Here is a 56,734-nt window from a genome sequence, read left to right on the forward strand (position 1 = left end):
GGATTTGATCAACGAGCAGGGACATTATTCAATAGACTTTGCAGATTTTGAAGCCAAAGCCAGTGATGAACAAGTCACGTTATGTATTTTCTGCAATCCGCACAATCCGTCTGGACGCGTATGGACAACAGAAGAGTTACAACGTGTGGGCGAGATCTGTCTGAGCCATAACGTGTGGGTGATCTCGGATGAAATTCACTGTGACTTGCTGCGTACAGGTAAGAAGCATACACCTCTTGCCAAGCTGTTCCCGGATACGGATCGAATCATTACCTGTATGTCTCCAAGCAAAACGTTCAACATGGCGGGCCTGATGTTCTCCAACGTGATTATTGCCAATGAAGGACTCCGAACGACCTGGCAGACACGGCATTATGGATTCAAAAATCCGCTGAGCATTGCAGCGACTCAGGCTGCTTACGAACATGGCGACGAATGGCTGAAGCAGTTGAAAATGTATCTCGACGACAATTTTGCCGTTGTGGATCAATATGTGAAACGTTATCTGCCACAGGCGGTCTTTCATATTCCGGAAGCTACGTATCTGGCATGGATTGATATTACGGCATACGTCCCCGCAAATGTAAACCTGCCTTTATTTTTCGCTCAACAAGCGGGGGTATTACTTGAAGATGGACATATGTTTGTAGCTAATGGAGGCGGGTGTATCCGCCTGAACCTGGCATGTCCGCGTTCGGTTCTTGAAGAGGGGCTCAGAAGAATAAGCACTGTATTGGTCAATAAAGATGAGGGCGTACCTGTTCAAGTCTGATTTAAGTTTATCTATAAACAAAATACTGGGTTTCTTTAACTCTGTAGTACCGATTCAAAGTACAACAATTTACAGCAATAGCTATTCCATGTTCAGTCTGAAGTAACGTTAGTTATACAGGCAACCCTACCCCCTGATGTACACTTCTGGTCTGCTGTCCCCGGTTATGTTAAAATGGTGGATAGTCTATGAGTCGTAGGATACGGCTCACGCAGGTGGCAGTTCGTTATGTGGACTGCACGGATAGGTATTCATCAGGGAAAGGAGCCTTTACATATGTTTGGAAATGATTGGGACACCTTGCTTCAGGAAGAGACTGAAGCCGAGTATTTCAACAACATTCGTTATGCACTCGCCGCCGAGTATAAAACTCAGACCATCTTTCCACCCAAGGAAGATTTGTTCTCGGCTCTTAAACTGACCCCGTATCATAAGGTTAAGGCCGTTATTATTGGTCAGGACCCTTATCACGGAGCGGGCCAGGCTCAAGGATTAAGTTTCTCGGTCAGACCGGGGGTGCGCATTCCTCCTTCTTTGAAAAATATATATAAGGAGCTTCACGCGGATCTGGGTCTGCCGATTCCGAATCACGGATCGCTGGTTCATTGGGCAGAGCAGGGTGTGCTGCTGCTTAATGCAGTTCTGACGGTACGGGAGGGGCAGCCGAACTCCCATCAGGGACTTGGTTGGCAGACGTTTACAGACGCTGTCATCCGGACATTGAATGAACGTTCAGAACCGATGGTATTTATGCTTTGGGGCAGTCATGCCCAGAAGAAAGGGGCATTCATTAACCGGGATAAACACCTGGTGTTGGAGTCTACGCATCCAAGTCCGCTTGCAGCACATCGTGGCTTCCTGGGCAGTCGTCCTTTTTCCAAAGCCAATGAATTTTTGACCTCCAGAGGTATTGAACCGATCGATTGGACGATACCGGAAAACTAGACAAACGGGGGGCGATGGCATTGCGACATTGGGTAGGACGGAAAGTAGCCGTATATCGTGCAACCGGCATACGAGAGCCACTGAAAGGAACGCTGGTCGAGTGGGATGAAGAAGCGGATTGTGTACGAATCGGACCCAAACGAATCAAGGTATCGTTCGACAATATCGCAATGATTCGGCCTCTGCCTGAAGAGAGCCTTCCCTTGAAAAAAGCGCGTTCCGAGGTGCACAAGGTAGGATATGTGATGAAAAAGGCCGTACAGTTTGAAAATGCCATCTATTTCAAATCAAAGGTTATGATTTGGCGTCGGGCCAAAATTGTAGCCTTATCCACAACGATTTTACGTCATGATGATGATCAGGTTGAGCTTGCAGACGGCCGGATACTTCGCAAGGACAAGCATATGTTTGTGGTGCGCTCACGGCGTGGAATACGATAAGTTCACTGATATTTAATATTCATTTCATGCAAAGATCATATGGATTTAATGTTCGGCCTTTATAGTAAACAGTATAACAACCCCTTCTAAATGATGTGTACTAAATATGGGAGCCCGACCGGCTGCAAACGGTCGGGTGTTTTTTTATTCACTTGAGTATGATGAGTGATGTAACATAGTATTTACATTCATGTTATACACTAATGAAATAGATCATGAGAAGGAGTGAAACCCAGTGAAACGTATATGTGTTTTTGCAGGCTCCAACCCGGGAAATCACCCCGACTACACACAGCAGGCTATTAAATTGGGTAAACAGATTGCCGATAGCGGTTATGCACTTGTCTATGGCGGTTCATGTATGGGGTTAATGGGTGCGGTCGCGGATGCTGCTCTGGAACAGGGCGGAGAAGTGATTGGTGTCATGCCGACGGGCTTGTTCCGGGGAGAAGTGGTACATGGAGGTCTTACGCAGCTGATTGAAGTGGGGACGATGCATGAACGCAAGGCAACGATGGCCGAGCTGTCCGACGGATTTGTGGCTCTTCCTGGTGGTATGGGGACATTTGAAGAACTATTCGAGGTTCTTTGCTGGGCACAAATTGGCATTCATCGTAAACCCGTTGGTTTGTTAAATGTAAACGGATATTACGAGCCGTTGATGAAAATGGTGGAGCACAGTGTGCAGGAAGATTTCTCTAATACCTCACATCTCAGTCTATGGAGTCTGGAATCTGATCCGGATGAATTGTTGAATCGGATGTCATCCTATATTCCGGCACAGTTGACCCAGAAATGGTCACAGCTTCAGGATAAATAACTACCCGCTCCAGCGGAAAACTTTTTGATGTGCCCAAGCAAGTTCCCTCCCTAAACATAGTCTATAGTGTACTTTCTTAAAAGAGGGGAGTGTCACTCATGAGCGAAATCAAAGGCACAGGATACGGTTACGGATACGGCGGCTTTGGCGGTGGAGCATGGACATCAACAGGCGCAATTTTGGTGTTGTTCATCCTGCTCGTTATCATCTCTCGTACATTCGTTCTGTAATTCGATCAGCCATTCCGGGACGGTGACGTAATCGCCAGGGCAATGCCCGATGAAGAAATGGCCTTTCCAAAGAGACGCCGGTGTAGCTGGCGTCTCAGGGGAACGGTTTTTTCTGTTTGCAAAAAAAAGAACTCCGTCTCCATGGAAAAGAGAGACAGAGTGGGGCAAGGGGAGTTAGACCGTTACCTCAGTATCACCAGGCAAACTGAGTGTTCTCCAGGCAATGTATAGTCCAATTGCGGCTGCAATAAGTGCAAGAATGGCAGCGATAAAAGCCAACTTATCCAGTTGACTCTGTTCTTCAAGAACAGATGATTGATTACTCGTTTTGTCGGGAACAGACAGCCCCCGAACGGATGCCTTTTTCATGTGTTGGCGTGGTCCGGGGGGCGTTCTTGTTTTGCTGGTGGGTTTGCCGGATCTGCTTTTGGCAGAAATTCGGGGCAAGGGAGCTTTTTTGGAGGAAGATTTGGCAGATACAGATCTGTTCTTCGTTAGGGGTTTCAATGGGCGACCTCCTTACAGCGGAGTGCAGTTGTCTATGACTGATACTATATTATGTCTGCTTTACAGATTGAGTTCGCAAAATGAGTGAATCCCCAGCCCTCCAAGATGTTGCCCTGTTCACGGACTGGGCATGCAATTAAATGCTCTGTTAATACAGGTATGACAAACTGCGTTTATAGTGAGAATCATAGAGTTAATGTTGAACTCAGGAGGCGCTGGAATGAAAAGAATTGAAAATATCGCCCATAGGGGAGCATCTGCCGTATGCCCCGAGAATACGATGGTGGCGTTTGAACGCAGCTTGCAGTTTGGAGCGACAGGCATTGAAACGGATGTACAGCTGTCCAGTGATGGTAGACTGGTACTGATCCATGATGAGACGTTAAGCCGCACTGCCGGAGCAGAAGGCTGGGTCAAGGATAAATCGGTAGAAGAATTGCGTACTCTGGACGCAGGAGCTTGGTTCCATGCCGATTTTGCTGGAGAACGTATTCCTTCTTTGGATGAATTATTCGATCTGGTTCGGGGGAAAGACATTTTACTTAACCTGGAATTGAAAAATGGCATTGTTAGTTATAAGGGAATGGAAGAAAAGTTGATACAAGCGATTCGGAATTGGGGCATGGAACAACGGGTCATTCTATCCAGCTTCAATCATGCCTCGGTAGTGAGGTGCAAACGTCTTGCCCCGGAAATTCGCACAGCAATTTTATATATGGAAAAGCTGTACCGCCCATATGATTATGCTGCCAAACTGGAAGCTTCTGCTCTACATCCCTACAAGGTTACTGTAACACGAGAAGAAGTTGCTGCTGCGTTGGCTCAGGGCATTGCAACACACCCGTTCACGGTGAATGATCCTGCCGAAATGCAGGAATTGATCGATATGGGTGTGAAGGGACTTATTACAGATGTGCCGGATGTGCTGACAGCATTGACTGCTGTACATAGTCGTTAAATCATATGTAAAACCAAGGTGCTGCATTGGAGTTCTTATACTCCATGCAGCTTTTTTTAGTACAAAAATTCATTTATGCAATAAACTTGTCCCATTTGTCCATTGCCAGAGACAGCTAGTTGACATACAATGGTCTATGGGAATGAGAATCAATATCAATATCAGTTTTGTATTAATAGAGAGGTGATTGTTATGTACATAGGATCTGTCTACATCACTCATAACAAGGGTGGGGGCATATGAGTTCGAAAGTTTCATCGGCAAGTCAACCTACGGAATCACCGACAGCCAAAATACACACTCGTCCCTGGGCTGCCACATTGATCCTGACCGGGGGGATTCTTCTGCTCGCGCTGGGTATGGCGTTATCCATTTCATTTGGAGCCGCAGATATCAAGCTGGGCGTTGTATGGCAGGCGATTTTCAACTTCAATCCTGAACTGACTCCGCATCAGATCATATGGGAAATTCGGTTACCGCGTATTCTGGGTGGAGCGATGGTTGGGGCCTGCTTTGCTGTAGCTGGTGCGATTATGCAGGGGATGACCCGTAACCCGCTGGCAGATTCCGGGTTGCTCGGACTGAATGCTGGCGCAGGATTTGCGCTCGCGATCTGCTTTGCCTTTTTCCCGGGCATGCCATATATGTATATCATTCTGTACTCCTTCGTTGGTGCAGGACTTGGGGTTCTGTTGGTCTATGGTTTCGGTGCAGCGTCCAAATCCGGGCTTACACCTCTCCGGCTCGTTCTGGCGGGGGCGGCAGTGTCTGCGATGCTGTCAGCACTCAGTGAAGGGATTGCACTGTATTTCAAAATTGGACAAGACCTCGCTTTCTGGACAGCAGGCGGTGTAGCCGGGACGAAGTGGTCCCAGTTGGAAGTGATGTTCCCCTGGGTGCTGGCTGCGCTTATTGCAGGGATTATTATCTCCCGTTCCATTACGCTGCTTAGCTTGGGAGAAGATATCGCCGTTGGGTTGGGTCAACGTACTGGCCTGATCAAGCTGGTTGGTCTGATTGTTGTATTAATCCTCGCAGGTACAGCTGTATCCGTGGTGGGTGCTGTTGGCTTTGTAGGACTTATCATTCCCCATCTCACACGTAAGTTAGTTGGGGTCGATTATCGCTGGATTATTCCATGTTCCGCAGTGATGGGCAGTCTGCTGCTCGTATTCGCGGATCTGGCTGCACGTATGATTAACCCGCCATATGAGACGCCAATTGGCGCCTTGGTTGCCCTAATTGGGGTACCTTTCTTCCTCTATCTGGCGCGTAAAGAAAGGAGGACTCTGTAACGATGGAATCCTCAACTCTGGTTGGAGCAGAACGCAAAAAGAGAACAAAAAGCACCATTGTCATGATTGTGCTTGGTGCGTTGATTATTACAGCTTTTATTATCAGTATGAATACAGGATTCACTCGGCTTTCTCCACTTGAGGTGATGCGGACCCTGTTTGGCGGTGGGACAGCTAAGCAGGAACTGATCTTGTTTGAATTCCGTTTGCCGCGTATCGTCATTTCGGTTCTGGTCGGTGCGGGACTTGCGCTATCCGGTTGTATTCTGCAGGGGGTATCCCGAAATCCTCTGGCTGATCCAGGGATTCTCGGTATCAACGCTGGGGCCGGATTGGTTGTGATGTTGTTTGTTTCCTTCTTCCCGACAACGACGGCGGCTCCGGTATTTTTGCTGCCAATCCTGGCCCTGATCGGGGCAACTTTTGCTGCATTTCTGATTTATGTGCTCTCTTACAAAAAGGGAGAGGGGCTCATGCCTACGCGCATGTTGCTTACAGGGATTGGGGTAGCGGCAGGAATCAGCTCAGCCATGATCGTGTTAACACTTCGGCTTAGTCCGGAGAAGTATCAATTTGTGGCCACCTGGATGGCAGGTAGCATCTGGGGTTCCAACTGGAAATTCGTAACGGCGCTGCTGCCGTTTCTCATTGTTCTTGTGCCGCTTGTTCTGTATAAAGCCCGTGTGCTCAATGTACTGAACCTTGGTGACCAAACAGCAAGTGGTCTCGGCGCACCGGTGGAACGCGAAAGACTGATCCTGCTGGCTGCAGCCGTGGGACTGGCAGGATCATGCGTATCCGTCAGTGGCGGTATTGGTTTTGTGGGTCTGATTGGTCCACATTTGGCACGTCGTCTCGTGGGACCAAAACATCAGTTCCTTTTGCCTGCATCCGCACTGGTCGGATCATTGCTTGTGCTTGTTGCAGATACGCTGGGACGCGTAATCTTGCAGCCTTCAGAGATTCCGGCAGGTATTCTGGTTGCCATCATTGGTGCCCCGTACTTCCTGTATCTCTTGAGCAAAACGAAATAGAAAGCAATCATATTGTATGGTTGCTATAAGGAGGACTTCAGTCCATGCTTCGCCGTTTCTTTGCCTATTATAGGCCTTACAAAAAGCTGTTCATTCTGGACTTTAGCTGCGCGATTTTCGTAGCTCTGCTGGAACTGGCCTTCCCGCTGGCAGTTAATAGAGTCGTGGATGACCTTTTGCCAGGGGGACGCTGGGACTGGATATTATGGGCATGTCTTGCGCTGCTCGCGATCTATCTATTAAACTCGTTCCTCAACTTTGTTGTTACATACTGGGGACATAAGCTTGGTATTAATATCGAGACCGATATGCGTAAGGCTCTTTTCAATCATGTACAGAAGTTATCATTCCGTTTCTTTGACAATACCAAAACCGGACACCTGGTCTCTCGCATGACCAATGACCTGATGGATATCGGCGAGATTGCCCATCATGGTCCGGAGGATGTATTTATCGCAGTAATGACGTTGATCGGTGCATTCAGCATCATGATGAGCATTAACGGAAATCTGGCCGTGTTAACATTTATTATCGTGCCGCTCATTATTTATCTTTCCTTGTATTTTGGCAGCAAGATGTCCAAGGCATTTAGCCGAATGTTCGGGGATATAGCGGATTTCAACGCACGTGTAGAAAACAATGTAAGTGGTATTCGCGTGGTTCAGGCTTTTGCTAATGAAGAGCATGAAAAAGCACAATTCGCTGTAAACAACAGCCGTTTCCGTCAAACCAAACTGATCGCGTACAGAATCATGGCCTGGAACTCTTCCATCAGTTACATGCTGATGAAGCTGGTATCCCTCTTTGTACTGGTATGCGGCACATGGTTTGTCATTCAAGGCAGTATGAGCTATGGTCAATTTATTGCATTTATTATGCTGTCCAATGTGTTTCTTACACCCATTCAGAAGATCAACTCCGTTATTGAGACGTATCCCAAAGGGATTGCGGGTTTCAAACGTTATACGGAATTGCTCGATATGGAGCCGGACGTTGAAGATCGACCGGGTGCCACTACGGTATCTCATCTGCGTGGAGATATCCGATATGAGCAGGTGACCTTTGGCTATTCGGATCAGGAGCCTGTTCTGAAAGGGATTGATCTGAATATTCACGCTGGTGAAACAGTGGCCCTTGTTGGACCATCGGGTGCAGGGAAAACAACGCTGTGCAGTCTGCTGCCTCGTTTCTATGATGTGCTGGAAGGTCGCATCACGATCGATGGTCAGGAGATTCAAGACATGACGCTGGATTCATTGCGCAGTCAGATCGGAATTGTTCAGCAGGACGTGTTCCTGTTCGATGGAACCGTTCGTGAGAATATTGCGTATGGCAAGCTGGATGCAACAGAAGAAGAAATCTGGATGGCAGCTCGTCGTGCACAGATGGAAACACTGATCACATCCATGCCGGAAGGAATGGACACGTTAATTGGTGAACGCGGTGTGAAACTGTCCGGCGGACAGAAACAGCGTTTGTCCATTGCACGTATGTTCCTGAAGAATCCTCCGATTCTAATTTTGGACGAAGCTACATCTGCATTGGATACTGAGACAGAAGCAGCGATCCAGCAATCCCTTGCGGAATTGTCCGAAGGACGGACTACCCTGGTTATTGCCCACAGATTGGCTACGATCAAAAATGCGGATCGCATTATTGTGGTTGCCGAGCAGGGAATTACAGAGCAGGGCAGACACGAAGAATTGCTTGAAGCAGGTGGAGTATACAGTCGTCTGCATTATGCGCAGTTTGGTGCTTGAACGTAACAGAAAGTTCGTGAACTCTGATTCTGCATAAGAAAGCTGTATATGAATTTAAAAAAGACGCCTTCGTCTACTCATGATCCTGAGTAAGATGAAGGCGTTTTTATCTACTTTTTATTATCACGTTCCTGAGCTTGCGGTTGCTTTCATCGTTATAGTTCCTCCCACATAGGTTACTTATTGGATAATGATAATCATTGTTAATTTAATCGAATGTGTTCAGTTTATCGAAAGCGGGAGGGCAGTACAATGGACAAACAGGCGGAAAACTTTTGTACAAAAATAAGGGGGATTTGAAGGAGAGGAGACAAACGTTATGTTGTACATTTTCATAACCTGGCTAATTTTAATGTTGATTCTACTGGCTCAAGGCATCCAAAAGAATTCCAAGGATAGAGAGGGATCTGATTTAAAACGTTGGGGCGAGCAGTACAGAAAGAAGTGATTTTGTTGCCCTCAAGTTTATGATAAACATACGTTTGTATTGCAACAATAACCAAATATGGAACGTTGAAATCAGCAATAGGTTTTAATAAAGGGGATTTAATTTTGTGATTCAGGAAAGTTCATACCGAAGAGCAGTCCTTAACAACCTTGAACAGCTTAATGCCTTTCGGGGTTGTTTTTTTGTCAAAAACAGATTATTCATTAAAGTACAAGCATTATTACATATAACATGAGTGATATTTTGTTTCGGAGTTGGGCTAACGATCTACTTATGTTTAGTCTGCAATCCACGAAAAACGAACGTAAGTTTTACAAATGAATTGACTTTTTGTCCTGACAATAATATATTAATGTCAGGACAAAAAAAGAGGTGAAGCGATGTCCTCCAAAAAGATGGGGCGTCCTAAATCTGACAAACCCAAAAGCAAGACGATCGAGATACGTGTCGATGATGAAATTATGAACAAGCTCGATTTTTCAGCTGAGAAGTTGAGTACGAACCGATCAGACATCGTTCGCAAAGGGATTGAGAAGATTTACGACGAGCTCCAAAAATAAAAAAAGGAAGCAGCGTTCGTCCCGACAAGAACAGCGCTGCTTCCTATCCCGCAATCACTTAGAATGAGCTGACTGCATAAATATCCTACCATGTGCAGAACGTTCATTCAAGTCGATGCGAATCCATTTCTAGGAGGATGCACATGAATTCAATTTTGGAAGCACTTTATAACGGGCGACTTCGCCCGGACGAGACGATGATGCCGACACATCCTGAATATAAAATGTTGGGTAGACAAATTGCGGCTCTGACAGAACAATGGAAGAGTCGATTGAGCGAGGACGAATTCCGTGAGCTTGAACAGTTGTTCGACTTGTGTGGTCAATGTGATGGTATGCACAGCGAAGCTGCATTTGTTCAGGGTTTTCGACTGGGGGCCAACATGCTGATTGAAGTGATGAGTCAACGTGAGGAGTCGGTTCTGGCGAATTCTACAAATTGTAGTGTAGGAATGATTTGATGATGTAGAAGTTTATGAAAAAAGAAGGTGTGATTTTGATTTTGTATCAAGGAAAGTCAAGAAAATTCATCATTATATTGTTATCGTTGTATACTTGTTTAACATTTTATTTCTTATTCCTGGGCTTCGATAGAAGCTCGTCCAGTCCCGATCAGGGCTTGCGATACAGCTTATCCCTTCAAGGAATTCCTTTACATTTTCCAATGGGGAGAGATTTTAAGATTTGGTTTTTTGAAATGGGGAACTTTGCAGCATTCATCCCCTTCGGGATGGTCATTCCGCTCGACAGCGATTATTTTTTCAATAGGTACGATCACTGTTGTTGGTGGCCTCAATCATTATTTAGATAACGTTGACGGAAAAAGTGTCGCACTGAATGAACTTGTTTCGAGTGACGGGGCTGTAGTATGGGATGAAGAACTGTCCAGTTTTACAGTAGGCCAGACCAATGTCGAGCCTCGAATCAATCTGTACAGTAGAGAAAAACAAAAAACGAATGAGTTTTCATATCTCTTAAATGGAAAATACAAAAATATGAAAGGTTATTTCGCTATACCGGACGATGTTGTCCGCACAGCAAGCCATGAGACTATTACAATAAGCTTTATCGCCGATGGCACAGAAATCTATTCCTTGGTTGTATCAGCGAACAGCGGGGAGAACCATCCTGACTCTTTTCAAACTCCGTTAAAGGGAGTTAATGAACTGACTATAAAAGTAATAACCGATGGTTCAAATCTGATGACCAATATAGTGATGTGGGACATTACACTTACTGAGCCAAATACAGGGCAAAAGTGCATCAACAGCATTAAATCCATATTTTAACATATCAATAAAAGCCCTCGATCCTGGCCACTGAAGCAGCAAGATCTGAGGGCTTTATCCATTTTCATGCCATATCAACAAAAACAGCTAGTACATTCGTTACATAACGCTACCTTAATCCGCAATATTTCCCGCCATCTTGAGACGACGTGCAATTTCCTGGAAGTCTTCCTGCGAAATGCCTGGTGCGAATTCTTCTTCCACCGCAGGAGCTTCAGGAATCGGGTACCCTTCAGGTACGCCTTGAATGACTTCCAGCGGTTGTCCATCTTCGGGGTGTGTCCCTTTCCAGATCTGACTGATCGCAGTAAAGTCTTTATCACTATAGGTATACAGCTTGGTGTGTAGACCTTTTTCTTCGTATTTCCACGCCTCGTTAAAGGATTTGTTGCTCAGGGATGGAATCGGCACCAACTTAGTCACATTCACTCCGGTTGCAATCTCAAGCGCTTTAGCATAAGCGACCACATGCACGCCGCCGCGGACCAGCAAATAGCCTACAACTGCCCGGGCTGCGGGGTGATCGGTCATTTCATAAACTTTCATTTTATGTGTACGTGCTCCGCATTCAAGGAAAAAATTATGAAGCAGATCTTCGACTAGATTCCCACTGTTAAAGACATGGGCGCCTGTCCATGGATTGCCCATGGAGTCGAAAGGCATTGCTCCCTGTGCGCCAGCCAGGAAATGATAGGACAGGCGCGCATCCTTCACGGAACCAAGCGGTGTATCGTCAGGCTCTTTGTATTCGGTGGAACCTCTGAGGCATTTGTTAATGCCATGAGATACAAGCTCTACATGACCCAATTCTTCGGCGGTGATACTCATCACCAGATCGTAGAAGGGTTTCAATTTTTCTTTGGAGCGAAAATTAAAGGATTGATAGAGGTAGTTGTTCAACGTTGACATCTCTCCGAATTTACCACCCAGCAATTCTTGTATCGCTGCCGCTGCATTCGGGTCCGGTCTCTCGACATTGGGGATTTCAATTGCGATTTGATCCATACGTTTGAACATTCGGGTGTAACCTCCTCGAAATGATTGCTCAGAATAATGAAGTGATGCTGTCATGGCCTATTACACGTTTATCGAATACGTTAAACCCATAATTATACAAATAAGGCTTAAGACGTATGTAGTTAATTCTACATTTGTTATTTCCAATTCCGTGTTATTTATGTACAATCAGGACGAATGAAGTGAAATATGGTTGTCATTATCTGAACTAAATGAAGGAGAAACGGAGAGTGCGCAAAAATTGGATTATGGTAGGATGGGGTGTCCTGCTGCTTGTCGTTTTTGGATGTAGCGATGTTACGGCAGCATATGCAGATTATCCGAGTGAGCTGGATCAACAAAGAAAAAATGAGCTTATAGAAAAGTACGGTCTGGAAAAGCCGGAAGATCCACCACCGCGAAATCTTTTATTGGAGGGTGACTGGGGGATGAGCTTCAAATCACCAATTGAACAGTATAATATGGTGATTTTTACCATTCAATCGCTCCAGCAACCGATTACGTTTATCCTTCGTCTACTGGTGTAAAATAAACTTCTACAGGGCAGGCTAACGTAAACATTGTCCCGAGGAGTGAATGATATGAGAATGCTCATCGTAGCCCTGATGACGGTGATACTAAGTTTAAGTGGACTAGCAACAAGTTCAGCAACTGCGATTCCGGATTATGCGAAGTGGGGAATCATTGCAGTGAAAGAAACGCAAACCAAGTACAACGTGGATATTTTGGATTACAAACACATTGGCCGTACCTCGTTAACAGCAGACCAATCCCGTGAACAGTTCAAGTTATGGGTACGTAACAAAGACGGCAAGCAATTTGCTGTATTTGTAAATGTTGATTTTAATCCGTCGACCCAGCAGCTGAAAAAAGTACAATTTACGGAATCGGATCGACGTTGAACTGAACAAGAACTGCACAGCAAGAAAGATAGGAACCAGACTTCCCTGTAAAAGGGATTGAGTCTGGTTTTTTATTTCAAAAAAATCCTTTTTTTAGTTGTTGAATAAAGAACTTATGTTCGCATATAATAATAAAACAAACACATGTTCTTATTGGAGGGATGATTATGCTAGGGAAATATATTGGACAGATGGTGGAGCTCGTCTACATGGATCGTGCAGGGCATATTACACAGCGGCAGATTCGAATCAACAGTGTGCGGGAAGGGAAGATTAGAGCATCCGCAGGGAAAGAGGGGGCACCCCGAACATTTCTGGAACAAGGTATTCTGGCATGGCGTCCCGTACTCCATAAGGAAGGGAAGGAAGAAATATGCTGAATGATTTTGAACGCAAAATTTTGCGAATTATTGTTAATTATGCAGGGCAGCGCCGCCGGATGCCACGAATGGACGAGTTGGAGAATAAGACGGGCAGAAGCAAGGCGTTCATTCATGAGTCACTGCTGGAGCTTGAGCGCAGGCAGCATATTGTGTGGGAAAACAAGTCTACGCTGGAAGGCATATTAATTCTGCAAGCATGGGAGCAGGAACCACAGCCCATTCGCAAAAGCCAGCCTGCTGGCGATGCCGTGAAATATTTTACCGAATATTAAAACGTAAAAACGCCAACCCGAAATGCCGGATTGGCGCCATGTTAGGCAGCATACATCTATTAGAAGATAGGAAGTTGATCAAGGTTATTGGTTGGGTCGCCGTCTGCATCACCGCGAATGTACATTTCGCCGTCTTTGCCTTTAAAGACGTTCACACCTGCAATGGCTCCTGCTTTGACTTCTGCCAGTGCTTGTTGGTAGTCCAGCACACGTCCGGATGAAGTTTGGAACGCCGTCAGGTCGCCGTCACCATTTTTTTGTACTGCTGTGAAGCTTTCGCGTGTCGTTTGATCCATGATGTCACACTCTCCTTATCTGACCAAATAGGAATCTGGTTACCTCTTTAGCCTGTCCGAATCAAAAAAAAGTATGCACAACATGGCTTATATCGCACGCCCAGGTTATTTACAGGCTCTTTTGCATACGAACATGTAGAATGTCTGCATCATAAAAAGGCTCTTCCGAGATCACTTCATATCCGAGCTTCTCATAGAACTTCTGCGCCTGGCATTGTGCGTCCAAAACAGAGTAGGAAAGTCCCAATTCGCGTGCCCGTTCTTCCATAGCTAACAGCAGCACACGTCCGTACCCGAACGCACGATGAGATTTGAGTACAGCGATACGCTGCATTTTGGCGGTATCCTTGGTGTAATAGATCAGCCGCCCCGTTGCTACAGCCTGTCCATCTGTACTTAACAATACGTGATGCACATCAGGACTGATGATATCATATTGATCAATCTCAATGTCAGCAGGCACCCGCTGCTCGATGACAAAAACATGATTGCGAATATCCAGTGCTTCCTGGAGTTGTTCTTCAGTCGTTACATAACTAATCTCAGCTGCCAATTCCATACCTTCTTTCTGCTCTACGCTATCAGACTGCATTATACAAAAAAATGCTTTTCCTGTATAGTTAAGACTGGAACATACTGGGAGAGGAGAGACGAACCATGGGTATGGCAGGAGTGATGGCAATCACCCTTTTGATGTCGGCCGGAATGATTGCTTTGTTGTATTATGTGACTAAGAAAGCGTACTCTAAAAAGTGGGACGAAGACGAGTGAAATGCGACGTGATATTCCTCAGGGTAAGACTTCAACATTGCCTTGTGGGGAGTAAACGTCATGCACAACAGACTTGGAATACACATCCAGCCAAACGGGCAGATCATTATTAACCTCATGGGGCTCTTTTAACTGTTGGAATTGTACCGTATGTTCATCCCGTTCCAAACTGCAACCGACAGAAACGTATATTAATGCAACAAGCGCAATCAGACAGACTACGTTTTTGGCTGTGATAAATAAACGCAGCTTACGTTCTTTCATGTTCCTCATATGGAAGTCACCTCGTCATCAAAATGGTAATCATTCCTTTATTGTGCACCAATTCGAATAAAATATTACCAATAAAACAATTGACAATGAACACGGTTACTTGGTATGATACTGTTACTTGATTGGCAAACAATTAGATATCATGATCTGTTAGCTCAGCTGGGAGAGCACTATCTTGACAGGGTAGGGGTCAGTGGTTCGAGCCCACTACAGATCATAACGAAAAGTCCTTGCGCAGCAAGGGCTTTTTTCTTTTGTCTGGTTTTACGTTGAAAAATAGAGTGGTCATGGCACCGATGACAACGATGTCCAGTTTCTTTGATGGTTCCATCACCAATGATGAAGTCGATTATATGCCGAACGGGCTGGTGGCCCTGGAATGATCATTGCTCATCCAATCGGCTCCGAAGCGTCGCGTGAATTGACTCCTGAGGAAATCGATGCCCATGCGGATAAACCCTTTATTCTCGGTTTTCGGATTTCACCGGAAGAAATTCATATGCCGGGTATCCTGCTCGAAGACTCTTTGGCTTTTGCCCAGGCTCTGACGAACACTCGGATTGACTACATTCATCTGTCGATGGGAAGTTATAAACGAACATCTTTAAACCAACCCGATGACAAGGAGCCCATCTTAACTAAAAGATATTTATCCAGTACGGAGCAACCATTTCCTGCTATTAAAAGAGGGAATGGTTGTTTTTAATTTTATAATAATGGTTTACAAACACAATTAAATTGTGTACAATCTAATTGTAAGCAAAACAAAAGAGATATCATCTTTACAAAATAAAATTTAAACATGTAGAGGAGCCAATACTCATGAAAACATTATATGAAACTACAGTTATTAATACAGGTGGACGTCAAGGGATTGTGCAATCGCCAGATAACGTATTTATGCTTGATGTCGCTGCCCCACCTGAACTAGGAGGCAAAGTGACGACAGCTACGAATCCAGAGCAATTGTTTGCAGCAGGCTACAGTGCTTGCTTTAATTCAGCGCTGGAGTTTCAGTTGAAGAAACACAAAGTTGAAATTGAGAGAAGCACGGTATCGGCTACGGTTATGCTTGTGACGGACCCTACGGATAATGGTGTGAAGCTGGAAGTGGAGCTTGAAGTTAAAATTGAGGGTCTGGATGAGGAGACAGCACAGAAATTTGTCAAACTTGCTCATGACTACTGCCCATATTCCAAAGGCATCAAAGGGAACGTTAATGTTACCGTAGAAATAGCCTAATCATTAAGTCAAGTCAATTGAACGGTTTCATCTAAAATAATGAAGGCCTCCGAGAAATCGGAGGTTTTTTTTGATATGCTCTTTAATTCTGCAGCGATAACCAATAAATAGATAAAGAAATTAATTATGATTGAAATATACCCATATGGGGTATATTATAAGGGTAGAAATCGAACGTTTAAAGGAGTGCAACTCATGAAAAAGTATGCAATGATATTGCTGACTACGGTGATCACGAGCAGTCTGATGTTAAGTGGATGTGGCAAGAATGCTGAGCAGGATAATAGCAGTAGTGACAGTCATGCAGCTAGCACAGGAGAGATGCACCACTCGGATTCGGGAGAATTACCGGAAGGGCTTCAGGAAAAGAAAAATCCTACATATCCAGTGGGCAGCCAGGCCGTGATGAGTACGGACCATATGACTGGAATGAAGGGTGCAGAAGCGACTATTGTAGGAGCCTATGAGACGACAGCGTTTGCAGTCTCGTACACACCCACCACAGGGGGAGACACTGTAAAAAATCATAAATGGGTCATCCAAGATGAAATTCAGGACCTTACGGATCAACCGTATGCAGCAGGAGCAGAGGTTGTGCTGAACGCTGACCACATTCCAGGAATGAAAGGTGCTAAGGCAACGATTGATTCCGCTGAGCAAACGACGGTATATATGGTTGATTATACCCCGACCACAGGCGGAGATCCGGTGAAGAATCATAAATGGGTTACGGAAGAAGAATTGTCTGCTAAATGAGAGAGCTGAAGTGATAGCTTGAAGTAATAGTTGTTAAACCTCACAATCATGCGTATAACTTGTGTTAATCATCATGTAAATACCAAAACCACCCATTCCTCACTTTTCAAGTGAAAAAGGGTGGTTTTATATAGATCAACGCAAAACTATCTTTTGAAAATCTTCGTGGAAGATATACTCTTATTTAAACAAATGTAGGTTCTGTGAACTGTTATCAGTTACCAGACAATCGTTTCTGGAGTAACACCAACCGGGAACGTTTCCTCAGCTCTATTTTTTCTCCACATACATATTATACCAAGCGTCAGCAATGTATTTAGGATCTGTTGGTGTATCCGGCTTAATGAATACACCAAGAGAGAGGTGACCCACATAAATGCCCTTTCGGAGCGAGGTCCGTATGTAGATTGTTGGCATAGTTTCGTAAACCGCCCAAAGCGATTCCCACGTTACCCATCATCGGGATGGGATATATAGCAGAAAGTCCAGTAGTGAACAGAATCGCTCCAGTCTGGCGTTCCAGCATAGCCGGTAATACCTGTTGCACACTATGAATTGCACCGAGCACCAGACCCTGGAACTGATCCAGTGCATTATCTGTAGTAACATTCATGGCAGGTGTCGGAGGAAACTGTCCAACCGTAGGGCTGAACTCCAGCACATCAATAAAACCGTACTTCTCTTTAATTTGGTCAAAAGCCTGTGTTAATTGTTCCGGGTTATATAAATCGGCTGCGAAGCCGGATGCTTCAATACCTTCTGATTTTAACTGGGCTGCCAGGTTATCGAGTTTGTCTTGGTTTCGTGATACCAGAGCTACCTGAAATCCGTTTTGTCCAAATTTCTGTCCTATAGCCATCCCGAGTCCGGGGCCTGCGCCAACAATGACGATGGTTTTCATCTCATGTTTCTCCTGCAGAATCGTTGTGTAGACAACAGTTCCTATATGCTGAGGTCAGTACTCGCTGCGAACGAAGTTACAGGTCGCTAGGACCCGTACTGGAACTTCAGCTTAGAGAAAAAATCCAGATTATTATGTTGCAACTGTTGAACAGTCAGAAAATTCTAAACCGGAGCATAACTCACGTAAAGAGACAGCCGCAGTCCTTTTAAGCTGGGGGATGTATGGCGCGGCTTATCAATGGAACCAGCAGGGTCGGAACGTGCCAATGGATCAACGACACGCTTCCTCTCCTGTTGTATGGAAATAGCATCTTTTTTGAGAATGAATAAATTTCTGCTCATTTATGGGTTATAATGGAATCATAAGATTAAAGCTGCTGGAAAGGGGAATGTATATGATGGACTTCAGCAAGCCGCCCCATGCCTCCGAATCACATACACACAAACAGCGCCATGAAGAAAAAGAACAACAGCTTTTAGCCGGAGGGAAAAGCATTTGGTGGGAAATCAGCAACTGGCTGATTCTCGGTGGGATACTTGCGGTCATCTTTGTATTGTTTAAGTTCGTTTTCTAGAGAAAGTAAGTTTATTCTTTTGACACACAACCGGGCGAATCCCCATATGATGCATTACTTCAGCAAGTAATTGGGGAAATGGGGAATCCGGGATGGCAAAAGCAAAGGGAAAAAAGGCTCCCGCGTTAAAGAGTGACAAACTTCGTGTATCCATGAAGTTGGTTACTTCGGATGTATGTGAGCGCTGCAAGACCCCCTGTACACGAGGAATGGATTATGCAGCACGGATGCGAACCGATGGAGCTGTAGGCAAGGGCGTACCTTGTATATTGACTCGTCATACTTCGTAATCAGCAGCATAATAAAATTGATCCACAAGAAGTTCGTATAATTACGCATTGCCAACAACTATACTATAGGGGCGTCCTTTAACAGGGAACGCCTCTTTTTGGTCATTCCAAGGGGTGGAAAATAATCTGGATAAAAAATGAAAAATGATGAAAAACAGCGCAACTTTGTGGATGAATCTGCAGTATAAATGTACAGCAGCTAGCAGCAGGGGAGGGAATATTGACGGAATGAAATGGAAAAGAATTTTGCTGTGTGTCACGGTATTCTCCTTGCTCGGCGGGTCTTTATTGTTTGCAGATTCAGTGAACGAGAAGATTCGGGTTCTCATAAACGGCAAGGAAGCAGCTGACGGTGGTTATCTGATTGACGGAACGACCTATGTACCTGTAAGGGAAGCGGGCGGAATCGCCAGATGGGATAGCACAAACAAGAGAGTAACGGTTATCAAACCGAATGTACATATTTTTCTCTTCAAGGGAGATACCGTGTTTGGCAACGTGAACGTGGGTAAGTTGAAATTTAATGTATTCTCACAAGTCGACAGTTTGACAACGGATATAGCTGCTGTGAAGGTGACGATTACCAATCCAAGTGGTGAGGTTAAGGATATTCAGTCCCAAGAGCTTAAGACACAGAAGGATAACTTCTGGTTCCGAACGTACGATTTTACGTATGATTTTAGCCGGGCTGGCAAGTACCAAGTCGGTTTTTATATTAAAGAAAATGCAAACAGTAGTTATGTGCTGGCAGCCGAGAAAATCATTACCGCGCTGAACGAATGAAGCAAAAATAACCTTGTCGGTTAAATTGACCTGAACCATTGAACATGTTACGATATGCAAGGTTACACAATTTCTATTTATAAAGCGAGGTATATCAATGAGCGATCACACACATGAACACGGCGATGCCTGCGGATGCGGTCAAGACCACGACCACGACCACGAGCATGAAGAAGTTCTTCTGACACTGACAGACGAGAACGGAAATGACGTGGAGATGGTTTTGGTGGAGACGTTTGACGTGGAGAAGCATGTTTATGCGCTCCTGCTGGAACGTAACAATCCTGAAGCTGACGGCATCATTCTGCGTATGGAAGAAGAAGACGAGGAAATGGTGCTCTACAATATTGAAGACGAAGAAGAGTGGACCCGTGTTGAAGCGGCGTACAACGAACTCGTTGCAAGCCAAGAATAGTAGTCATCCTTTTGGACTAAAGCAAGAAGGCTCCTTAATTATAGGGGGCCTTTTGTTTGCTTTTTATTAGGTGTATATGTTGTTTTTTCTTGCGACAGGGACAGTGGAATAGGTGGAAAAATGCAAACGATACAGCGACCATAAGCCCATGGCAGGACAAGTCTGTGTGGAGAAAAAATAAAAAAGACCAAGCATCTCGCTTGGTCTTAGAGATCAATCAACCTCATGTGAAAGTTGTTGTTCTAGAAAATCGCATCTGCTTCCACGATGACTTTCACGTTGGTTACGCTACGGTCTTCAGGTCCTTTTACAGGCAGTCCAACTTCAACATGATCAATGATGTAATCGATGTTTTCCTGAGTGATAACCTCACCTGGCAGCAGAATCGGAATTCCTGGTGGATATACGTAGATGAATTCCGAAATAATCCGGCCTGCGGATTCCTTGAAAGGAATAACTTCGGTATCACCATAGAACGCATCACGTGGAGTCAGCATCAGCTGTGGTACATCTGGAACCTTGACCACCAGCTCATGGGCTGGATTCACCTGATAATACGTACGGGATAGATCCTGCAGGGCGTTCAGCAAGATTTCTACGGAGTCATCCGTATCTCCCGGCGTGATGAGGCACAGAATATTATACATATCACTGAGCTCCACCTCGATTTTGTAATGCTCACGTAGCCAGTTCTCTGTTTCGTAGCCTGTAATTCCAAGGTGGCGAACATGAATGGTTACTTTGGTTGGGTCGTAATTAAAGGTAGCCTCTGTACCCAGCAGCTCTCTGCCGAAGCAATACAGTCCGTCCATATCATTAATGGAGCGTCTTGCAAACTCAGCCAGATCAATGGCTTTCTGTGCCATCTGATGGCCATTCAGAGCCAGATTACGTCTCGACGTGTCGAGCGAAGCCAGCAGGATGTATGAAGTCGACGTTGAGGTCAACATGCTCAAAATGGTTTGTACACGTTGCGGATTGACATAACCATTCTTCGTGTTCAGGTTAAGTACGGAACTCTGAGTCATGGAACCACCCAGCTTGTGTACACTCGTTGCAGCCATATCAGCCCCGGCGGCCATGGCGGAGAGCGGCAAATCTTCATGGAAATGAATGAGTACGCCATGCGCTTCATCCACAAGTACTGGAACCTGATAGCTATGCGCCAGTTCAACAATTTCTTTCAGATCGGTACATACACCGAAGTACGTTGGGTTAATGACGAGCAATGCCTTGGCATCGGGATGACGCTCAAGAGCACGTCGGATCGCGCCTGTTGTGACACCGTGATCGATCCCTAGATTGGCATCCTGCGCAGGAGATACGAACACGGGTTTCGCTCCTGAGAAAATGATGGCAGACATGACCGACTTATGCACATTACGGGGAACAATAATCTTGTCACCCGGTTCACATACCGACAGAATCATGGTCATGATGGCACTGCTTGTGCCTTGTACACTAAAATAGGTATAATCGGCTCCGAAGGCATCGGCTGCCAGAATCTGCGCTTCCTCAATGACACCGGTTGGCTGATGCAAATCATCTAGCGGTGCGATGTTAATCAAATCTATGGAGAGGGCATTATCGCCGATAAATTCACGAAATTCGGTATCCGTTCCCAATCCTTTTTTATGTCCCGGAATATGAAATTGCACCGGATTGAGTGCCGCGTGATTTTTTAAAGCGGTAAACAGCGGCGTACGGCGGTGATCCATCAGTGCTGTCACAACCTTTCCTAATTATAATTTGTAAGAAAAACGTCTTTCGACGTAAATTCTATGAAGACAGACCGCATGTAGCGGATGTTTTTCTTGCGATCACGGATTTAGTTCAGCTTCGCTGATAACTTATCATTTTGTAATCTCAAACAAATTTGAGTATAGCAAATTAAGAACCGAATGCAAGCAATATTGCTTGACAATTTTTCGAATTGCTGAGATTTGGACACATCCCCGAGGGTTACAGTAAGGATAGGAGATGGGCAAGCAAGCATCGAAAGGGGAAAAAGAATGCAAACCAATACAAAACCAGCCAAAATCCTGCGATCACCTTTCTTTATCGCCATGTGGCTAACGCTTTTTCTAGTTGAAATTATTAAAGGTGCCCTGCTGGTCGCTATTTTGCCCGTGTATATGGACAATATTCTGGGTTTGTCCGCTGGCGTGATTGGTGTGGCCTTTGCCCTTCAATATTTGGGAGATAATCTGTTCCGGGCTCCCTCTGGCTGGGCAGCAGAACGGATCGGGTTCCGCCCGACAATGGTGACGGCCCTAATGTGTACATTAGTTGCTGTAATCATGATTATCTTTTTCAAAAGTGCATTTGGACTTGCCATGGCTTGTCTCATTCTTGGAGTGGGAACGTCACCCCTGTGGCCTTGCGCTATGACAGGCGTGACTGCGATGTCGGGTCCGCAGAACAAGAACGGTACAGCCATGGGCGCGCTGGAGATGGCGGCACTTGGAGGGACTGGTCTAGGGCCGATTGGAATGAACTGGCTGCTGGAGCGGACGCATCACGATTATCGCACCATTTTCCTGGTGTTGATGGGTGTTGCAATCCTGGTCATTCTGGTCGCCTTGATTCTACCTGGACGTGTCGTTGTTGAGGGAGAGCATGCGGAACATGAGACGAAGCGGGCAGATATGAAATATCCGGCTAAACCGAATATTCTTACGCCTTTCATCCGACTCAAAAATAGTGTCCAGGGCACATTGCAACGGGTACGCAGCACCCTTAATGTGAATCCGCTCGTATATCCTGCACTGTTCATGCAGTCCTTTGTTATTGGTCTGCTCAGTCCCGTGATTACGCTATACACTCGTACAGACCTGCACATCTCACCCAACCTGTACAGCTTGTTGCTGATAGCCGGTGGTGGCATCACGGTCATTGCACTGCTGCCTGTAGGGAAAATGGTGGACCGTTTTGGAACAGCCCCGTTCCTGAACATCGGTTTTTTAATGGCAGCAGCAAGTCTGTTTGCTTTTTCTTCCATTACGTCTATTCCTATAGTGTTCGGTATCGTCATGCTGGTTGGCGTTAGCTATGCCATGATTCTCCCGGCCTGGAATGCGTTTGTAGCCACACTGATTCCCAAAGGAGAACGCGGAGCGATCTGGGGTTTCTTCCTGACCCTTCAGGGATCAGGCATGGTCGTAGGGCCGATTGTGTCCGGACTGCTGTGGGATCATGTTAGTCATCCGGCTCCATTTATCGGAAGTGCTGTCGTTATGGCTGGACTTGCTGTTGTGCACTATGTGTTATCCCGTAAACCGTATCGTACAGCTCCTGCCAAATGATGCGATGAAGCCAGATAAGAATCATCCAATAAGAAAAGGGAGTTTCAACAACCGTACAGGTTGTGGAACTCCCTTTTTGAGTCTAAAATGCATACATTTCGCGTCTACTATATCATGAAAAACGGGGGCTTGCCCCTGTGCATCTGCGGAAAGCTGCGATCCTCCGGATCAATCGGTGAAAAATAGTCAAATAACCAAGTACCCTTACATAAAATGAAGTATAAAATAGGGTAAGCCGATTGAGTAGAAGCGATTGAAGAAGAGGGCCGGAGCATATCCGGTACAGATGGAGGGAGTGCCGTGAATAAGAGTTATGAAGTTGAATATTGCAATCTGGAGCTGCGGTTCAACCGTCGGCATATCCAAAATTTGATCAAAGACCTTATTCGTGAGGGGTATTCACTATATTGGAGCGAGGACGAATCCTTTTTTATTCTGTCAGTCCGCACCGGACGCAAGCTGGTAAAGCTCCGTTTTCAACAGACGCGCAGTGGGAATTACAAGATGACAGGAGATTATATTATCAAGGATGCAAAACTTGCGGAATGGTTGGAGAAACTGATTGGGGATACACGCGGGCATGCCGTTGTGAAACGCTTTAAGGATCAGCAAATGACCGTGGAAAATATTTTGTTCGGTGAAGTCATTCGTCTCGTTGAAGTATCCGGGTTCAAGCAGCGTGTTATTTTTCAAAAGGAACCTGCGCCGACGGCGGAAGAAATGGAAGAAATGTTCCTCTCCCGCGAAGGCGAGGAGCGACTCATGCTGCTGCGCATGGAAGTGGATGATGAACTGGAGCGTCTGTATGCCGCCATTCAGATGGATAATATCGAAAAAGCAAATGCCTGTCGTACAGTCTTAAAGCAGTTGTCAGGGCACATGCTGATGCTGGAAGGCTGAAATATAACGCTGTATTTATGAAAATACGATGAACACCTCAGGAATTGGGGTGTTTTATCGCTGTGCGACCATGGTCCGGGGTTCACTTCTATGCGTAAAACCGTTAAAATGGGGGTATTGTTGAGAATTCATTTCAATAAAATTAATTGGAGCAAAGGATGGAGGACCAGATGGCGAAACAACAGATCGGTGTCATTGGACTTGCAGTAATGGGCAAAAATTTGGCCCTTAACATTGAAAGCAGAGGTTTCACGGTATCGGTATTTAACCGTTCCCCGGAGAAAACCAACGATCTTCTGAAAGAAGCCGAAGGTAAAAACCTGACAGGCACATTCTCTATTGAAGAGTTTGTGGCATCCCTGGAATCCCCGCGCAAAATCCTGATTATGGTACAAGCTGGTTATGCAACCGACGCTACCATTGAACAACTGCTTCCTCATTTGGATGAGGGCGACATCATTATTGATGGCGGTAACGCATACTTCCCTGACACCCAACGTCGCAGCAAAGAGCTGGAAGACAATGGCATTCGCTTCATCGGTACAGGTGTATCCGGTGGGGAAGAAGGCGCGTTGAAAGGCCCGGCAATTATGCCAGGTGGACAAGAAAGTGCGTACAAGCTGGTTGAACCGATCCTGACAGCCATTTCGGCCAAAGTCGGAGACGATCCTTGTTGTACATACATCGGACCAGACGGTGCCGGACACTATGTGAAAATGGTGCATAACGGTATCGAGTACGGAGATATGCAGTTGATTGGTGAAGCTTACCACTTGCTCAAATCTGTATTGAACGTTTCCGTTGAAGAGTTGCATGAGATCTTCACCGAGTGGAATCAAGGGGAGCTGGACAGCTACCTGATCGAAATCACTGCAGATATCTTCTCCAAATATGATCCAGAAACAGGCAAACCCATGGTTGATGTCATTCTGGATGCAGCTGGACAAAAAGGAACAGGCAAATGGACAAGCCAAAGCGCGCTGGATCTCGGCGTACCATTGTCCATGATTACGGAATCCGTATTCTCCCGTTTCCTGTCTGCCATGAAAGACGAGCGCGTGGCGGCAAGCAAAATCTTGAATGGACCTGCGGTTGAAGCATTCTCTGGCGACAAAAAAGCGTTCATCGAAAATGTGCGCAAAGCGCTGTTTGCAAGTAAAATCGTATCCTACGCACAAGGCTTTGCCCAGATGCGCGCAGCTTCCGACGAGTATGGCTGGGATCTGAAATACGGCAACATCGCCATGATCTTCCGTGGTGGCTGCATCATCCGTTCCCAGTTCCTGCAAAATATTAAAGAAGCGTATGACAAAGATGCAGCACTGAAAAACCTGCTTCTGGATCCATACTTCCAAAACATTGTTGAATCCTACCAAGGTGCTTGGCGTGAAGTTGTAGCTGCTGCGGTAACTCAAGGCGTTCCGGTTCCTGGGTTCTCCAGCGCATTGTCCTACTACGATAGCTACCGCACTGAGCGTTTGCCTGCGAACCTGCTGCAAGCACAACGTGACTACTTCGGTGCTCATACGTTCAAACGTCTGGACAAAGAAGGCAGCTTCCACCACAACTGGATGGAATAGTAGCGTATATACGCAAGTCCGTGAAATTTGGCAAAAGTGTCCTGAATGAGGGGCCTTGGCTCGAAGCTAGGCATGGACAGAAGTTTGGAAAGGGGACTTGGAGAGTCGGTTCATACCGATGTGCTCCAGGTCGCTTTTTTTTATCGTATGTGTAAGCTGGTCCTACGTCTTACGAACCTCAGACGCTCTATTTCGTGGATATGAACCTTTTCTATTCTCTAATGAACTCAGAAGGTCCTATGGAGAACATTTGGAGCGAAATTGCGCTTTTTTAAGGGTGTTTTTGTAAAATAAGTTTCCTGAGATTCGTTATAATTTTAAAATCGCTTATATTTCAAAAATAGGTTGATCTGAGTTCATTAAAACCGTATGGAGTGCATGGACATGCTTCGATACGCTCTGGAAGTGCATGCAGATGCTTGGAGGGGAGTCGGTCACACTATGGCCTTCCCCCGTCCGCAGGGCTGTGTTATGATAGGACAAAAGTGCTCACGAATTGCTTGAATTAAAGGAGTGTACACCTTGAGCAAGTCTAACAATATTATTCTAATCGGCATGATGGGAACTGGCAAATCAACCGTTGCTGAAATGCTCGCACGCGAGCTGGGTTACCGACTGATTGATGTGGACACCGCGGTGGAAAAAGAGGAAGGCTGTACGATTCCTGAGTTGTTCACAGGCAAGGGAGAGGCGTATTTCCGAGATGCCGAGAGCCGCATGTTGTGCTCGGTGTTGGAGAAAAAGGCACAGGTGATTGCAACCGGAGGCGGTGTGGTTCTGCGCTCGGACAACTGTGATGTCATGTCGAAGAACGGCTGGGTGGTTGCTCTGACTGCCGATCCGGCAGTGATTGTAGAACGCGTCAGCGGCTGTGATAACCGTCCGCTCTTGGCAGGCAATGCGGAGGAACGCATTCAGACCATTATGCAGGAACGGAAGGACGCATATCGGTTTGCGCATTACACGGTGGATACAACTGAGTTATCCGCTTCTGAAGTGACTCGTTTAATTTTAGCGCATTACCGCGTCTAAGCTTGTAATTATTTCATTTTTTCTTCAGTTAGTGTATGGATAGACTGGATACATGAGTGCAGGGTTGAGGCATGGAGAGGGATACATTTCGCATGTGGGGGAAGATATGTCGAAGGATATAAAAGTGGTGAATGAAGACGTGTGATCGTGGTAGATCGATGTGAAAAACGGGCCGATTGGCCCGTTTGACTTACTGTAAGGATCAGGATGCACATTGGTTACCGAGAACTACTGATTGCAGCTATCCTCACCTTTAACCCCGATCCTGATGCTATTTATTCTTCCTCTTGCCATTGCAGCATGCCGCCAACCATATTGGTGCAGCCATCATATCCGAGTTGCTGTAAATATTCACAGGCACGCTCGCTACGGTATCCACTGCGGCAGATCAGAACAATCTCACCGGACTTTTGAATTTCGGACAGTCTGTCCGGAATCTGTCCAAGCGGGATGTGCTTGGCTCCCTCGATCATGCCTTGGGCGACTTCATCGTCCTCACGGACGTCTATCATCTGCAGCTTCTCACCCGCCTGCAAACGGCGGCGCAGCTCAGAAGGTTCAATTTCAGCAATTTGTGTCATATTCAGGTCCTCTTTTCTGTATGGACTTAACGCCTATAATGATACTCAAGCGATGCATGGAATGTCAATTTGGCAGTACAGCATGACCGTTGTATCCTGAATCAAATACGTAACAGGATCATCTAAACGAAGCACATTATAATCAATGAAGGAGAATTTCATCCATGGACGTTATCGTTAAACCAACCCCATCTCTGAACGGGGAAATTGGAGCTTTGTCTTCCAAAAACTACACCACACGCTACTTGCTAGCTGCTGCGCTGGCAGAAGGCACAAGTACGATCCATTACCCGGCTCACAGTGAAGATAGTGATGCTATGCGCAGATGTATTCGTGATCTTGGAGCGGTGCTTGAAGAAGATGATAGCAAAATCGTTATCAAAGGCTTCGGCAGCCATCCACGTGATGTGCGTGAATTGAATGTAGGCAATGCGGGTGCAGTGCTGCGTTTCCTGATGGGAGTAACGGCACTTTGTCCTGAGGTGACGTTTGTAAATACGTACCCGGATTCTCTTGGCAAACGCCCACATGATGACCTGATCGATGCGCTTGGTCAGCTCGGTGTTGAGGTACAGCACGAACAAGGGCGCTTGCCAATTACGATCAAAGGCGGTCAGGCTAAGGGTGGACATATTCGTGTATCCGGTTCGGTCAGCTCCCAATATTTGAGCGCGTTGCTGTTTGTAACGCCTCTTCTGGCCGAAGACAGCACGATTGAAGTATTAAACGACCTGAAATCCAAAGTGGTTATTGGTCAGACGCTGGAAGTATTGGAACAGGCGGGCATCGTCATTCATGCAAGTGATGATTACATGTCCTTCCGTGTACCTGGCGGTCAAGCCTATAAACCACAAACATATACCGTTCAAGGAGACTATCCGGGTTCAGCGGCAGTCCTCGCGGCAGCGGCTGTCACTCAATCGGATGTTAAAATTTTGCGATTGATGGAACAGAGCAAACAGGGTGAACGGGCCATTGTTGACGTTCTGCGCATGATGGAAGTGCCGTTGACGCATGAGAACGATGTGGTACACGTTCAAGGTAACGGTACATTGAAGGCGGTGGAATTCGACGGAGATGCCGCGACAGACGCGGTTTTGGCGATGGTAGCGGCGGCTGTGTTTGCGGAAGGCACCTCACGGTTCTATAATGTAGAGAACTTACGTTACAAGGAATGTGACCGAATTACGGATTATTTGAACGAACTGCGGAAGGCAGGAGCCAACGTAGAAGAACGTCAGGCCGAGATTATCGTACATGGTCGTCCGGAAGGGGTCGAAGGTGGCGTTGAGATTAACGCTCACTACGATCATCGCGTAATTATGGCACTGACCGTTGTCGGTCTGCGTTCCAAAGAACCGCTTCGCATTCGGGATGCACACCATGTAGCCAAGTCTTATCCGCAATATTTTGATCATTTGCAGGCGCTTGGCGCCTCGGTTCAATGGGTAAAAGAGTAAATAACTGAAAACCTGTCTTTTGAACACGCACTTTAAGCAGAAAAGGATGGTGCTTGAACATGGAATTTAACAATCCTACTCGTGAAGAAATTGGACAACTTTTGCGCAAGGCAGGCAACATCGCAGTCGTCGGCTTATCGGACAAATCAGATCGCACTTCCTATATGGTAGCGGAAGCCATGCAAAGCAGAGGTTATCGCATCATTCCGGTAAATCCACAGGTACAAGGTGAGATTCTTGGTGAGACGGTATATGCGACCCTCGCGGATATCCCTGAGCCGGTAGATATTGTGAACGTATTCCGCCGCGATGAATATTGCGCGGATGTCGCTCGTGAAGCTGCCGCGATCAAAGCGAATGTATTGTGGCTTCAGCTTGGTATCCACAGCGATGAAGCCGTTCAGATTGCTGCTGAGAACGGCATGACAGCGGTAACGAATCGTTGTATCAAGGTAGAGGATTCCATCGTTCTGCGCGGTGCTGGACGCGGTTAAATCTTGAACAGAAAAAATCCCGTTAACCTCGAGTTGACGGGATTTTTTCTGTTGTATCAATGGAATATAAAATATACTTTGCAGCTTAAAAGACCGCATGAAGTTAAATCCAAGTCGTATTCCGCTCCATTTAATCATTGGGGGAGCAAGTAAATACGCTCCTTTTTGTCATGCCTGGCGGAAGAGAAATACAAATTGCCAACAGGTTACTGTTTTGCTTTGACAAAACGTTGCGTAAAGCTTACCATCTAGGATAGAAAGGAGAGGTCGCCATGAATTGGCTCGGATCCTTGCAGCAGCTCGGACGAGCGGTAATGCTGCCTACAATGGTCCTGCCCGCCGCCGCAATTTTGCTGAGTGTTGGCAGTTTGCCCTGGGACGCCTGGGGATTGAAAGTTGTTGGTGAAGTGTCTACCGTGGCCGGACACGGCATTTTTTATTTTTTGCCGTATTTGTTCGCTGTCGGTGTAGCGCTGGGACTCTCCAACCAGGCCGGACAAGCGGGACTCGCTGCTCTGGCTGGTATTGTGATATATGATCAGGTGACTCGCAATTTCGGGGATGGCACCGTTCAACCTGCTTCCTTAATCGGAATTATTCTCGGCGCACTTGCCGGGGTGACGCATAATCGGTTCAAAAGTATTAAACTGCCTGAAATCTTACAGTTCTTTGGAGGTTCCAGGTTTGTTTTGCTCATCGTTGGGCTGTGCTCGGCACTGTTCTCCTTCTTTATGTTATGGATCGCACCCATTTTGCAACATGCATTGAACGCTATCGCCACCTGGGAATACAGTCTCGGCGGTTTTGGGCTGTTTATATATGGGGTCCTGTACAGGGTACTGGTGGCCTTTGGACTGCATCATCTGCTTAACAATGTGTTCTGGTTCCAACTGGGGACGTATGAAACAGCAGACGGCAATATTGTGCAAGGGGATTTGCCGCGATTTTTTGCGGGTGATCCGACAGCAGGGTATTTTATGGCCGGGTTATTCCCGATCATGATGTTTGCGATTCCAGCGATTGCCTTTGCAATTATTCAGGAGGCAAGGGAAGACCTGAAGCCGAAAATCAAAAAAACATTTCTCACTTCCGCACTCGTTTGTTTTCTGACAGGGGTATCGGAACAGATTGAGTTTGCCTTTTTGTTTGCAGCACCTTATCTGTTCATCGTACATGCAGTTATGTCGGGACTTGCGATGTGGATCAGTTACTGGCTTGATATACGTCATGGTTTCTCCTATTCGGCTGGCATTATTGACTACATACTCAATTTCCATCTATCGGAGAATGCTTGGAAGCTCATACCGATTGGCATACTATACGGGTTGGTCTATTATTTCCTGTTTAGGTGGGCGATTCGCACGTTCAAGATTCCAACTCCAGGACGCGAAGAGGGGTCCATGCTGGAAGATTGGGTAGGTAACATTCCTTATCAAGCTCCTCTCATTTTGGAAGCATTGGGTGGGAAAGAAAACATTGTCCAGGTAGAGGCCTGTATTACACGACTTCGACTCACCGTGCATAATGATCGGTTAATCGATACAGCTGCAATGAAGAGTATGGGGTCTGCAGGGCTCATCAAGCTGGGTGGCGGTAACGTACAAGTGGTATTTGGCACCTATTCGGAATTAATCCGGGAAGAGATTGCGAAGCTGCTCGAACGGGATCTGCAACAAGTTCTGTTCTGTGCGCCTGTGCAGGGTAAAATGCTGCCGATTGAAGAGGTGCCGGATCAGATATTTGCAGCTAAGCTTGTGGGCGATGGCGTAGCCTTTGTTCCCGAAAAAGGAGAGCTGGTCTCCCCCGTGTATGGAACGATTATGCACATGTATCCGACGATGCATGCCTTGGGCATATCAACTCGGGAAGGACTTGAGGTCCTGCTGCATATCGGTATTGACACATCCCAATTGAAAGGCCACTTTGAAGCCTTTGTTCAGGAAGGGGATACGGTGGAGCCGGGGCAGTTGTTAATCAAGTTTGACCTGGCTGTATTGCGAGCCGAGGCGGCATCGCTGACGACACCGATGGTGATCACGAATCCCGATCGTGTCAAATCATGGAGCTTTGCTCCATTTAAGCAAGTTAAGAAAGGTCAGGCATCCGTTATGTCCGTGGTGCTCTATGACAGGAACGTTGGAGGGGTAGAATGAAGATACAAGGCATCAACGGCGCTGCAGGCATAGCCATCGGCAAAGCATTTGTCCTGCCCAGTTGGGAATGGGATCTGCCGGATCAGAAGATGGATTCGGTGGATCTCGCCCAAGAGTTCGAACGGCTGTACGAGGGCATACGGACATCGAAGGATGAGATTGAATATATCAAGAACGAGTTCAAGGAAGTTGTCGGTCCTGAAGAGTCCAGCATCTTTGATGCGCATCTGGCCATTCTGGAAGATCCGGTATTCATGAACGAAATTCGCGGCATTATTGAACGGCAGTACAAAGCAGCAGAAGTAGCCGTCAAAGAGGCCATTGATCATTTTGTCACCATGTTTGATCTGCTCGAAGACGAGTATATGAAGGAGCGAGCCATCGACATCAAGGACGTGGGGAATCGTCTGTTAAAACATCTGCTGGGCGCACCGGAAATTACGCTTCCATCGGATACCCAGCCTTATATACTCGTGGCCAAAGAGCTGTCTCCCTCTCAATTGGCGCATTTGAATCCAAGCCACGTGCTGGGCATTGTGACACTTATCGGAGGCAAGACATCCCATTCGGCAATTATGGCTCGTGCCCTTGGCATTCCTCTCGTTTCCGGTCTGGAAGCGAGTCTTGGCATGCCGGTAGAGACCGGAGATATGTTGGTAGTCGATGGAGATAATGGCCTCGTATTTACGGAGCCGGATCGCAAGACGATTGAACGTTACACGATGATTCGCAGCAAACAATTGAAGAAAAAAGAACAGTTGCAGGTACTTGCAACAGTGGATGCCGTAACCAAAGACGGCTCCGTTCTGCATCTGGCTTCTAACATCAGTTCCGTCAAAGAACTGGATCTGGCATTGAAACATGGGGCGAAGGGCGTTGGGCTGTTCCGGACAGAGTTCCTATACATGGACCGTGCTACGTTCCCAGGTGAGCAGGAACAGTATGAGGTCTATCGTCTTGTCGCTGAGAAAACTGCAGGTCAGTCTGTCGTTATTCGTACGCTTGATATTGGTGGTGACAAGCAGCTAGACTACTTTGAATTGCCAGAAGAAGATAATCCATTTCTCGGATATCGTGCGATTCGGATCAGTCTGGACCGTAAAGATCTGTTCAAAACACAGCTCACAGCCATTCTGCGGGCCAGTGCTGCGGGCAATGTCAAAATTATGTACCCGATGATCTCTTCGGTAGAAGAACTTCAGGAGGCCAATGAAATCCTGCGTGAAGCGATGTCTGATCTGGACGAGCGCGAATTGCCTTACGATCCGCATATTCAGGTGGGCATCATGATTGAGGTTCCGGCAGCGGTGATGATAGCCGATCTGCTTGCCGAGGAAGCTGATTTCTTCAGTATCGGTACGAATGATCTCGTGCAATATGTACTGGCTGTGGACCGAATGAATGAGCAGATTGCACACATGTATCATCCGTATCACCCGGCTGTACTGCGCATGCTTCGCGCAACAGTAGAGGCGGCTCATACGGCAGGTATTGATGTCAGTGTATGCGGAGAGATGGCAGGAGACGAGCGCTCGATTCCCCTATGGCTGGAGCTGGGGATCAGCAATCTGAGCATGTCTCCACAATCCCTGCTGCGTGTGAAGCACAGGGTATTGAATACGACAGCTGCTGCTGCCAAAGAGGCAGCCCATGATTGCTTCACTTTGCGGACCAGTGCAGACATCGAACAACGTTTGCAGGTTTTCAATGATTCGATGGGCAGTCCGGATGAACAGAGTGGATCGAATGCATCTTGAAAGGGATTATTTCAAAATAATACCTTTAAGTGAAAATATTAACTTTTGTACAATTTTGGAAAAAAGTCTTATTTCAACGACAAAGCCCCACGCCATTTGGCGCGGGGCTTTGTTTTATTTTTCAGCAAGTGCATCGCAAAATGCTTTGCCATACGGCGGAAGGTCAGGTGGACGACGAGCTGAAATGATGTGTCCATCCACAACAACGGCTTCATCTTTCCAGATGGCTCCGGCGTTTTCCATGTCATCCCGGATACCCGGTGTAGATGTGACTGTAACCCCGTCGAGTATTTTAGCGGATATCAGTACCCAGCCTGCGTGACAGATCTGTCCAATTGGCTTACGATTCGCATGCATTTCCTTTACCAGTTCAAGTACTTTAGGGTAGCGACGAAGCTTGTCCGGTGCCCAGCCCCCGGGTACAAGAATACCATCATATTGTGAACTATCGAGTTCATCAAAACTGTATTCCGCCTCAGCGGGAACACCATATTTACCAATATAGGTTTTGCCTTTTTTCTCTCCGGCGAGATGCACCTCAGCGCCCTCTTCACGGACACGATGCACCGGATACCACAGTTCCAGATCTTCGAATTCTTCATCGACCAGGGCGATGACTTTTTTGCCTGTTAATCTCATCATCAGCTCTCCTTTTGCGGTAATTAGCACATAGCGTCTTTATTGTAACAGATTATCATGGTGACTTCATCGTCATGCAATCTAGCGATCAGGGAAGCGATTACAACTCAACGAATGCCTACATTCGACAACCTTCTTCTGGAGACGGTGGTAATTTGTGCAACCTCTGGTTTGTAGCAGGATTTAAGCGGAAATAGGTCGAATGGTATCTGTATAAGAGTATAGAACGAATGAGGTGATGACTGTGCGTAAGACGTGCAGATGCGGACATGTAATGGAACTGGAATTAAGAACGGTGGTATATGCCAAAAAGGTGGAGATTCGTAACGTACCTGTATTTGCTTGTACAGATTGTGTTTCCTATGAAGTGCTTCAGCCGGTCAAGCCGGATTTGAAAGAGTGCATCAGTACACTCGGTGAACAGCCAGCAAAACAGGATGTATCGTTTGGAGAACGAAATGAACTTGCGGACCTTTTTCATGAACAGCTGCTGGCCTGGCCGGACGCTACAGATCGTGAGATGGAGCATCGAATGCAGCGTGCTGTGGAGGAGAGAATTAACCTGCTGCTGGACATTATGGGTTACGCCCAGAAGTCTAATGATGAAGATTGGATCGAGACAACACAGCGCAGATTAGGTCAATTATCCGGCTTTGTCTGGCAGGCGCACTTCTCGAATGCTGTCTAATTTTGACGTGCAAAATGCTTGTTTTCATGAAAATTGGCTTTTTCGCCCGCTTTTTGTTAAGATATCGTAGAGTGAAAACGCTCAACATAGCGGTAATCCTGGTAAAGGGGGATGTATATCAAATGGCTGACATGACTAAAATGACAAGTATTGAGCAGCTAAACTCCGCAGTGGAGGCTACCGAGGATCAACCTTTGCTTCTGTTTAAGCACAGTACACGCTGCCCCATCAGCGCGAACGCCTATCAGGAGATGAACGATTATTTGCAAAATAGTCCAAGTGAACAAGTGAAATACGGTATCATCTATGTAGTGGAAGATCGCCCTGTGTCCAACGAAGCAGCGGACAAGCTGGGTGTTAAGCACGAATCTCCGCAGGTGATTCTAGTCAAAAAGGGAATTCCTGTATGGCATACTTCCCACTCGAATATTACTTCAACCACAATCACGAAAGCACTGCGTGAGTCCTAAAGCCTATTTTAATTGATTAATGCATAAATTTGTCGTAATATAAATCTTAATGAAAATGGTATGAAAATTTACTGGTAATGGAGAGAAGTACTGTGACGGTAACCATTTATGATGTGGCACGTGAGGCCGGTGTCTCTATGGCAACGGTATCACGGGTTGTTAATAATAACCCTAATGTTAAGCCACAGACACGCAAAAAAGTATATGAAGCCATCGATCGGTTGGGATATCGTCCGAATGCGGTAGCCAGAGGTCTGGCGAGCAAGAAGACAACCACGGTCGGGGTCGTTATTCCGGACATTTCGAACTCAACCTTTGCAGAGATTGCCCGCGGAATTGAAGATATTGCGAATATGTATCACTACAACATTATTTTGTGTAACGCGGATAAGAAGAAAGAAAAAGAAATTCGTGTAATTAACACGTTGCTCGAGAAACAAGTGGACGGTCTGCTCTTCATGGGTGGAACGGTGACGGACGAGCATATTCAGGCGTTCCAATCAGCGGCGGTGCCGATTGTTCTCTGTGCAACAAGCGATGAGAAGGGCACGTACCCTTCTGTAGATATCGATCATGAAGCAGCGGCATTTGACGCTGTAAATACGTTGATCCGTCATGGACACAAGGAAATCGCAATGATCAGTGGTACACTGCAAGATCCTGCCAACGGTTATGCTCGTTTCCAAGGGTACAAGAAAGCGCTTGAAGCAGCAGGTATGGAATATCAGGAGGATCTTGTACGCATTGGTAACTATCGTTATGAGTCCGGTGTGGAAGCGATGAAGTATTTCCTCGGATTGAAGAAAAAACCATCGGCAATCTTCGCTGCAACAGATGAGATGGCGATTGGTGCTATTCACAGCATTCAGGATGAAGGTCTGAAAGTACCGGATGACTTCTCTATCATCAGTGTAGATAACATCCGTATGGCTTCCATGGTCCGTCCTCAGTTGACTACTGTAGCTCAACCGATGTATGACCTGGGCGCTGTAGCGATGCGTTTGCTGACCAAACTGATGAAGAAGGAAAATGTGGAGAACCCACGGGTTATTTTGCCGCATGAAACGATTCTTCGTCTGTCTGTAAGCCACGCAGACGTAGTTTAAATACAGGCTTTGATGGTTCATCGTCATTTCTGATTGAAATGGAAGATGATTAAAGAAAGGGAGAAGGCATTCTCTCTACATAGTGGAATGACGAAAGCTCCGGAAACGGAGCTTTTGTGCTGAATGGGCAGAATGCAGAATGCTATATAGGAGGTCAGAACATGCGTGAAACGATCGGTATCATTGGTGCAATGGATGAGGAAGTCGAACTTCTCTTGGCTGGTATGAAGCAACTAGAGACTGTAAAACAAACTGGTATTACCTATGTTGCAGGTGAATGGCTAGGTAAGCAGATTGTAGTCTGCAAATCAGGCGTGGGTAAAGTAAATGCGGCTGTGACGACACAGATTTTGATTGATCGTTTTCAGGTTAATCGTATTATTTTCACAGGTGTTGCGGGTGCAGTTCATCCGGAGTTGAATATTGGAGATATGGTCATCTCTTCCGAATGTGTACAGCATGATATGGATGTGACCCCACTTGGATTTGAGCGCGGGGTTATTCCTTACCAGGAGACGTCCGCCTTCCCGGCAGAAGCATCCCTTATCGCATTAGCTGAAGAAGCCTGCAAAGCGCAGGGAGCGAACTATCTGATCGGCAAAGTGCTGTCAGGAGATCAATTCATTGCCAGCAAGGATACGGTGAAAATGCTGTATAGTGAAATGAATGGGGCATGTGCGGAGATGGAGGGAGCTGCCGTAGCGCAAGTGAGTTTCATGAACCGCGTTCCGTTCGTTGTACTTCGCGCCATGTCTGACAAGGCGGATGGATCAGCACATGTGAACTTTGCCGAGTTTACTGTGGAGTCTTCCCAGCGCTCTCACCGTATTGTGGAACATATGCTGGAACATATGTAACCCCATAAGCTATACGCATGTTGAGCATGATAAAGGCTTAAAAAGCAACAAAAAACCGCTTATTCGTAGCAGATCATCCATGATGAACCTGTTCGCGAAGAGGCGGTTTTTCTATGTATACGTATTCGGAAATCATTCATGTGCATTCGTGATTAGTACATAAAACGATGGCGGAATCGCACGCGGTCGAACTGTTCTTCCGATTCCAGGGGCACTTGGCTGCCAATGCGGACCATGAGGCAGTTTGCCGGATGTGAACAAATCTCGGGATCATCGGTGGCGTACCAGGTCATGTCTACGGTTTGCATTAATTTTTCCATCATCTTGCGGTAATCCCATACGGAAAGGGCGCTGCCCTTCAAATCCCAATGCCAATAATATTCCGTTGTGAATATGATATATTTCTCCATCTGTCCATTTTCAAACGCGGTGAGCAGCATTTCGCGCCCAATCCCGAGAGAGCGATAGGAGTCCGCAACCTCAATGGCGCCCAGCTCAATTAAATCGGTCATATTGCCTTCCGACCAACGCTCGCATTCATCTGCATAATGGAAAGTCACATAACCGACAATGGTCTCATTTTCGCGTGCAATGATAATTCGACCTTCAGGCAATGCCGCAATTTCGACCAATGCCTTCTGTTGTTCTGAAGGGCGCCTGAAGGCATCCAGATCGGTATGGAATTCAAGCTGTTTAATTGTCTCGGCCTGAACGGGTCCCTCAATGATGATTCGGTGGCCGGACTTGAAGATGGAACGCATATGATGCTCCTTAATATGCTCCATAGTTCATGCTCCTCTCTCCCCCTACTTATAGCAAAAAACCAAAAATTTGAAAAGCCATAGACGATGATTGAAAAGATTTGCTATAATTGCGTAGACAAAAAATGTTCACAAATCAACTGCAGTTTGGGTTCATCGGTTTGGCCTGGCAAGTACATGATGAGAAGTTCTCTCTACTAATGTAAGCGCTAACTGGAAGTTCAGTCAACACAAAGGCAATCAGAAGTGACCCATATTGGGAATCGAAATGTCGAGTTGAAGGAGGCTGGCAAGCATGAGTCAAGCACATGGTGAGATGCTGCAAACGGTTGTGTCTGAATCTAATCTGGGCGATTACACGGAGGCCCGAAGCCGGTTTGATTGGGAATCGGTCGAAAGGCACTTTACGTGGCACGCCAGCGGGAAAGTTAACATGGCGCATGAAGCGATTGATCGTCATGTGCTGGAAGGAAGAGGCGGGAGAACGGCGCTATTATACAGTGATGCTACGCGTGAAGAGGCATACACGTTTGCTGACTTGAGTGAGCAATCGAGTCGCTTCGGTAACGTTCTCCGCAAATATGGTATTGCTAAGAGTGATCGGGTATTTATTTTTATGCCTCGCAGTCCTGAGCTCTATTTCAGCCTGTTGGGCATATTGAAGGTTGGGGCTGTTGCAGGTCCGCTATTTGAAGCCTTTATGGAAACTGCGGTGAAGGACCGACTGGAGGATAGCGGAGCCGTGGCACTGGTAACGACCCCTCAATTGCTGGGACGAATCAAACGTTCCGAATTGCCTGAACTGAAGCATATTTTTGTTGTGGGTGGCGGTCCGCAGACGGAAGAAGGGCTCATCGACTTTGATGCAGAGATGTCCGCAGCTTCGGATGATATGGAAGTGGAGTGGCTGACTCGCGAAGACGGTCTGTTGATTCACTATACTTCCGGCTCTACAGGCAAACCGAAAGGTGTATATCATGTGCAGAATGCGATGATTCAGCATTATTACACCGGCAAGGTTGTACTCGATTTGCGCGAGGATGACGTATACTGGTGCACAGCCGATCCAGGCTGGGTAACAGGTACCTCTTACGGGATTTTTGCACCATGGTTGAATGGTGTGACCAACGTTATTCGTGGGGGACGTTTCAGTCCGAAAGACTGGTACAGCACCATTGAGAAAAACAAAGTCAGCGTATGGTACAGTGCGCCGACGGCTTTCCGCATGTTGATGGGAGCGGGCGAAGAGACCATTGCCCAGCATGATTTGAGCAGTCTCCGTCACGTTATGTCTGTGGGTGAGCCGCTTAATCCCGAAGTTGTCCGTTGGGGCTGGAAAGCCTATGGACAGCGAATTCATGATACCTGGTGGATGACGGAGACGGGGGGACAGTTAATCTGTAACTACCCGGGTATGCCAATCAAACCAGGTTCCATGGGACGTCCATTACCGGGCATTGAAGCAGCTATTATTGACGATCGAGGACAGGAACTGCCGCCATACAGTATGGGGAACCTGGCTATTCGTACTTCCTGGCCGTCCATGATGGCGAAGATCTGGAATAACCCGGCCAAATACGAGGAGTACTTCCGACTTTCTGGCTGGTATGTATCCGGTGATTCCGCTTATATGGACGAAGATGGCTACTTTTGGTTCCAGGGTCGGATCGATGATGTCATTAACTCTTCCGGTGAACGCATTGGACCCTTTGAGGTGGAGAGCAAGCTCGTAGAGCACCCTGCGGTAGCAGAGGCAGGCGTTATCGGCAAACCGGATGTAACTCGCGGAGAGATCATCAAGGCCTTTGTGGCACTGCGTGAGGGGTATGAGCCGACACCGGAGCTGAAGGAAGAGATCTATCGATTTGTAAAAGAGGGCTTGTCGGCTCACGCCGCTCCGCGTGAGATTGAGTTCAAGGATAAACTGCCCAAGACTCGCTCCGGCAAGATTATGCGCCGTGTGTTGAAAGCGTGGGAGCTGGATCTGCCGACAGGCGATCTATCGACCATTGAAGATTAAAGCGTAAACCAGCGGATGCAAAGCGTCTGCCTGTCCATAATTGAAAGCCTGATCCGTGTCTCATTGCGGATCAGGCTTTTACTGTTGGATATCAATGAAAATAACAAAACCCCATCCTCATGATGCGAGAATGGGGTTAAGAGTGGAGTTGTGACAACTCTGTATTACGGTTGGAAATGCACGGCTCCAGAAGGCTCGGATTCGCCTATGCTGTTGCTGGCGGATACCTTGAACCATCCACTGGTGGATGCAGGTACTCCGTAGTCCATGGAGGTCCCTGAAGTTGTGCCAATTTTGGTGTAAGGGGCTGACCCTGTCTCACTAAAATATACAGCATAACTTTGAACACCATCCGATTCCGGATTGGAGGCCCACTGAATGCGCAGTCCTTGGGAGAGCGCCGACACGCTCACTTGGCCCGGTGTAGCCGGAGCCGTAGTTGCGGCGTTCTCATTCTGGGAGTCTTCCGGTGTAACGACTGTTCCCGGAACATTAATCGGTTCATTTATTTCTTCATCTGCAGGAGGCTCCACCGTTCCCGCACTGCTAACTGCTGCGCTAGGAGCAGACTCACGACCAGCTACATCCACTGCTGTCACGTAGAACGCAAAGTTTCCACCTTGTGCATATGCGGTAAATGATCTGGACTCACCTGTCAGGACAACCTGCCCCTGATTTTGGAATCCGGCGCCATTTAATGAGCGATACAGGCGATAACCAACCACGTCACTTTCCGGTGTTGCGTTAAACGTAATCACGGCGTTCCCGTTGGCGACGGAGATTCTCACATTGCCTGGTGCATCTGGTGCTTTGCCATTATCCGTTCTTGGATCGATCTGTGTTGGCATGTCTGCATCAGCATCTTCCGGCAGGTAATATGCAAGTGATTCGTGACGACTCATGCGTGAGAATGCACTTTGCAGTTCCTTGATGAGATCAGAGATCGGTTTCTTTCGCTTGACGACGGTTTTCTCTTTCGTCATATCTCCAGGTGTTTCATCACGCGGAATGTAGTTGACACCATTGTAAGTGATATATTTGGCTTTGGCGACACCATCATCGCTGTCCTTCGGCACAAATTTGCTATTGAAAATATCAGTGACAAATCGGTCAGTCAGAGAGGTTGGCAATTTGCCGCTATAAGCCGATACAGTTCGTGTCTCGATCCCGGATGGTTTCTTGAACGCATCGGTTACGAACATCTCTTTGTCAGTAGCGATGACTTGATTCATGATTTGCGTCCACAGCTGCTGTGCACGTTTCTTCTGTGATTTGGTCTCCAGGGTGTTTACAGGCTGTTTGTATCCAACCCATACACCCAATGTGACATCCGGCGTATAGCCTTCAAACCAGACATCGGCATAGTTTTGAGTTGAACCCGTTTTGCCTACGATCGGCACACTCTGGGAGTACTTGTAATTTTCACGAACTTTATCGGCTGTACCTTCCGTAATAACGGTGCGAAGCATATCTGTCATCAGGTATGCCGTCTGCTCTGAGAAAGCTTGAACAGGCTCTGCATCGTGTTTATATACGATATTTCCTTTTGAGTCTACGATTTTGCTAATCATATAGGAATCATTGTACACACCATTGTTGGCAATGGCTCCATAGGCATTGGTGAGCTCTTCAACGGTAACACCGTACTGAAGTCCTCCAAGAACACCGGTCTGAGCTTGGTAATCTGCCGGCTGGATGGTGGTAATCCCCAGCTTCTTGGCAAAAGCCCATGATTTGTCGATACCAACTTCTTCGTTGAATAGCTTAAGCGCAGGCACATTTAGCGAGTAGTTGAGTGCTCTACGGGCCGTCACAAGTCCCTGGTAACGATTGTTGGCATTTTTCGGAATATGGAATCCGGTCTGGCCGTCCTTCAGAATTATCGGTGAATCGTCAATAATGGAAGCCGGTTGAACAAGTCCTTCATCCAGTGCAGGCAGATAAGCGGCAATAGGTTTCATGGTTGAACCTGGCTGACGCACCATCTGAGTTGCATAGTTCATCTGCTCATCCTGGAAATTACGGCCTTCAATCATGCCGAGAATGGCTCCTGTTTTGTGATTGATCAACATGGCAGCCGTCTGTTCTTTTCCCTTCACGGGATCGTCAGCAGCGAAATTACTGTCATCTTCGGCAATGGTACGCATTGTTTTGTAGATACTCTTGTTGATCGTCGTGTAGATACGATATCCGCCTGTACGCAATTGCTGCTGAGCTTCTTCCAGCAGGGCACTGCTTTCCTTTTGCGGTGTATCGGTATCCGTATCCTTGGCTGTATCCGCATTGGCATCCGTGCCTTCAGCCTTATCCGAATTCAGTTGCTTCATTAAAATCTGTGCAGCTTGTCGCTCTGTTTCCATCATAAGGTATGGATAAGTATTGTAAGCTTTGATGGTTTTGGGTGCGAGTGAACTCTTGATGTCAAAAGCAAGAGCTTCGTCATACTCGGACTGATTAATTTTGCCCAGTTCCAGCATACGGCGCAAGACCAGATGCTGACGATTGATTGCACGCTCAAAATTTTCCTCAACAAAGTCGCCTTTTCCATTAAAGGCAGAGTAAGAGGAGGGGAGCTGAGGCAATCCGGCAAGATAAGCAGCCTGAGCTGTGTTTAATGTGCTCAAATCATTAATATTGAACAGTCCTTTGGCAGCTGCCTTGACTCCATATACATTATATCCACTGGAGCCGTTACCAAAAGGAACCTTGTTCAGATACGCTGTCATAATTTCGTCTTTGGTCAGGAAACGTTCGAGTCGGAGCGAAAGTAATATTTCTTTCACTTTCCGGTCTTCGGTTCGATCCAGATTGAGGAATACACGCCGGGCCAATTGTTGAGTCAGTGTGCTACCGCCGGTTTGAACAGATTCTTTCAGCACTTTCTGTTTCACGGCACGGAGCGTTCCGCTCATGTCTACACCTTTATGTTCGTAAAAATGATTGTCTTCAATCGAAATGACTGCATCAATAACGTTCTGCGGGATCTGGTCAAAGGTGACCGGACGCCTGTCTTCTTCTGTTCGTAATTGACCGATCGGGCTGCCGTCGGCAAAGTAAGCAAAGCCTGTGATGGAGTTTTCGCTGACTTTTTGTTCAATCAGCGCCCGTGAACGGACGGGTTCGTCTTTAACAATGGAACTGACGTATCCCATTAGAGCACCGCCTACAAATAGTACCCCCATGAATCCAAGGACAACCATCCATTTGACGAAACTACCCAGTCTGCGGGCAAAACTGCGCTTGCGGGCAGGCTGTTCCTCGGGCTTTTTCTTATTAACATCAACCATTCAGTGTCTTCCTCCTTTTAACAGCACTTATTATAGCATAAAAAGGCTGGTTTGCATGCCTGAGAAATACAAGCAATGGTCGAAAATTGCCATTCTTTCTTGGATTATGATATATATCATGCGGAATTGATTTACATCTCATGAGAAGTCGCGGAGAATTTAAGTGAAACGTGGAAGCACTGAGTGTCCGAGTGTAGATGAAAATGGATGACTATGTATAGGAAGGAGGCCATATCCATGCATTAGGTGCAGGTATGACCTCCACTTTTTTGCTTTTTGTTTCTCTCGAAATAAAAAACAGCTGCCGAGAAAATCTCGGACAGCTGTTTGATGTAAAGCTTAATGAAATTCCAACGATTAACGGTTGTAGAACTCGACGATTTGTTTTTCGTCGATGTCTTGGGACAATTCCGAACGCTCAGGCAAACGGATAAATTTACCTTCCAGAGCAGTATCGTTGAATTCTACGTATGCCGGAAGATGCGAACGGTTTTCCAAAGCTTCCTTAACGGAAGAAAGACCGCGGCTTCTTTCACGCAGGCTGATAACGTCGCCAGTGCTTACTTGGTAAGAAGCGATGTCAACTTTTTTGCCGTTTACAGTTACGTGACCGTGGGATACCAACTGACGCGAACCAGCGCGGGAGTTAGCGAATCCAAGGCGATATACGAGGTTATCAAGGCGGCTCTCAAGCAAGAACATGAAGTTTTCACCTGCGATACCTTGCATTTTTTGCGCTTTAGCAAAGAGAGTGCGGAATTGCTTCTCGCCCAAACCGTACATGTGACGCAATTTTTGTTTTTCTTGCAATTGCATACCGTAGTTGCTGATTTTTCTCCGTTGGTTAGCTCCGTGCTGACCTGGAGGGAAAGGACGTTTCAATTCTTTGCCTGTTCCGCTCAGGGAAATGCCGAGGCGACGGCTCAATTTAAATTTAGGACCAGTGTAACGTGCCATGTTTAAAGTAGCTCCTTTTTAGTTAAAGTTCATATAGGGCTCTGTTTGCGCTCCAATTTGTTGATGCGGGCTAAGCCACACATAGAACGATCAGGAAAGTTCAGCCGCTGTCCTGAAAGCAACAAAAAGAATGAGGGTGACACAACCGGTAATGCCCAAATTTAAAGACCCATTAGTAGTCTTCATCAACAATTTATTTTACAGTTTACTAGAAACAAAGTCAAGCGTGTGATAAAAGCAAAAAAACGTCTAAATTTGTCGATAGGTCCTTAGGCCCAAAATAATGGGACAATTTTCTGAAATATGGATGCAAAAATGCTTTAAAGAGAGTAAAATAGATTGTATCTTAACTTTAAATGATCTTGTACATTAAGGTTATCGCATAGAATTTGCAGGTTTGCGATAACGTCTGCAGATTAATGCATCCGAGTGGATGCAAAAACGGTGCAAAGGAGCGCCTGACATGTTAGAACATCTAAGAAGTAAACCAGCCAGCTTGAATACGCGAAGTTCGGGCGATTCCGCATCTTCTGCCGCTCCTCACGAAGCGCATGTATTCTGGATGCAAAAAATGGACATCACACCTTTTGATTTTTCATATTTGGGAAGCCTGCTGCAACAAGCATACACCGACTGGCATTTCCAACGGCGGCCGCACTCCGACAGATCATCGATCATATACAACGTATGGAATACAGAAGGGATCTGTATGGGGCAAGGGAATGAAGGGGCTCCATTGCTCGATGTTCATTCAACTGTGATGCAATGCCTTGAATCGGGACAGGCACAGTCGTTACGTGGCACCACTGAAAATGGAGAGTACCATCTAATGGCTGAACCTCTGTTCTCCAGAACAAACAGGGATATGTTTGCTGTCTTCACTGCTGTAACCTACGAGCAAAATCGAGATGACACGTCTGAAGCCGTTGTTCGATCGGAGGCATTGCATTATCGTACCTGCTTTTACCGAAGATTTGAATACATATTTATGACGGATCTATTACATGCTCATGAACAAACGGCTCGTGAAGAGCACCGAAGGTCAATTCTGTTCCAAATCGTTCAACGGATGCATGACAAAATGGATGTGGATGCCATATTGGATGAAGTCTTTGACAGCATTGACTACTTATATCCAACGACCCGCATGACATTGTATATGTCTCAGGATCAGAGCAGCCTCAACCCCCGCATTAAACCATTGCTTGTTCATGAGCGTGGAGAAGACATCTGTGTACAATCGTTTATGGAAGGCAAGCTCATTGTTGTTCGCTCAGATGAAGGTGAACATCGAATTTTGGAGGTTGGACTTCCTCTAAAAGGCAAACAAGGGATCTATGGTGTATTTCATATTGAGATGAAAGAGGAGTTAATGGAAGATTCCGATCTCCAACTCATTACGATGATGGCCGATACAGCAGGAACTGCCTTTGAAAATGCCAAGCTGCACGAGCAATCGAATATGTTGATCCAGGAACTTCGTCTAATCAATGATCTGACACAACGTTTGAACAAAAGCCTGCAGCTAATGGAGATCTATCAAATCTCCGAGCAGGAGTTGAAGGACATCTTTCAGGCTGAATCCTGTTGTATTCTTCAACTGAATGACAGTACGGATCATTTCGAAGTGATGTCATCCAATGTGAATGAGTTATCTCGCAAATCTTTTCCGATGGATTATGGAATTGCTGGATTGCTGTATCAAACCGAAGAACCGCTCATTCTATCCAATTATGCGAAATACGATAGAGTGTCATCGGTTTTCATGGATCTTACAGGCTCGATGTCCTTGATTGCTTCACCCGTAAGGGTAAATGGCGAAGTGAAGGGTGCTATTTTGCTGGGACATCCCAAAAAGCAGTATTTTTCGTACGATAATTACCGTCTGCTGCAGATGCTGTCTATTCATATTGGACTTGCTCTCTCCAATGCAACGCTTCACGCCGAGGTAAGACGTTTGGCCAACCTGGATATGCTGACAGGGCTTTTTGTGAGGCATTACCTGGATAGTGTGATCCATGAACGTCAGGCTCATGAATTCTGTGGTTCACTGGTTGTCGTGGACATTGACCAGTTTAAGCAGGTGAATGACACGTTTGGGCACCAAACGGGTGATCAGGTATTGAAGCAGGTAAGCGACATTGTAACAAGTTCCGTCCGGCCTGAGGATGTCTGTGCCAGATGGGGCGGGGAAGAGCTGGCCATCTATATGCCTCAGATTGGTGCTCGTCAGGCACTGGAGTATGCTGAAATCATTCGTACGAGAGTTGCTGAAGAGACAAGACCTTCCGTGACCGTATCCAGTGGTATTGCCGAATGGAACTGGATGGATGAGAAGGTTAGTGTGGAATCGTTATTTTACAGGGCTGATATGGCTCTGTACGATGCGAAGAATGGCGGTCGTAACCGGATCGTCATGGAAGAACAGGAAGTTACACGTTAAGAGAGGACTATTCCGATTGCGGAGTCGTCCTCTCTTTATTTTTTTGAAGAGGTGATGCCAAAGGAAGGAAGTATAAGCAAATAAGGGAGGGGCAGGCTATGGAGAAAGTTTGATGGAAAGGTGGAATAGAACATGTTGAACCGTCGGTATATACGTGGGCTATTGTTGATTCTGAGCATGGTTGTGTTATGTGCTCCTGGTTGTGGATTGTTAGAGCGAGATCGAACTCCCGAGGAATTATTTTCACTGGCTTTATCCGGAATTGCAGGTAAAGAAAAGCTTAGTTTTGATGGTGAAGCAGGATTGCGACGCGAAAGCAGCGGGCTGTTCGAAAATCAGTTTAAATTTGAGGGCAAGCTGGAGGATCATGACCGCTTGACCTTGCAAACGAGGTTGCCTGGAGCTGTGACTGTTGCAGGAACGGGAGTGAAAGGAGTAAATGCCGCCACTGTTAACAATAATGGGCAACCGAGCGGATTCAGCGCATCTTTTGAACGCAAACAAGGACAATGGATGGCTTTAACCGCCCAACATGAGCCCCTGCGCGGATCACTGTCCCGTTTTAATCCCATCGCTCAAATGGAAAGTATCGATCGGTTGAACAAAACGATAAAGTCCGAATACGGTTCAGGTCGACGAACGAAAATACTGCGAATTGAACTCGCGCCGAAAGATGCCAAAACCTGGGCACTTGCGCAGCTTAACGACGAGATGGATGCAATCCGGGCAGAGTATATGCACAAGGCAGCTGCGGTTAAGGGAGGCAGTCAGGCGAAGCTGGAGAAGGATTTGAACAAAGTGTGGGAGCAAGGTGAAACATCGATGCAAGAGATGATGAAACAGGCCGAGGTACAAACGGTGTATCATCTAACCGTGGATCGGAAAACCAGCTTGCCCTTGCGACTTTCCTCGGAAAGCCAGGTGAGCTATAAGGACATGAACAGTAAAAAGAATAAAGAAGCTCTTGTCACAGATGTAAACTTCAGGGCTTATGAGTAGATGAGTTGCGGGACTGCCTGCTGACGGGATCGTTGTAGCGTGCTACAATAGTATCGTAATTTACCGTTGTTCAATTCAGGAATGGCGGATGACAGGAGGAGTTTACACGATGAAGGACCCAAGAATTCAGAAGCTCGCAGCCAATCTGGTGGGCTACTCTGTAGATGTACAGCCCGGTGAGAATGTGCTGGTTGAGATGATCGGCACGGAACGTGATCTGATGAATGCAATTATTGAAGAAGTAGGCAAAAAAGGCGGTAACGTCTTTGTACAGCTGACTGACAAAACAGTACAGCGTGCCATGCTCAAAAATGCGACAGAAGAAATGATGAAAACCTGGGCAGAGATCGATCTGAACCGGATGAAACAAATGGATTGTTACATTGGTATCCGTGCAGGGGAGAATGTGAACGATCTGTCCGATGTACCGGAAGAGAAAATGAAAATGTACAATTCACTGTATTCCCATCCGGTACATAGCGAGCAACGGGTAAAACATACAAAATGGGTTGTGCTTCGTTACCCGAATGCAAGCATGGCACAGCTGGCGAATACGAGCACAGAAGCGTTTGAAGATTTCTACTTCGACGTATGTAACCTGGATTACGCTAAAATGGACAAAGCACAGGATTCACTGGCTAACCTGATGAAACGCACGGATAAAGTGCGTATTACTGGACCAGGAACAGATCTGAGCTTCTCCATTAAAGATATCGGTGCAGAGAAATGTTCTGGTCAGAAAAATATTCCGGATGGCGAAGTGTACAGTGCCCCTGTACGTGATTCCGTGAACGGAACAATTAGTTATAACGCGCCAACGCTGTATAACGGCATTACTTTTGAGAATATCAAATTCACCTTCAAAGACGGTAAAATTGTTGAAGCAACAAGCAACGATACAGACCGCATCAATGAAATTCTGAATTCAGATGATGGCGCTCGTCATATCGGTGAATTCGCCATTGGATTCAATCCACATATCTTGCACCCAATGAAGGACATTCTGTTTGACGAGAAAATTGCAGGCAGCTTGCACTTTACGCCAGGTCAGGCATATGAAGAAACAGATAACGGTAACCGTTCCTCGATTCACTGGGATCTGGTGTTGATCCAGCGTCCAGACTACGGTGGTGGCGAAATTTACTTTGATGATGTATTGATCCGTAAAGACGGTATTTTCGTAATTCCTGAGCTGGAATGCCTCAATCCGGATCGCCTGAAGTAGGAACAGTATTTTGCTGTTGCTAGGAAAGCGGATTCACGGTATCATGTAGTGGTAATTAATAGATGATACCAAAAGTGAAAAGACGGAGGGATTCCTATGTCGAGTAATAACGCGGCGGTAGTTGAAATTGCTCAAACAGCGAGCAAATTTACTTCTTCAATTGTACTTCATTCAGAAAACAAGTATATCGATGTAAAAAGTATTCTGGGGCTGTTTACAACGCTGATCAGCACGCACAGCTATGAACTGCACGTTCATGGCCCGGATGCAGCTGAAGCCAAAGCAGCTATGTCAGAAATATTTGCCAAACATGGACTGAATGTGAGTATCGCATCCGAGTAATGGCACTAAGAAGCATCTCTGCCTATTATGGCAGAGGTGTTTTTTTTGCATGAGATAGTTCAGGTGTATGACAAGACCTCCGTAAAATAGGGAGATTAGGCAGGAATAAGTGTCTTCAATTTGTATGGTTATTTTGGTCAGGTTCTTGTATTAGCTCCTGATTTCGTCTAATATTAGAGGTAGAACGTCTTTACGCGATTTTTGGGACATAGGGGGGAAAAATGCATGACTTCATCTGATCTGCAGGACCAGTTGCACTTGAAAGCGATCAGTCTTCTTCAAGAAGATGCAGATAAAATACAGAAGCTTATTGAAGTACAGATGGAGAATCTGGCTACCCGCTACTGCCCTCTCTATGAGGAAGTATTGGATACACAGATGTATGGGTTCTCCAAGGAAGTCGATTTTGCTGTTCGTGCAGGGCTTCTTCCAGAAGGTGCTGGTAAGCAGCTGGTAAGCGCGCTTGAGCGGAATCTGGCGATTCTATATGAAGCTTTGAACAAGAAGAATGAGCAATAGCCTGCAATAGCGTGGGTCAGAATAGAAGGCATGCAGGTGTTTGCATGCTTTTTTTGTGCGCCTGAATCGGAACAGCTCGTCTGATGTGGTTCAGGCAGAGGGAAAAAAGAAAAAACAGCCTGGAAATGCGATTTCCGGGCTGCCTTTTACGCGCTGTTTTTTTCTGGTTCAACATTGAGGAGGATGGAGTGCTCTTATTTTATACCAGGAAGAACGATACACCCAAAATAACATACACCACCAGAAGAAGCAGCCCCTCATACCAGTTGGTCGAACCGTCCTGTGTGATCGACTTGGCGATAAACACCGACACACCGATGGCGACCAGTTCAATCGTGGTAAACACGATATTCATCGTATTACCCATGAAATAGCTGACAAAAACGAGCACAGGAGCAACGAAGAGTGCGATTTGCAAACTGCTGCCAACTGCGATCTCCACGGCGGCACCGATTTTGTTTTTCATGGCAAGCATAATGGCTGCACTATGTTCCGCGGCGTTACCGATAATGGCAACGAGGAACGCACCGACGAACAGTTCGCTGAGTCCAAATTGTTCAGTAAACACCTCAAGGGTGCCAACGAGCCATTCACTGACGAAGGCAACCATGACGGTTGCAAGAACAAGATAGAGAATTGATTTTTTCTTAGACCACTCGGGTGCATGTTCATGCGGCAATTCTTCATCTTCATCCACCGTGACATCTGCGAGATAGTTCTTGTGTGTAACCATGGAGAACACCAACCACGCTATGTAGGCAAGGATCAGCAAACCTGCGACAATGAGACTGAGTGTGTTCGTATCCTTCTGTGTGATGGAATGGGTGTTCAGGAAGACCGCTGGAATAAACAGGGCAATGATGGCTACAATCATCAGGGAGCCGTTTAGGCCGGCAAGCGATACGTTATAATTCTGAATTTTGAACTTGAGTCCTCCGGCAAAGATACTTAGACCAAGCACCAGCAGCAGGTTACCGATAATGGAGCCTGTCAAACTGGCCTTAACCATGTCGAACAATCCCTCTTTGACGAGGAAAATGGCGATAATCAATTCGGCAGCATTGCCGAATGTAGCATTCAAAAATCCGCCTAACCGCTGTCCGGCATAATGGGCTACATTTTCCGTGGCTTTACCTAAAAAACCGGCCACAAAAATAACCGAAATGGCTGAAATGACGAATTGCAGAATCGAATCCCATTTCAAGTAGTGGGCGAGGGCGCTGAGTGCAAAGGTGGCAATCAGCAAAATGGATGAAATTCGGTTTCTCACAACAAACACCTCGGTTAACTAATTATTTTGTTTTAAACGATATGACTAAATACTTATGAGATTATTTTCATATTTCAATATAACCAAATCATGGTAGGTTGTAAACGCATCTTTTTGAGTTTCATTTGCTTTTTGGGGTCGAAAGGATTTAAAATACGAGTAACGAAGTGAAGGAGGATGTGGCATGGCAGAACAACTTCAACTAGAGGGCGGAAACATCCGGATTGCCGATGACGTAGTGGCGAAAATTGCCGGAATGGCTGCGATGGAGACACCCGGAATTGCCGCAATGTCTGGAGGATTGTCAGAGGGCTGGGCCAAGCGCCTGAGCGGTAAAAACGTACAGAAAGGCGTAGGCGTGGAGGTTGGCCAGCTGGAAGCAGCCATTGATCTGCGCATCATCGTCCTGTATGAGACACCGATTCATGAAGTTTCCCGCATGCTCCAGCAGAATGTAAGAGAAGCGGTAGAGACCATGACGGGGTTACGTGTTGTTGAAGTCAATGTAAAGGTAGAAGGCGTATCTTTCAGAGGCGACGATCTGTAAACTTTAGCAATCCGTGATGGAAGAACAGCGTTATGATGGCTTGGTTCTTCATCTAGATAGACAGAGTGTACCGAGTATACAAAACCGAGTACACACAAAAAGGCTGCGCACCCCATCGGATGCACAGCCTTTTTGGTGTTGCTTTTTTCTATTGAGGGGATACATGATTTGATCCGGTAGGAACAGTCCCATTTACCGAATTCGGCGAATGGATTCACGTGAACGAAGTGCGGGAGAGGTACGTGATGTCTGAACCGTCACCGACTTCGTTTTCTCTTCCTTGATGACGTCCAAATTATTGGTACGTGAGATGCTGAGCAGGATACCCATGGCCACCATCATCACAAAGAGTGAGGTACCGCCATAACTGATGAACGGAAGGGTAACCCCTGTCACCGGAATGGTCTGGGTCACGCCCCCAATGTTGATAAATGCCTGGATTGCAATTAATCCCATAATACCAATACCGACCAGTGTCCCAAATGGATCCGGACAGCGAAGGGAGACGATAATGCCTCGCCAGATGAAGTAGAGGTAGACCAACAGAAACAGAGCAGTTCCAACAAAGCCGAGCTCTTCTCCAATTACGGAGAAAATAAAGTCGTTATAGGCATTTGGCAAATAATGCAGCTTCATCGTACCTTGTCCGATCCCGGAGCCGGTTATGCCTCCATCGCCGATGGCGACAAGGGAGCGATAGAGGTTAAGACTTCCACCTGTCGTATCGGATAATGGATTCAAAAATGCCTGAATCCGGCCGATTTTATAGTTCTGCGATGCTTCCGTAGTTGTGGTGCTATCCGTAGTATCTGAAGAAGACATGGAAGAAAACAATGCGTTTGCTCCAATCGCCAATGCTGCTCCCAGCACAACCAATAAAATGGAAGCCATAATGTGTTTCATGCTGGCGCCACCTGCATAGATGACCAGACCGCAAGTAGCCACAAGAATGAAGCACGTACCAAAGTCCGGTTGCAGCATAATCAGTCCTGCAATGAACCCGACAATGACCAGCACGGGAATATATCCTGTCCTAAGATCCCTGAACCGTTCCCCTTTTTTGGTAATCAGTGCAGCGAGGTACAGAATAATGGCAATTTTGGCGAATTCTGCAGGTTGAATACTGAAGCCGATAATTTCAATCCAGCTTCGGGCACCGTTTACCTTCTTGCCTGCAACCAATACAATTAGTAGCAGTACCGTGGTGAGCAAGAAAAATGGTGCATAAAGTTTTTTGTATTTGTTAAATCGGATATTCATGGCAAAAAACATGCCCACTAAACCGATAACCGCCCACATTAGTTGTTTTTTCGTGAAGTACAGGGCATCATTGTTAAAACCTTTGTTCGCAATTGCAATGCTGGAACTGGAGCTGAACACCATCACCAGTCCGAAGCCCACCAACAATAAAGTGAGGATTAGCAGTTGAAAATCCGGCGTGCCTCTCTTCGTTTTCGTTTGGGCCGTTTGTTGTTTCATGGTTCGGCCCAGCCTAAGCTTCCAGCAGTTCTTTAAGCTGCTGTAGTTTTTGGGCCGCCAGCTTCACGACTGGCTGCGGTACGGTAGAGTCATAATCCAGACCATGCGGAAAGGTTGCTTTTCCAAGATAAACAGCTTCAACTGCTAGAACCGTATCCGGTTTTTCGAGTTTGCCATCGATCGCACGGGTATTAATACGTACAAAGTATTCCGATTTGGTTTGTTCATCTTCGATTTTGTAGTCATATGTAGCACGATAATATTCCCATTGCCACCGGACAAATCCGACTTTCTCGGCGCTCTCATCCAGGTATGCCAAGTCGCTCTTCAAGCCATCCAAGCCTGTATTCTCAAAAATCATAAGCGTCTGATCCTCCTCATAAGCTTCCGAGAGTATAAATCTCGTTCTTTTCTCTAGTTTATGATAGTATGTTTCCCCTTCCCGTGCAAGCTTTCAAGCGGTCATTCGTATCGGTTTTCTTCCAATTCTGCTACAATATACAGCAATAGGTTTCAAGAGGAAGGTTCGGGCTTGATGAAAGTCCTGTTTAGAGAGCGAAAGGATGGAGAGACATGACAAATAGTATATGGTGGAATGACCTGCAAATCCACATGGTAGAATGGCGTCGTCATCTTCATCGGAATCCTGAGGTTTCCTTTCATGAGGAGAAGACATCCTCTTTTGTAGCGGGTATGCTGGAGAGCTTTGGTGTTGAAGTGAGACGACACGTTGGTGGACACGGGGTTATAGGTATACTTCGTGGGGACAAGCCAGGGCCTGTCGTCATGCTTCGTGCAGATATGGATGCACTTCCGATCCAGGATGAGAAGGATGTTGAATATGCGTCACAACAAGCAGGAGCTATGCATGCCTGCGGCCATGATGGTCACATATCCATTTTGCTGGGCACGGCACTGTACTTCAGTCGCCATAAACATGAGATCAAGGGTGAGATTCGCTTTTTGTTCCAACCAGCAGAAGAATTGCTTCCAGGTGGGGCGCTCAAGGTCATTGCAGACGGTGGATTGGAAGGGGTAGATGTCATCTACGGCATTCACCTGTGGACCCCGCTTCCTGTAGGCGTGGCAGCAAGTACCCCGGGGCCTATGATGGCAGCGGCAGATGACTTTTATATCGAGATCAAAGGTAAAGGTGGACATGGCGGCATGCCGCAATCCACGGTGGACAGCCTCGTGGCTGGTTCAGCCCTTGTGATGCAATTGCAGACGGTTGTCAGTCGCTCGGTGGATCCCTTGCGTCCCGCAGTATTGACGATTGGTACAATGCAGGCAGGCTCAGCACAGAATATCATCGCCGAGTTATGCAAAATGACGGGTACGGTGAGAACCTTTGATGAAGAGACGCGCAGTATCATGAAGGAACGTGTGCATACGATCGTGGCTCAGACCGGAGAGATCTACGGTGCCGAGACGAAGTTGAACTATATTATGGGATATCCACCTGTCGTGAATGATGAGCAGGAAACGGCACGTTTCTTCAGTGAAGCGGTAGATGTATTTGGTGCAGAACATGTACAGAAGTCACCGATGTTGATGCCAGCTGAAGATTTCGCTTATTACCTGCAGAAGATTCCTGGCTGCTTTATGTTTGTCGGAGCAGGCAACCCGGAGAAAAATGCCATCTATCCGCATCATCATCCCAAGTTTGACTTTGATGAGGATGCCATGCAAAATGCTGTAAAACTATTTATAGCAATGGCTAAAGGATATACAGCCGAATGATTTGAGTGTAGTTGGGCATCCTATTCATACCAAGGTATGAGCAGGGTGCTTTTTTTGTAGGGTCTTTCTAAAAGGTTAAGCTTTCTAAAAGGTTAAGGTAAGGTCGGTCTGTTGTATTATACAGGTTCAATTTCGGAAAAAACCGAAACTGGACTTTTTGTGATGCCTGTTAATCGGAAAAACATATAACTCATTTTCAAATTAGGGAGGAAGCGGAATGGAGAAAACGGACGCCTGCATTGTCCAGCGTGATTTTACAGTATTGCTTGAAGTGGGCCATCCTGGATTTGACCAAGCCAGAGCTCAATTAGGGATGTATGCCGAACTGGTAAAGACCCCTGCGGCTTTTCATACCTATCGTATCACTGCATTATCGTTGTGGAATGCGGCTGCACTCGGATGGAGTGCTGATCAAGTGATAGCAAGTCTGGAATCCGTGTCTCGTTGGAATGTTCCTGCCGCCCTGATTCAGGATATCCAGAGAATTATCCATCAATATGGGAAGCTTCAACTGAGGCCAGAAGCAAATCATGGGAGAATGCGTCTCGTGAGTGAAGACGAACGATTGCTGGATGAATTAAGCAGTATGAAGACCATCTCGGCTTTTCGAATGGAACGTGTCGATCCCCATGAGCTTATGCTTGGAGGTGAGCAACGTGGATTGTTGAAGCGGGAATTGACGCGTTTGGGTTATCCGGTGCTGGATTATGCGGGATATCGAGAAGGAACAAGTCTTCCGTTTCAATGGCGAACGAATACGAAGGGCGACAGTTCGGACGGTTTTCGGTTGCGTCCGTACCAACGAGATGCTGTGGATGCTTTTGAAGGTAGCGAAGGCATGGGAGGAAGTGGTCTGCTTGTTCTTCCCTGCGGTGCAGGCAAAACGGTTATTGGGATGGCTGTATTAGAGCGTTTACAATGTGAATGCCTTATCTTAACCTCGAACACCACATCCGTGCGTCAATGGATTCAGGAATTGCAGGATAAAACAACGATAACGAGTGAACAGATTGGTGAGTATTCGGGTCAGAAAAAACAGGTGAAACCTGTGACCGTGGCTACTTATCAGATTCTTACACATCGAAAATCGAAAGATGCTGATTTTACGCATATCAAATTGCTCAGTGAACGTCAGTGGGGACTTATCATTTATGATGAGGTCCATCTGCTGCCAGCACCTGTATTTCGGGCTACTGCAGATATTCAGGCTACGAGAAGACTGGGATTGACAGCAACATTGGTGCGTGAGGATGGATGCGAACAGGATGTATTTTCGCTAATTGGTCCGAAACTATATGACATGCCGTGGAAAGAATTGGAGCAGCAAGGGTGGATTGCGAATGTAGAGTGCCAGGAAATACGCATCCCGTTTACTCCTGAACTACGATCAAGCTATTTGGAAGCGGAGGTGAAGCATCAATTTCGCCTTGCAGCCGAAAATCCGGCCAAATTGGCTGTCATTAGACGGATATTGGACCATCATGAGGGAATGCCAGCGCTTGTCATCGGACAGTATCTGGATCAGCTCGAGAGCATTGCCCGGGAAATTGAAGCGCCGCTCATATCGGGTACGATGTCCCAGCAAGAGCGAGTGAAATGGTTTGCAGCGTTCCGGCGTGGTGAGATCAAAACGATTGTCGTATCCAAAGTTGCGAATTTTGCCGTAGACCTGCCGGATGCTGCTGTTGCACTTGAAATATCCGGCAGTTTCGGTTCAAGGCAGGAAGAAGCCCAGCGATTGGGTCGGATCTTAAGGCCGAAGTCTGGAGAAAATAAAGCTTATTTCTATGCTCTTGTGTCCGAGGACAGTAAGGAACAGGAGTTTGCACTACGTCGTCAGATGTTTCTGGTCGAACAAGGATATGAGTACAAGATCGTTCATGAATTGCAGTGAAAAAGCGGTTTACATCTCATCTCTACTTAAAAATAATGGGAAAGGCATGATAAGCGATGCATACACAAGGTAACCTGGATGCGAATTCATTAAAAGAGTTTTCATGGGTTGAAAGAACGGTACTTGGTGTGATTTTCTGCAAATATGCCGGACAACCCTTTTCCAACATGTTGACATCAGCAGAGTGGGCTGTGGATGGTCTTAGCAGAGCTGAAGCAGTAACAGCCTTTATAGCGCTTCGGCACAAAGGATGGATCAAAGCTGTGCGGAAGTCCTGGGGCGAACGCTTG

At 46.4% G+C, this 56,734-nt stretch carries 61 protein-coding genes and 1 tRNA gene (2 of these 62 running past the window's edge); 47 read left to right on the forward strand and 15 right to left on the reverse strand.

From position 1 onward, the window contains the following. From BMW94_RS11245 to BMW94_RS30730, 5 genes are all read left to right on the forward strand, one after another. Positions 1–772, forward strand: partial view of a MalY/PatB family protein gene (locus BMW94_RS11245; protein ID WP_090998326.1) — the 3' portion only. The gene continues 449 nt to the left of window position 1, outside the view; 772 of the gene's 1,221 nt are visible here — the last part of the coding sequence; its start codon lies beyond the left edge, outside the window; its stop codon occupies positions 770–772. Positions 773–1,048: 276 nt separating this feature from the next. After that, entirely contained in the window at positions 1,049–1,717 is a 669-nt protein-coding gene (gene ung / locus BMW94_RS11250; protein WP_090998498.1) for a uracil-DNA glycosylase, read from the forward strand. A gap of 20 nt (positions 1,718–1,737) precedes the next feature. Beyond that, positions 1,738–2,157, forward strand: a complete 420-nt coding sequence (locus BMW94_RS11255; protein WP_090998329.1) for a hypothetical protein — start codon at positions 1,738–1,740, stop codon at positions 2,155–2,157. Between the two features lie 235 nt (positions 2,158–2,392). Then, positions 2,393–2,977: an LOG family protein gene (locus BMW94_RS11260; protein WP_090998332.1), complete on the forward strand. Its 585-nt coding sequence runs from the start codon at positions 2,393–2,395 to the stop codon at positions 2,975–2,977. 98 nt (positions 2,978–3,075) lie between these two features. After that, positions 3,076–3,207: a YjcZ family sporulation protein gene (locus BMW94_RS30730; protein WP_211754062.1), complete on the forward strand. Its 132-nt coding sequence runs from the start codon at positions 3,076–3,078 to the stop codon at positions 3,205–3,207. Positions 3,208–3,381: 174 nt separating this feature from the next. Here the strand turns inward: BMW94_RS30730 and BMW94_RS11265 are convergent, their stop codons facing one another. Next, the gene (locus tag BMW94_RS11265; protein WP_090998335.1) at positions 3,382–3,714 is read right to left on the reverse strand and encodes a hypothetical protein; all 333 of its coding nucleotides are present in this window, start codon (positions 3,712–3,714) and stop codon (positions 3,382–3,384) included. A 220-nt stretch (positions 3,715–3,934) separates the two neighbouring features. Between BMW94_RS11265 and BMW94_RS11270 the strand changes: the two genes are divergently transcribed. The 7 genes from BMW94_RS11270 to BMW94_RS11300 all read left to right on the forward strand — a co-directional run bounded on the left by BMW94_RS11270 (position 3,935) and on the right by BMW94_RS11300 (position 11,058). Then, positions 3,935–4,672 carry a glycerophosphodiester phosphodiesterase gene (locus tag BMW94_RS11270; protein ID WP_090998338.1) on the forward strand — a complete coding sequence of 246 codons (738 nt, stop codon included), beginning with the start codon at positions 3,935–3,937 and terminating at the stop codon, positions 4,670–4,672. 239 nt (positions 4,673–4,911) lie between these two features. Then, the gene (locus tag BMW94_RS11275; protein WP_090998341.1) at positions 4,912–5,967 is read left to right on the forward strand and encodes a FecCD family ABC transporter permease; all 1,056 of its coding nucleotides are present in this window, start codon (positions 4,912–4,914) and stop codon (positions 5,965–5,967) included. 2 nt (positions 5,968–5,969) lie between these two features. Continuing rightward, positions 5,970–7,001, forward strand: a complete 1,032-nt coding sequence (locus BMW94_RS11280; RefSeq protein ID WP_024631187.1) for a FecCD family ABC transporter permease — start codon at positions 5,970–5,972, stop codon at positions 6,999–7,001. Between the two features lie 44 nt (positions 7,002–7,045). Beyond that, the gene (locus BMW94_RS11285; RefSeq protein WP_063565539.1) at positions 7,046–8,761 is read left to right on the forward strand and encodes an ABC transporter ATP-binding protein; all 1,716 of its coding nucleotides are present in this window, start codon (positions 7,046–7,048) and stop codon (positions 8,759–8,761) included. Positions 8,762–9,589: 828 nt separating this feature from the next. Next, complete coding sequence (locus BMW94_RS11290; protein ID WP_090998344.1) at positions 9,590–9,769, forward strand: CopG family transcriptional regulator; 180 nt, start codon at positions 9,590–9,592, stop codon at positions 9,767–9,769. Positions 9,770–9,912: 143 nt separating this feature from the next. Then, complete coding sequence (locus tag BMW94_RS11295) at positions 9,913–10,230, forward strand: DUF6809 family protein (RefSeq protein WP_090998346.1); 318 nt, start codon at positions 9,913–9,915, stop codon at positions 10,228–10,230. A gap of 231 nt (positions 10,231–10,461) precedes the next feature. After that, positions 10,462–11,058: a hypothetical protein gene (locus BMW94_RS11300; RefSeq protein WP_139209332.1), complete on the forward strand. Its 597-nt coding sequence runs from the start codon at positions 10,462–10,464 to the stop codon at positions 11,056–11,058. A 114-nt stretch (positions 11,059–11,172) separates the two neighbouring features. Here the strand turns inward: BMW94_RS11300 and BMW94_RS11305 are convergent, their stop codons facing one another. After that, positions 11,173–12,075: a manganese catalase family protein gene (locus BMW94_RS11305; RefSeq protein ID WP_090998350.1), complete on the reverse strand. Its 903-nt coding sequence runs from the start codon at positions 12,073–12,075 to the stop codon at positions 11,173–11,175. A gap of 230 nt (positions 12,076–12,305) precedes the next feature. On the opposite strand from BMW94_RS11305, the gene BMW94_RS11310 reads away from it, so the two are divergent. The 4 genes from BMW94_RS11310 to BMW94_RS11325 all read left to right on the forward strand — a co-directional run bounded on the left by BMW94_RS11310 (position 12,306) and on the right by BMW94_RS11325 (position 13,632). Then, entirely contained in the window at positions 12,306–12,602 is a 297-nt protein-coding gene (locus BMW94_RS11310; protein WP_090998352.1) for a hypothetical protein, read from the forward strand. A gap of 54 nt (positions 12,603–12,656) precedes the next feature. After that, positions 12,657–12,977 (forward strand): DUF3889 domain-containing protein, encoded by a 321-nt coding sequence (locus BMW94_RS11315; protein ID WP_064636525.1) that lies wholly within the window; start codon positions 12,657–12,659, stop codon positions 12,975–12,977. A gap of 167 nt (positions 12,978–13,144) precedes the next feature. Beyond that, positions 13,145–13,357, forward strand: a complete 213-nt coding sequence (locus BMW94_RS11320; RefSeq protein WP_064636528.1) for a hypothetical protein — start codon at positions 13,145–13,147, stop codon at positions 13,355–13,357. Continuing rightward, positions 13,351–13,632: a hypothetical protein gene (locus tag BMW94_RS11325; protein ID WP_090998354.1), complete on the forward strand. Its 282-nt coding sequence runs from the start codon at positions 13,351–13,353 to the stop codon at positions 13,630–13,632. The genes BMW94_RS11320 and BMW94_RS11325 overlap by 7 nt, the downstream gene beginning before the upstream one ends. A gap of 59 nt (positions 13,633–13,691) precedes the next feature. Here BMW94_RS11325 and BMW94_RS11330 read toward each other — a convergent pair whose 3' ends face one another. From BMW94_RS11330 to BMW94_RS11340, 3 genes are all read right to left on the reverse strand, one after another. After that, entirely contained in the window at positions 13,692–13,928 is a 237-nt protein-coding gene (locus tag BMW94_RS11330; protein ID WP_076288193.1) for a DUF3892 domain-containing protein, read from the reverse strand. A 109-nt stretch (positions 13,929–14,037) separates the two neighbouring features. Continuing rightward, positions 14,038–14,481, reverse strand: coding sequence for a GNAT family N-acetyltransferase (locus BMW94_RS11335; RefSeq protein WP_090998500.1), 444 nt, complete (start codon positions 14,479–14,481; stop codon positions 14,038–14,040). 236 nt (positions 14,482–14,717) lie between these two features. Continuing rightward, complete coding sequence (locus BMW94_RS11340) at positions 14,718–14,972, reverse strand: hypothetical protein (RefSeq protein ID WP_090998356.1); 255 nt, start codon at positions 14,970–14,972, stop codon at positions 14,718–14,720. Positions 14,973–15,116: 144 nt separating this feature from the next. Between BMW94_RS11340 and BMW94_RS11345 the strand changes: the two genes are divergently transcribed. The 5 genes from BMW94_RS11345 (at position 15,117) to BMW94_RS11360 (ending at position 16,970) form a co-directional block, all read left to right on the forward strand. Further along, positions 15,117–15,189: transfer RNA gene (locus BMW94_RS11345), tRNA-Val, on the forward strand. Positions 15,190–15,226: 37 nt separating this feature from the next. Then, positions 15,227–15,355, forward strand: coding sequence for a hypothetical protein (locus tag BMW94_RS31145; RefSeq protein WP_302848000.1), 129 nt, complete (start codon positions 15,227–15,229; stop codon positions 15,353–15,355). Further along, positions 15,352–15,678 (forward strand): hypothetical protein, encoded by a 327-nt coding sequence (locus BMW94_RS11350; protein ID WP_090998358.1) that lies wholly within the window; start codon positions 15,352–15,354, stop codon positions 15,676–15,678. Before BMW94_RS31145 ends, BMW94_RS11350 begins: the two co-directional genes overlap by 4 nt. Positions 15,679–15,794: 116 nt before the next feature. Further along, positions 15,795–16,214: an organic hydroperoxide resistance protein gene (locus tag BMW94_RS11355; RefSeq protein WP_090998360.1), complete on the forward strand. Its 420-nt coding sequence runs from the start codon at positions 15,795–15,797 to the stop codon at positions 16,212–16,214. 195 nt (positions 16,215–16,409) lie between these two features. After that, entirely contained in the window at positions 16,410–16,970 is a 561-nt protein-coding gene (locus BMW94_RS11360; RefSeq protein WP_090998362.1) for a YdhK family protein, read from the forward strand. A 340-nt stretch (positions 16,971–17,310) separates the two neighbouring features. Here BMW94_RS11360 and BMW94_RS11365 read toward each other — a convergent pair whose 3' ends face one another. Next, on the reverse strand, positions 17,311–17,871 hold the full coding sequence (locus BMW94_RS11365; RefSeq protein WP_254790210.1) for an SDR family NAD(P)-dependent oxidoreductase: 561 nt from the start codon (positions 17,869–17,871) through the stop codon (positions 17,311–17,313). A gap of 397 nt (positions 17,872–18,268) precedes the next feature. Here BMW94_RS11365 and BMW94_RS30465 point away from each other — a divergent pair, with 397 nt between their 5' ends. From BMW94_RS30465 to BMW94_RS11385, 4 genes are all read left to right on the forward strand, one after another. Beyond that, the gene (locus tag BMW94_RS30465) at positions 18,269–18,448 is read left to right on the forward strand and encodes a hypothetical protein (RefSeq protein WP_090998364.1); all 180 of its coding nucleotides are present in this window, start codon (positions 18,269–18,271) and stop codon (positions 18,446–18,448) included. Positions 18,449–18,540: 92 nt separating this feature from the next. After that, the gene (locus BMW94_RS11375; protein ID WP_072735367.1) at positions 18,541–18,738 is read left to right on the forward strand and encodes a hypothetical protein; all 198 of its coding nucleotides are present in this window, start codon (positions 18,541–18,543) and stop codon (positions 18,736–18,738) included. Between the two features lie 228 nt (positions 18,739–18,966). Beyond that, positions 18,967–19,521: a copper amine oxidase gene (locus BMW94_RS11380; protein ID WP_090998502.1), complete on the forward strand. Its 555-nt coding sequence runs from the start codon at positions 18,967–18,969 to the stop codon at positions 19,519–19,521. 97 nt (positions 19,522–19,618) lie between these two features. After that, positions 19,619–19,936, forward strand: coding sequence for a DUF1292 domain-containing protein (locus BMW94_RS11385; RefSeq protein ID WP_063565566.1), 318 nt, complete (start codon positions 19,619–19,621; stop codon positions 19,934–19,936). 242 nt (positions 19,937–20,178) lie between these two features. On the opposite strand, the gene BMW94_RS11390 is transcribed toward BMW94_RS11385, so the two are convergent. Further along, positions 20,179–21,654 (reverse strand): aminotransferase class I/II-fold pyridoxal phosphate-dependent enzyme, encoded by a 1,476-nt coding sequence (locus BMW94_RS11390; protein ID WP_063565751.1) that lies wholly within the window; start codon positions 21,652–21,654, stop codon positions 20,179–20,181. A gap of 294 nt (positions 21,655–21,948) precedes the next feature. On the opposite strand from BMW94_RS11390, the gene BMW94_RS11395 reads away from it, so the two are divergent. From BMW94_RS11395 to BMW94_RS11410, 4 genes are all read left to right on the forward strand, one after another. Then, positions 21,949–23,241 (forward strand): MFS transporter, encoded by a 1,293-nt coding sequence (locus tag BMW94_RS11395; protein ID WP_090998365.1) that lies wholly within the window; start codon positions 21,949–21,951, stop codon positions 23,239–23,241. Positions 23,242–23,541: 300 nt separating this feature from the next. After that, positions 23,542–24,141: a hypothetical protein gene (locus BMW94_RS11400; protein WP_090998367.1), complete on the forward strand. Its 600-nt coding sequence runs from the start codon at positions 23,542–23,544 to the stop codon at positions 24,139–24,141. A gap of 170 nt (positions 24,142–24,311) precedes the next feature. Further along, complete coding sequence (gene gndA, locus BMW94_RS11405; RefSeq protein ID WP_090998369.1) at positions 24,312–25,721, forward strand: NADP-dependent phosphogluconate dehydrogenase; 1,410 nt, start codon at positions 24,312–24,314, stop codon at positions 25,719–25,721. Between the two features lie 522 nt (positions 25,722–26,243). Further along, positions 26,244–26,753, forward strand: coding sequence for a shikimate kinase (locus BMW94_RS11410; protein WP_244192755.1), 510 nt, complete (start codon positions 26,244–26,246; stop codon positions 26,751–26,753). Between the two features lie 275 nt (positions 26,754–27,028). On the opposite strand, the gene BMW94_RS11415 is transcribed toward BMW94_RS11410, so the two are convergent. Continuing rightward, entirely contained in the window at positions 27,029–27,334 is a 306-nt protein-coding gene (locus tag BMW94_RS11415) for a rhodanese-like domain-containing protein (protein ID WP_090901134.1), read from the reverse strand. Positions 27,335–27,498: 164 nt separating this feature from the next. Between BMW94_RS11415 and aroA the strand changes: the two genes are divergently transcribed. From aroA to ptsP, 4 genes are all read left to right on the forward strand, one after another. Next, entirely contained in the window at positions 27,499–28,794 is a 1,296-nt protein-coding gene (gene aroA / locus BMW94_RS11420) for a 3-phosphoshikimate 1-carboxyvinyltransferase (RefSeq protein ID WP_090998370.1), read from the forward strand. Positions 28,795–28,853: 59 nt separating this feature from the next. Further along, the gene (locus BMW94_RS11425) at positions 28,854–29,288 is read left to right on the forward strand and encodes a CoA-binding protein (RefSeq protein ID WP_053784277.1); all 435 of its coding nucleotides are present in this window, start codon (positions 28,854–28,856) and stop codon (positions 29,286–29,288) included. A 272-nt stretch (positions 29,289–29,560) separates the two neighbouring features. Continuing rightward, positions 29,561–31,441, forward strand: a complete 1,881-nt coding sequence (locus BMW94_RS11430; protein ID WP_090998372.1) for a glucose PTS transporter subunit IIA — start codon at positions 29,561–29,563, stop codon at positions 31,439–31,441. Further along, positions 31,438–33,198, forward strand: a complete 1,761-nt coding sequence (gene ptsP / locus BMW94_RS11435; protein WP_090998374.1) for a phosphoenolpyruvate--protein phosphotransferase — start codon at positions 31,438–31,440, stop codon at positions 33,196–33,198. The genes BMW94_RS11430 and ptsP overlap by 4 nt, the downstream gene beginning before the upstream one ends. Before the next feature lie 114 nt (positions 33,199–33,312). Here ptsP and BMW94_RS11440 read toward each other — a convergent pair whose 3' ends face one another. After that, positions 33,313–33,840 (reverse strand): type 1 glutamine amidotransferase domain-containing protein, encoded by a 528-nt coding sequence (locus BMW94_RS11440; RefSeq protein ID WP_090998375.1) that lies wholly within the window; start codon positions 33,838–33,840, stop codon positions 33,313–33,315. A gap of 271 nt (positions 33,841–34,111) precedes the next feature. Between BMW94_RS11440 and BMW94_RS11445 the strand changes: the two genes are divergently transcribed. The 4 genes from BMW94_RS11445 (at position 34,112) to BMW94_RS11460 (ending at position 36,958) form a co-directional block, all read left to right on the forward strand. Beyond that, positions 34,112–34,525 carry a hypothetical protein gene (locus BMW94_RS11445; RefSeq protein ID WP_090998377.1) on the forward strand — a complete coding sequence of 138 codons (414 nt, stop codon included), beginning with the start codon at positions 34,112–34,114 and terminating at the stop codon, positions 34,523–34,525. Positions 34,526–34,647: 122 nt separating this feature from the next. Next, entirely contained in the window at positions 34,648–34,995 is a 348-nt protein-coding gene (ytxJ, locus tag BMW94_RS11450) for a bacillithiol system redox-active protein YtxJ (RefSeq protein ID WP_090998379.1), read from the forward strand. 92 nt (positions 34,996–35,087) lie between these two features. Further along, a complete protein-coding gene (gene ccpA, locus BMW94_RS11455; protein WP_024631149.1) occupies positions 35,088–36,101 on the forward strand; it encodes a catabolite control protein A in 1,014 nt (337 codons plus the stop codon). A 161-nt stretch (positions 36,102–36,262) separates the two neighbouring features. After that, positions 36,263–36,958, forward strand: a complete 696-nt coding sequence (locus tag BMW94_RS11460) for a 5'-methylthioadenosine/adenosylhomocysteine nucleosidase (protein WP_090998381.1) — start codon at positions 36,263–36,265, stop codon at positions 36,956–36,958. A gap of 152 nt (positions 36,959–37,110) precedes the next feature. Here BMW94_RS11460 and BMW94_RS11465 read toward each other — a convergent pair whose 3' ends face one another. Then, complete coding sequence (locus tag BMW94_RS11465; protein ID WP_090998383.1) at positions 37,111–37,743, reverse strand: GNAT family N-acetyltransferase; 633 nt, start codon at positions 37,741–37,743, stop codon at positions 37,111–37,113. Between the two features lie 271 nt (positions 37,744–38,014). Here BMW94_RS11465 and acsA point away from each other — a divergent pair, with 271 nt between their 5' ends. After that, positions 38,015–39,739 carry an acetate--CoA ligase gene (gene acsA / locus BMW94_RS11470; protein WP_063565578.1) on the forward strand — a complete coding sequence of 575 codons (1,725 nt, stop codon included), beginning with the start codon at positions 38,015–38,017 and terminating at the stop codon, positions 39,737–39,739. Positions 39,740–39,903: 164 nt separating this feature from the next. Here the strand turns inward: acsA and BMW94_RS11475 are convergent, their stop codons facing one another. Continuing rightward, on the reverse strand, positions 39,904–43,026 hold the full coding sequence (locus BMW94_RS11475; RefSeq protein ID WP_090998385.1) for a transglycosylase domain-containing protein: 3,123 nt from the start codon (positions 43,024–43,026) through the stop codon (positions 39,904–39,906). Positions 43,027–43,383: 357 nt separating this feature from the next. Continuing rightward, positions 43,384–43,983, reverse strand: a complete 600-nt coding sequence (rpsD, locus tag BMW94_RS11480) for a 30S ribosomal protein S4 (RefSeq protein ID WP_063565580.1) — start codon at positions 43,981–43,983, stop codon at positions 43,384–43,386. 463 nt (positions 43,984–44,446) lie between these two features. Between rpsD and BMW94_RS11485 the strand changes: the two genes are divergently transcribed. The 5 genes from BMW94_RS11485 to BMW94_RS11505 all read left to right on the forward strand — a co-directional run bounded on the left by BMW94_RS11485 (position 44,447) and on the right by BMW94_RS11505 (position 49,511). Continuing rightward, entirely contained in the window at positions 44,447–46,426 is a 1,980-nt protein-coding gene (locus tag BMW94_RS11485) for a sensor domain-containing diguanylate cyclase (protein ID WP_090998387.1), read from the forward strand. 132 nt (positions 46,427–46,558) lie between these two features. Then, on the forward strand, positions 46,559–47,425 hold the full coding sequence (locus BMW94_RS11490; protein ID WP_090998390.1) for a hypothetical protein: 867 nt from the start codon (positions 46,559–46,561) through the stop codon (positions 47,423–47,425). A gap of 109 nt (positions 47,426–47,534) precedes the next feature. Next, positions 47,535–48,650, forward strand: coding sequence for an aminopeptidase (locus BMW94_RS11495; RefSeq protein ID WP_090998392.1), 1,116 nt, complete (start codon positions 47,535–47,537; stop codon positions 48,648–48,650). Positions 48,651–48,746: 96 nt separating this feature from the next. Next, positions 48,747–48,992 (forward strand): HPr family phosphocarrier protein, encoded by a 246-nt coding sequence (locus BMW94_RS11500; protein WP_090998394.1) that lies wholly within the window; start codon positions 48,747–48,749, stop codon positions 48,990–48,992. A 225-nt stretch (positions 48,993–49,217) separates the two neighbouring features. After that, positions 49,218–49,511, forward strand: a complete 294-nt coding sequence (locus BMW94_RS11505) for an Fpa/YlaN family protein (RefSeq protein WP_024631139.1) — start codon at positions 49,218–49,220, stop codon at positions 49,509–49,511. Positions 49,512–49,710: 199 nt separating this feature from the next. Here the strand turns inward: BMW94_RS11505 and cax are convergent, their stop codons facing one another. Then, a complete protein-coding gene (cax, locus tag BMW94_RS11510; protein WP_090998396.1) occupies positions 49,711–50,781 on the reverse strand; it encodes a calcium/proton exchanger in 1,071 nt (356 codons plus the stop codon). A 184-nt stretch (positions 50,782–50,965) separates the two neighbouring features. On the opposite strand from cax, the gene BMW94_RS11515 reads away from it, so the two are divergent. Beyond that, a complete protein-coding gene (locus tag BMW94_RS11515; protein WP_024631137.1) occupies positions 50,966–51,328 on the forward strand; it encodes an Asp23/Gls24 family envelope stress response protein in 363 nt (120 codons plus the stop codon). A gap of 192 nt (positions 51,329–51,520) precedes the next feature. Here the strand turns inward: BMW94_RS11515 and ftsW are convergent, their stop codons facing one another. Together ftsW and BMW94_RS11525 are read right to left on the reverse strand one after the other, a co-directional pair. After that, entirely contained in the window at positions 51,521–52,807 is a 1,287-nt protein-coding gene (ftsW, locus tag BMW94_RS11520) for a putative lipid II flippase FtsW (RefSeq protein ID WP_090998398.1), read from the reverse strand. 13 nt (positions 52,808–52,820) lie between these two features. Further along, a complete protein-coding gene (locus BMW94_RS11525; RefSeq protein WP_053784292.1) occupies positions 52,821–53,168 on the reverse strand; it encodes a YugN family protein in 348 nt (115 codons plus the stop codon). A 212-nt stretch (positions 53,169–53,380) separates the two neighbouring features. On the opposite strand from BMW94_RS11525, the gene BMW94_RS11530 reads away from it, so the two are divergent. The 3 genes from BMW94_RS11530 to BMW94_RS11540 all read left to right on the forward strand — a co-directional run. After that, complete coding sequence (locus BMW94_RS11530) at positions 53,381–54,550, forward strand: M20 family metallopeptidase (protein ID WP_090998400.1); 1,170 nt, start codon at positions 53,381–53,383, stop codon at positions 54,548–54,550. Between the two features lie 217 nt (positions 54,551–54,767). Next, positions 54,768–56,444, forward strand: coding sequence for a DNA repair helicase XPB (locus BMW94_RS11535; RefSeq protein ID WP_090998403.1), 1,677 nt, complete (start codon positions 54,768–54,770; stop codon positions 56,442–56,444). 56 nt (positions 56,445–56,500) lie between these two features. After that, positions 56,501–56,734: the beginning of a helicase-associated domain-containing protein gene (locus tag BMW94_RS11540; RefSeq protein ID WP_090998405.1), read on the forward strand. It continues 1,680 nt past the right edge of the window; only the first 234 of its 1,914 coding nucleotides appear in the window; the start codon lies at positions 56,501–56,503; the stop codon falls past the right edge of the window.

Origin of the sequence: Paenibacillus sp. OK003, assembly GCF_900109515.1 — a bacterium.
In the GTDB taxonomy this organism is placed as follows: Bacteria; Bacillota; Bacilli; order Paenibacillales; family Paenibacillaceae; genus Paenibacillus; species Paenibacillus marchantiae.

Excerpts from the sequence above, each read along its gene's own strand:
- BMW94_RS11325 (WP_090998354.1), top strand. The coding sequence starts at position 13,351 with ATGCTGAATGATTTTGAACGCAAAATTTTGCGAATTATTGTTAATTAT.
- BMW94_RS11380 (WP_090998502.1), top strand. The coding sequence starts at position 18,967 with ATGAAATGGAAAAGAATTTTGCTGTGTGTCACGGTATTCTCCTTGCTC.
- BMW94_RS11375 (WP_072735367.1), top strand. The coding sequence starts at position 18,541 with ATGGCAAAAGCAAAGGGAAAAAAGGCTCCCGCGTTAAAGAGTGACAAA.
- BMW94_RS11415 (WP_090901134.1), bottom strand. The coding sequence starts at position 27,334 with ATGACACAAATTGCTGAAATTGAACCTTCTGAGCTGCGCCGCCGTTTG.
- BMW94_RS11295 (WP_090998346.1), top strand. The coding sequence starts at position 9,913 with ATGAATTCAATTTTGGAAGCACTTTATAACGGGCGACTTCGCCCGGAC.
- BMW94_RS11445 (WP_090998377.1), top strand. The coding sequence starts at position 34,112 with ATGGAACTGGAATTAAGAACGGTGGTATATGCCAAAAAGGTGGAGATT.
- BMW94_RS11425 (WP_053784277.1), top strand. The coding sequence starts at position 28,854 with ATGGAATTTAACAATCCTACTCGTGAAGAAATTGGACAACTTTTGCGC.
- rpsD (WP_063565580.1), bottom strand. The coding sequence starts at position 43,983 with ATGGCACGTTACACTGGTCCTAAATTTAAATTGAGCCGTCGCCTCGGC.
- BMW94_RS11390 (WP_063565751.1), bottom strand. The coding sequence starts at position 21,654 with ATGGATCACCGCCGTACGCCGCTGTTTACCGCTTTAAAAAATCACGCG.
- acsA (WP_063565578.1), top strand. The coding sequence starts at position 38,015 with ATGAGTCAAGCACATGGTGAGATGCTGCAAACGGTTGTGTCTGAATCT.
- BMW94_RS11465 (WP_090998383.1), bottom strand. The coding sequence starts at position 37,743 with ATGGAGCATATTAAGGAGCATCATATGCGTTCCATCTTCAAGTCCGGC.
- gndA (WP_090998369.1), top strand. The coding sequence starts at position 24,312 with ATGGCGAAACAACAGATCGGTGTCATTGGACTTGCAGTAATGGGCAAA.
- BMW94_RS11270 (WP_090998338.1), top strand. The coding sequence starts at position 3,935 with ATGAAAAGAATTGAAAATATCGCCCATAGGGGAGCATCTGCCGTATGC.
- BMW94_RS11350 (WP_090998358.1), top strand. The coding sequence starts at position 15,352 with ATGATCATTGCTCATCCAATCGGCTCCGAAGCGTCGCGTGAATTGACT.
- BMW94_RS11365 (WP_254790210.1), bottom strand. The coding sequence starts at position 17,871 with ATGAAAACCATCGTCATTGTTGGCGCAGGCCCCGGACTCGGGATGGCT.
- BMW94_RS11475 (WP_090998385.1), bottom strand. The coding sequence starts at position 43,026 with ATGGTTGATGTTAATAAGAAAAAGCCCGAGGAACAGCCTGCCCGCAAG.
- BMW94_RS11525 (WP_053784292.1), bottom strand. The coding sequence starts at position 53,168 with ATGATTTTTGAGAATACAGGCTTGGATGGCTTGAAGAGCGACTTGGCA.
- BMW94_RS11515 (WP_024631137.1), top strand. The coding sequence starts at position 50,966 with ATGGCAGAACAACTTCAACTAGAGGGCGGAAACATCCGGATTGCCGAT.
- BMW94_RS11485 (WP_090998387.1), top strand. The coding sequence starts at position 44,447 with ATGTTAGAACATCTAAGAAGTAAACCAGCCAGCTTGAATACGCGAAGT.
- ytxJ (WP_090998379.1), top strand. The coding sequence starts at position 34,648 with ATGGCTGACATGACTAAAATGACAAGTATTGAGCAGCTAAACTCCGCA.
- ftsW (WP_090998398.1), bottom strand. The coding sequence starts at position 52,807 with ATGAAACAACAAACGGCCCAAACGAAAACGAAGAGAGGCACGCCGGAT.
- aroA (WP_090998370.1), top strand. The coding sequence starts at position 27,499 with ATGGACGTTATCGTTAAACCAACCCCATCTCTGAACGGGGAAATTGGA.
- BMW94_RS11330 (WP_076288193.1), bottom strand. The coding sequence starts at position 13,928 with ATGGATCAAACGACACGCGAAAGCTTCACAGCAGTACAAAAAAATGGT.
- BMW94_RS30730 (WP_211754062.1), top strand. The coding sequence starts at position 3,076 with ATGAGCGAAATCAAAGGCACAGGATACGGTTACGGATACGGCGGCTTT.
- BMW94_RS11535 (WP_090998403.1), top strand. The coding sequence starts at position 54,768 with ATGGAGAAAACGGACGCCTGCATTGTCCAGCGTGATTTTACAGTATTG.
- BMW94_RS11430 (WP_090998372.1), top strand. The coding sequence starts at position 29,561 with ATGAATTGGCTCGGATCCTTGCAGCAGCTCGGACGAGCGGTAATGCTG.
- BMW94_RS11395 (WP_090998365.1), top strand. The coding sequence starts at position 21,949 with ATGCAAACCAATACAAAACCAGCCAAAATCCTGCGATCACCTTTCTTT.
- BMW94_RS11275 (WP_090998341.1), top strand. The coding sequence starts at position 4,912 with ATGAGTTCGAAAGTTTCATCGGCAAGTCAACCTACGGAATCACCGACA.
- BMW94_RS11340 (WP_090998356.1), bottom strand. The coding sequence starts at position 14,972 with ATGAGGAACATGAAAGAACGTAAGCTGCGTTTATTTATCACAGCCAAA.
- BMW94_RS11490 (WP_090998390.1), top strand. The coding sequence starts at position 46,559 with ATGTTGAACCGTCGGTATATACGTGGGCTATTGTTGATTCTGAGCATG.
- BMW94_RS11360 (WP_090998362.1), top strand. The coding sequence starts at position 16,410 with ATGAAAAAGTATGCAATGATATTGCTGACTACGGTGATCACGAGCAGT.
- BMW94_RS11290 (WP_090998344.1), top strand. The coding sequence starts at position 9,590 with ATGTCCTCCAAAAAGATGGGGCGTCCTAAATCTGACAAACCCAAAAGC.
- BMW94_RS11320 (WP_064636528.1), top strand. The coding sequence starts at position 13,145 with ATGCTAGGGAAATATATTGGACAGATGGTGGAGCTCGTCTACATGGAT.
- BMW94_RS11385 (WP_063565566.1), top strand. The coding sequence starts at position 19,619 with ATGAGCGATCACACACATGAACACGGCGATGCCTGCGGATGCGGTCAA.
- BMW94_RS11440 (WP_090998375.1), bottom strand. The coding sequence starts at position 33,840 with ATGATGAGATTAACAGGCAAAAAAGTCATCGCCCTGGTCGATGAAGAA.
- BMW94_RS11505 (WP_024631139.1), top strand. The coding sequence starts at position 49,218 with ATGACTTCATCTGATCTGCAGGACCAGTTGCACTTGAAAGCGATCAGT.
- BMW94_RS11530 (WP_090998400.1), top strand. The coding sequence starts at position 53,381 with ATGACAAATAGTATATGGTGGAATGACCTGCAAATCCACATGGTAGAA.
- BMW94_RS11500 (WP_090998394.1), top strand. The coding sequence starts at position 48,747 with ATGTCGAGTAATAACGCGGCGGTAGTTGAAATTGCTCAAACAGCGAGC.
- BMW94_RS11460 (WP_090998381.1), top strand. The coding sequence starts at position 36,263 with ATGCGTGAAACGATCGGTATCATTGGTGCAATGGATGAGGAAGTCGAA.
- ptsP (WP_090998374.1), top strand. The coding sequence starts at position 31,438 with ATGAAGATACAAGGCATCAACGGCGCTGCAGGCATAGCCATCGGCAAA.
- BMW94_RS11305 (WP_090998350.1), bottom strand. The coding sequence starts at position 12,075 with ATGTTCAAACGTATGGATCAAATCGCAATTGAAATCCCCAATGTCGAG.
- BMW94_RS30465 (WP_090998364.1), top strand. The coding sequence starts at position 18,269 with ATGATGGACTTCAGCAAGCCGCCCCATGCCTCCGAATCACATACACAC.
- BMW94_RS11495 (WP_090998392.1), top strand. The coding sequence starts at position 47,535 with ATGAAGGACCCAAGAATTCAGAAGCTCGCAGCCAATCTGGTGGGCTAC.
- BMW94_RS11285 (WP_063565539.1), top strand. The coding sequence starts at position 7,046 with ATGCTTCGCCGTTTCTTTGCCTATTATAGGCCTTACAAAAAGCTGTTC.
- BMW94_RS11315 (WP_064636525.1), top strand. The coding sequence starts at position 12,657 with ATGAGAATGCTCATCGTAGCCCTGATGACGGTGATACTAAGTTTAAGT.
- ung (WP_090998498.1), top strand. The coding sequence starts at position 1,049 with ATGTTTGGAAATGATTGGGACACCTTGCTTCAGGAAGAGACTGAAGCC.
- BMW94_RS11355 (WP_090998360.1), top strand. The coding sequence starts at position 15,795 with ATGAAAACATTATATGAAACTACAGTTATTAATACAGGTGGACGTCAA.
- BMW94_RS11280 (WP_024631187.1), top strand. The coding sequence starts at position 5,970 with ATGGAATCCTCAACTCTGGTTGGAGCAGAACGCAAAAAGAGAACAAAA.